Raw genomic sequence first — 56,519 nt, forward strand, 5'->3', positions numbered from 1 at the left:
GAGAATGGTGTGAAATATTTGTCACTCGCAAGTCGCAGACCTGAGTAACCACGAGAACCACCAATTTTCCAGTTGTTACAGATAAGCGCCGCTTTCTTAGGATCGATTTCACTAAGCAGCGTTCGCAGTTCATCAATGGTGACCAGCAATCGAGCATCCATACCAAGCATGGCCTTTTCACCACGCGCCTGATAAGCAGTTTTACTCACAAGTTCCCAAGTCTTAAACCATTTAGGTCGATAGCTTCTTAGTCGTTTGTCATACATGGCTTTTCTCTCCAAACAATTACGTCTTATGCACTCATATTTCGGTATTCGGCTTACACTCGACTAGTAATTTCATTTACTTACTTTCCCACTTCATAAACTTCATTGGTTGCTTTGTACGACCCAAGCCCTGCATCATCGTTGAGCCTAGCCAAAACACGATAGCCGTTGAGAACGCGCCCATTACCTGACCTGCGATCATGATAATTAGTTGCTCGTATGATTTTGGAACCGTCCACCAAAACAATGAGCAAAACATACCTGACACCATGACACACAAGATCAGAGTCAACGCTGAAGGCATCCAGTGATCGCCATGTGCATCTCTCGCGTCTTCTGTATCTGCTAGCTGCATAGATAATTGGTTCAGCGCCATTTCTTGTAGCTTGACTGAGTGTTGAGCCTGAAACTCAACAATCTTTGTTAGAGCTTCAGGGTTAGCCATCAGCTCTTTAATAACGGCGTCCGGCGTATCTTTAACACCAAGAACGCCAGCAATTAGGGTACCTATTGTTTTACCAGTGGCACCGCCAAGTAATGAACCAACCAACGGGGCGGCTTCGCCCACAATGTTTTTAACTTGTTCCCACACTTTTAGTTACCTCTTACATTTAGATTTGAAGGTTTAGCAATTGCTGGTCGATGTTCGCTAATATTGCGTTAACCGTGCTATCTGCCTGTGCTTTGACTTCTGCGACCTCCTGTAAAACTTTCGCAGTTTCGGCCTCAACCTTGTTGTCTTTGACCTCTTGGCTTTCTGCATCGCGTTGTAGTTTGGCAATCTTGGCTTGTAGCTCTTCAACCTTGGCCGCACCTAAAGCAACCTCGTTTTGTAGCTGCTGCATTTGAATTTCAGCCATTTCTTGCTGCTTGCGTTGTTCTTCCTGCATAGCTGCTTGTTCTTCTGGCGTCATATCTTCCGGCGCTTTTGGAAGGTTTAGAGTCTGTCTAATACGATTCAGAATCTCTTGCTTGTTAGGTACATCCAATAACTCGATAACCATATCTAGCGTTGCCATTTGAATTTGTGGTGGCAATTGAGCAACTAACGCGGTTAGTTGTTGAGCCATTTGAGCGCGGAATGTAGCCGTTTGCTGGATTGGAGCTTGAGCGATATGACCTTTCCAACGCTTAACGTCGTTGGTCACTGTGCCGTCGTCATTGGTCACGTTTAGATGAATGACTTTTCGCTTATGGGCGTCTTGCTTGTTGATAGTTACAGCGATATTGCTTTGCTTCGCTAGGTCTTCGATTAGATAGGCCATTAACAGATCAGCAACTCGTGTTCTCGAATAGTGATAGTTGTCATTGATCTCTGCTAGCGTAGTCGCGCCTTGTTCCACTAGTGAGTTAATAGCGACTCCGCTGGTGGCGGAAGAGTCTTGGCCCAACATTGCATTGTAGATACCAGCAACGTCTTGGATTTGCTTCATTGAGTCCTGCATAACAGTAAACTGCTGACTCGCAATATTGAAATCTTGCTGAATCTGGATAGCTTCACTGATTGATTTCTTGTTATTGCGATCAGGGTTTAACTCAATGTAACCATCTGCGCGTTCGACCTCTTCTAGCAAGTCCTCGCGACTCAAGTTTGTTGCATCTTGGTCAGCAATGACTCGCTTGGCCTGTAATAACCAAGTCAGCTTCATACGACGAAAGTTAATCTCATCCTGAGCACTAATCATTCGGCTTACAACCCCGTAAGGTTGGCCGGATTTATCCATGCGATAACCGAAGAACGGCACAATAGGAAAATATCCGCTCGGTGCGACAGATTTACGATCAACAATCCTATGGATACCAACAAACCATGCTTCTCGTACAGCTGACCATGTAGCAATTCGTGGTTTGAACTTACCCATTTTCACGCCAACAGCTTGAGCAATGTTATTAGGATTGTACTCTACGGTTCGCCCGTTCTTTAGGTCGATAACATAACCGCGTCTGAATGTACGATAATAGATAACCTGTAAACAGATACGCCCACGAGCCTGATCTAACCATTCAGATGTATTTCTATCCCAACTCTCAAACTCATGGTAAGCAGCAAGCAAGTCTTGATCTTGCTCTTCGTAGCTTTCAAGATTTGCGAAGTCTTCCCAATTGTTCATTGCTTGACGAATGATTTCGGCATGTTCAGGAAAATGAGCAATAGCCTCATCTACATCTACCCAACGTTTCCGCAGCAACCATCGAGCATCAGACAGATCAGCCTCTTGAGCATTCCAGTCCCACCACATTTCCTGACGGCGAACTGGCTTGATGTTGTAATTGCCACCATAGAAAGGATCATCATTTCGGGTAACCTCTACCCAACCAATGCCCGCTTTAATTTGTGAAGCATAAGCATCAGCATTAGCGCGGTCAGCTCGTGCAAGTCGCCACGCATCTTTGAATTTTTCCTGAAGCGCCTCGCGTAGTTCTTCACCCTCATCGTCATCGGCAGCAAGTATAAGGTCAGTCCGTGTTCTTGCCTCCATACCTAAAACGGCATCAACTGCTGGTGCAATTAAGTTGTTGATAATGACCGGCTGTCCACGCTCTTCGTAAACCTGCTTTACTTCAGGAGCTAGTTGGTTACCGTCATAGTAATCACAACACTTTTGCGCTGGATCGCGCCAGTTTGGTTGTGCTTCTACGTTTGAGACTAATCGACGCAATTGAGTAAGGTTAAAGCCCTTGCCGTCATGCTCCGCATGGTCTTCATTCCAAACCATAAATTCTCCCCTCACTTAGTACGCCAATCGCTTGATCGCTTGGTGCGTGGCGGTAACTTGGTCATGGTTCTAGGCATTCGAACAACCATTTCTAGCGCAATCGCATAGCTCATCACTTGGTCATCAAATGCGCCTTCAATTGCGTTCATGCTTCCTTTGGAGTCATAAACGTAGGTATTCAGCTCTGTAACTGTCCCGATCCATCGAATGCCCGACGTATTATTGCGCAATTGCTCATTTAAGTTTGAAATAATTATCGGCTTGGATTTACGAGTGGTAAGCCAGCCTAATCGCCCTGTTTCTTCGTCCTCGTCTTCCTTGTCGTGGTGTTCTTCTTGGTAGATTCTGGATATTGGATAGATATCGCGTAGAACGTTTAAAACGGCGTGGCCGTGGTTGTTTCTTTCTGGCGCAGCGTAGGCCGCTCTACCGTTTTTACCTGCGTACATCTTGCCAATGATTGCGATAATCTTTGCAAACTGGTCTGTATCGATATGACCAAACCAATGAGCAACTTGATTGCCAGTTTCGTCCAATACATCAATTGAACCTCTGTCCCCATGTTCCAGGCCTTCCGCAACGTCAGCGCCAAGGGCGTAATCCTTTTCTGGATCAGGCAATTCCCAAATAAGCAAGTAGCCCTGCAATCCGTTCTGCATGTTCTCGCTTTTACCTTCACGGTTTACGCTATCTCGAACATCAAACATTGCGCCGGTCTCTGGATTAACGTCATAGACAAGCAACGGTTTGGTACAAGCTGACTCCGCAGCCATACAGGAAGGAGCGCTAAATACACGACGGCCTGACGTTAAGAACGCCTCTTGTGGTGTACTTGGATACTCTTGTTTTGTGTACTCTTCGTAGTGGTTATAGGTTTCGACATACCACTGCTTTTGCTCATCCGTTAACGGCCTTCCCAAGTGACGGATCACGAATGGCTCAATCGACTTAAAGTATTCAATAAAGTATTTGGATAGCTTCAATCCGCCTAATGGCAATGGTGAATAATATCTAGGATGAGTGAACCAAGGAATGAATCTAAAGTGGAAATCTTTAGCACCTAACTTCACTCCGCTATGTGCTCGTTCCTCGGCTTTCTTACACAACTCAAAAAAGAGTCCTGCCGCGCCTTCTGCCGTCGATTCAATAAAGAGTTTGCAACCTTCGTGAACAGTAGGCATAGAACCTGTTTGTATCTCTTTGGCCTTTTGTGGGTAACCTGCACAAATACGGCCCAACTCTGAAATATGTAGAAACTGCAACGTACCGGAACGGAATGACGTTGCAACACGGATTCGTGAACCATTGGAAAAACTGAGTCGGCCACCGTTAGCGCCACCAGCTCGTTGAACTACACGAATGCGAGAACGCAAGTAATTAGGCAAATTGTTATATGGAAAGACAACCTTTGTCTGGAAGATAGTGCCAGCACTTTCCAAGTCCTGCGCGATGATACCTGCGGCATAGTTCTTATTGAATAAACACGAGTCCAGCGCGTACAAGTCGATAAAGGTACTAAAGCCCAACTGACGCGCTTTAAGAATCAATTCAAAGGTATGGGCTGTTTCAAATAGATCTCTCTGAGCGTCACGCATTCGAAACGTGACAACGCGACCTTTATCATTCTCTATCTTGTAAAGGTTGTTTAAGCGCCATTCCTTACAGGTCATATAGTTCCTGAAGTAACGGCGCTTCTCTGGCCGTGAAAGCGCTTTGAATTGCTGATCGGTAAGCGCTGGCATAACTAGGTTTATGCCACGGCCATTAATAGAATCCTTATACGGCTGAATACCATCATTCATCATCGTTCAACACTCCACCTTTATCTTTGAAGCGCTGAATGATTTCATCGTCATCCAAATCTTGAACTTCATCTAGCAACATACCTAGATCATCATCGTCGCCTAGACCTTCACGTTGTTTCTGGTCGAGATCATGACGAGCAAGCGCAGCTTGAGCCTTAGCCTTGTCAGTATTCGCTTCGGCCAACGCAATGCCTTTGCGTTTAAGGTTGGTATCAACTTCGACTTGTGTGGTTTGAGCGATAACCTTGCTTATTGCTCGATTGGTTAATCGACGGTTCGCCATTTGGCCCTCTAAATACTCAAGCTTTCCGGTGTGGTGGCAAACCATGCCAAAACTCGACTCGATTCGTTTCTCAAGTCGATCAATAAACTCCTGCTCTAGTTCTGTAGGTTTATCGCCACGTTCTTCCAGCTCTTTGAGGAAATCGGCTAATTCATCTTTGTATTGCGTGTAGCACTCAAGCGCCTGAAGAGCGGCAAGCTTATGCACTTCTAACTTAAATTCGTCATCGACTTGATGAGAGTATTTAACTAGGTTGCCAAATGCTTTAGTCATCAAGCCATGCACGAAAGCGTTGTTATTCCCCTTTGGAGCGCCAGCGCCGACTCGACGGCCACCGTGTCCATTTTTGGCACTTGATTGATTCGAGGTTTTCTTGCGTTTGATTTTGGTTTTGGGCGGTGTGATCCCTTTGGGTTGTAATTTTTCGCCCTGAACTTCTTCGTTGTTCGTGTTCTGTTCGCTTGGTTTTCTCTGTAATAGTTTGTTATTTAAGTATTTTCTTGCTGTAGAGTAGACTAAACCATTGCGAACACAAAACGTCTTAACGTTAACGCCAGTTTCTTCGTATTCGCTAAGGTATTGTTTTTTAATGCGTTCCCAATTAATTCTCGCCACTTCTCTAACTCCGAGTGTTCAATTTCGCAAACATATTATCACTATTCGGAGTTAAAAATTCTTGTTCGATGATTAAAAGCACGTTCTAACCAGTCTCTAAGCTGGCCTAAGTTGTCCGAAGCAACCTCAATAACAATCCAGCCTAAAAGCTGCGCTTCGTTCATCTTCTCTCTGTCATTTGCAAAGCCAACGCCACGAGTATGACGCCCATTTGAATGAGTACCACCATGAACCTCCAAGGCAATCTTTAAGTCAGGCCAAGCGTAATCCATTCGCCATTTACGAGTCGGATGAAATAGAACTTCGGTTTGATATGGTGGCAAGCCGGCAAGGCTGTGCTGAACACGTGCATGTAGCTTCTGGTAAGCCTTGCTAATGTCCTTTTGCTGTGTGGTCGGTGTTTTGGCTTGGCTTTCGAGAAAAGCCTTTCCTAAGTGTCTGACGGGAATATAAACGGTCATATCTATTTTTCATATGTAAACCTTATAATACGAATAATAACAAAAAAACCAGCATTAAAGCTGGCTTTTTTAATTTAGGCATTCGTTCGAGAATAGATTTTTCACCCTTAAGCATTTTTCGTTTACGAACAATAAATATACCCATAAGAAGAATGGCAAAGTATTCCACGGCTATTAAGATGTAATTGAACGTTTCTCGACTCATCACTTCAGTGCTCATGTTAATACCTCCCGAACAAACAATTACTCTACATCTACATGGTTCATGCAGAACTCAATTAGATATTCCTGATCTTCTTGGTAAAACTGCAAAGAGTAGTCTGAGCGTTCAATGCATTTGAATTTGCTGTTCTCTTCCATATCTGGTGCGTAGAAGTCGTATTTCTTGTTTAGGAACGCTTTCACTCTTTCTTTGCTAGAGAAGTAATTAGTGTGCGTTGATAGCGGTTCACCTCGCTTAGTAGAAACGCGCACCACTTCATAGATAGTAATGCATTGGCGGCATTCTGGATGCTCACACTCAAACACTTCTAGACGGTTTTGCTTCCAAGCAAGAGCTTTGATTGCATTACCCTTAACGGTTTCCAATGCTTCACGCGCTTCGTTTTCTGAGCCCCAAGAACCACACCAGCAGTATGCAATATTTAAGCAATCTTGTTGGATTGGTGACGCCTCGTTGTAGAAGTCACAAACGGCCTTTGCAGTTGCCTCAACGCCAGATATAGAAAGGTTCATTTGTAGCTTGCCTGCTTGCGCCACCAGCTCTTTAAGATCAGCAATAGCAGCAGTAGCAAGTTTGATTTGTTTTTCTCTTAAGCTGGTCATTTTGGTCATCCTCGTGTCGAAAGACGCAATTTTGTTTGCATGTAAAATATAACCTCGACATTCTTGATTGTAAACGGACGAACACGAACGAAAACAATGTTTTTGGAAACGATAAATAAGGCCGCTATAACGACCATTAGGCAGAAAAAAGCCGCCTCAAAGGCGGCTTTTAATAATCAGTTTTATAAGAACCGGATACAGTAATCCACTAGGGTTTTCTGCAAATCTTGCTTATCACTAATCAAAACCATGGCGTAAACCGTATCTGTTACATCGTCGTATTGATAGATAAGTTTGAACCCATCAAAACTAAACTGACGAAAGTGATACACGCCAAGCTGAGTTAGCTCATAACAAGCCGGATATATGGCCGGATTGTCCTCAACGCTCTGTTCGAACGTCTCAATCAAAGTTTCAATTCTCTCTACTACGCTTGTGACATCATTCCATTGTGAGTAGTAGTCAATACGTTCTTCTGCTGTATTAGCGAACGTTTCCGTATAAACAACATTGGCCATCTTATGACCACCTTATGATTTCTTGGCGGCCAATCTCTCCTTAAACGAACTCGATGACATTGTGCGACCTTGGGCTACGTCCTTGTTACTGATAGTAACAAGCTTCATCAAGGCTACTGCTTGATCGCGCTTTAGTCGTTCTTCGTATGATTCCACCACATAAATCGGCTTACCGTTTTGTGTGATCGTCATCGCTTCATCCAGTGGGAGATCGGCTGCATTTTTCTTTAAGTAGCTTACCGTCTCAGTACGCATTGCGGATATTCCTTGCATCGTTGTTTGAAAAGCATTTGTTTGCGTTACTAACTATACACCAAAACAGAAATTAGTCCAAATTCAAACCAAATTTAGCCTGGCCCAACTCGGATTGATCGATGAAGTGCTTTTATGCTTATTAACCATAAAAAACGGCTAATTGAAATAGCTTTTGCAATAGGAATTGCACACTCATTTTTACCCTATTACTGGTTATCACTGATGCTAATTAACTTCATTTGGATAAAAGCTTCCCTTACCTACAGTTATCCAAGGTAGTCGAAGTAAACTTTTTAAACTATCCGTCAGTTTGCAATCTGATATCTATCATCTCTCATTAGCCTATTGACTATCAATTGAACAATAATTGGAAAAATTGCATGATATGAGTATGGAAGGCCGATAAAGTCTAGATAGAAAGCGTTAGCGCTTCACATAGGAGTTAGAATGCAACTTTATCATTATGAACAGTATTATAAGTTCTACCTCGGTACAGAGGAGAAAAATGATATAAATGAAGAAAATGCCAAGAAAGGGTATGGAATACCAGCAGGTTCAACTGTTAAGAAACCACCATTGGAACAGTGCAATGCTGATGAAATTCCTATGTTTGAAAATGATGAGTGGAAAATAGTCAAAGATGATTTTTGGCGACCTACTGTAGAAAAAATTAATTATTATGCTGGACGAAAAATGGACACGTTCCAATATGTCGAGCCCAACGTGTATGATTTCATGAAATACCCAAATATACCTCAACTATGTAACACTGATTTAGTTGGCATGAGAATTCATCAATCTCTAATTATTATTAACAAAAAATTCCAGCGGTGCGTAGAAATGCATCGACTAATATTGCAAGGCGGTGGGAATAATACTGTTTTTTCGTCAGCTAAGGGGACAGCAACCTTTGACCCTTCAACGATACATGAGTTTAAGACTGAGATGGAATCAATTATCTTTATCATGCGTAGGGTATTGGACTCATTAGTGCAACTAACAGATCTTCTGGTGAATATTTCATCATTTGAAAAAACTAAAACCCTTAGTCATGAATCCATTGGTTCAGTGCTTTCACCGAAAACAAAGAGCACACCCGTTAAGGACATCATTATGGGTAATGAAGAATATGAACAGGACACAACAAATTTCCTAGAAATCTCAAATGATCTGTTCAATGGTTTCAAACATTCACTAATGCATGATGAGTCATTCAACCAAATTGGTGCTGAGTATCCTACATTTGTAGGTTTCCTTGTTAAATATGCAAATCATAAAAAAACTATACAGTACCATAATCACAACGCTTACCACTTTATGATGGGATTTCAGGATTGTATCGCTCGGATTTTACGCAACCAAGAAATCTATAGATATAGAACGGCAGAAAAAACTAGCGCTTAACAAGGCGTTATATGACCAGTAGAGGTTTTAGTGTGTTAGTTGAAAGTAAGATCAAGATTGGTCTGTTAGTTTCATGGGCAGTTATAGCATTAGCTTTAATTTATCCATCAGCAATGATGTATCTTGTAGATGTAACTAACCTGAATAAACATTTGCTTGTCTCATTACCAGGCGTAGCAGCGGTTTTTGTAAATTTATGCACAGTTCGACTGAGAGGGCTAATTGTGAGTTCAGCTTCATTTGAAATAGAGCTAAAAAATGAAAGTGCTTATGATTTACGTAATAAATACATTAGGTCAATTACTAGAACAAACTCGATACAATATCTACTAGCAGTTTTTACAGTGTTTCTAGGAGCTTATGTATTAGCATCGTAAGTTCACATCACAAGGCGTTTGAGTCAGATTTGCAACACGTGGCATTTTAACTATGCGTTGGTTTAAGTGATTAAGGTGGTATGCGGATGCTTCGGTATTGCGTTGCTCACCCCTTAACAGGGCGTTAGCCCTAAAGCGATGTTATGAAAGGAGTAGATAAGTGACAACAATATCTTTACCAACGTATTTCGATAGGGATACGTTGGCTGGATTTTTCAATGAGTTAGAAAAACACATCGATACTGATGATGTCTGTTTAGATTGTTCGACTATTAGGTTCTCAAAACCTACCGCAATGTTGGTTGCTGGTTCGAAAATACGAAGTTGGGTTAGATCACGTCATCGTCGAGGTCTCAAAACCCGAAAGAAAGGAGTTGATACCTACTCATCTGCTCATTCATATCTTAAACATATAGGTTTCTTTGATTTTGTCTTAATGGGAGCGGGAAATTGCGTTGGAGAGGCTCGGGGTTCAAGCACTTACATCCCAATCACAAGAATTACTAAACCGGAATTAGGTGAAGGTGAAAATGCACTTGAACAATGGTATGAAGACATTCAGTCAAAAGTTCGGGGGCTAGCGAGGGTCATTTCCGGAAAACCGGAAACACACCAAGATAACCGGATGTATAACTATGCATTACGAGAAATTATACGAAATGTATTTGAACACTCTGGTTGTGAGGAGTGTTATGTTTTTGGTCAACGTTGGTTCGATGGAGCCGTTGAAATCGTCGTTGTAGATGAAGGTGTTGGTATCGGTTGCACTCTAAGGGAGACATTGGGAGACATAACTGACCAAGAAGCATTAAAACAAGCAATTAAACCTGGTGTATCAAGAACATCGCAACTATCAGATGCAGAAAACACCTTCGACAATTCTGGTTTTGGTTTGTATGTACTAACTGAAGTTGCAAGAAGCTTTGGTTGGTATGCGTTGGGGAGCAACAGTGCAAAACTAATTGGTTATGAATCTAACCTTGAAGAAAGTACATTGAATTTTAATGGAACATACTTCGGTTTTAGACTTATACGGTCACCCTCAGATTTTTCGAATTTAACAAAAGATATAATCAAAGCGGGTGAGCAGGAAGCCAATGTAGACGGGATAGAGCGGAAAGCTTCAGCAATGTCTAAGCTTTTTTAGTTTCGGGCTAACAAAGCATTTAAGAGTGATTCAGCACGCTTGGCATTTTCGGTTTGAGTCAAGTTTAGTGATTAAGGTGTTTAAATTGAGTTTCGTGGTCGCGTGCTTCACACCTTAATTGGGCGTTAGCTTTATCCCTAGCTAAGTGATTTGATGAGACTTTAAATTTTGTGACTTTGTTGTTGTTTTAACTATGTAGTAATCACTCATGAACAGCATGTTATATATTTTATGTGTTTTTCAAGGTAGTCTTCCAACTTTATAGTTTAAAGTAGCAATAGAATTAAGTGGTAGGCTCTGTAATGGACAAAGAAATAGAATTAGAAAAAATAAAATCCAAATTAGGTATACAAGATTTAACTAGTGTAACAGAGTCGGATTTTGAGAAAATACAAGCTCTTGCTGGTAGCGGTGGAATTTCGAAAGAGCAAATGACGATCCTTGTTGAAGCAATGCCAAACTTTGTACAGTTGCAACAAGCATATGTTGATGGTTTGAAAACTGTTATTAATTCAGCAAAAGAAACTCAAAAAGACGCACTAAGAGGTATATCAGTTACTCTCGAAAATATTACTAGTTTGCTTAAAACTATAGTTGAAAAATCAGAAACTGAAGAGTTGCGTTCAAAAATAGCTGATATTTCTTTAAAGCTTGCTGACTACGGTCTTGAAGTTGCGAGAATTATGCAAGAAACAAATAAAGAAAATAATGATACTTGGAAGTATATTGCTAGCGGCGCCTCAGCAGTGATTCTTCTCGTAGGTGGCTTACTTCTTCGTCGAAAATAAAGCTAACAAACTGCTCAAGAGGGATTCACAACGCGTGGCATTTTTACTATGCGTTGGCTCTAGTGTTTAAGGTGGTATGCGGGAGCTTCGGTATTGCGTTGCTCACCTTAATACGGCGTTATGTTCTCTCTCACTCCGTAAACTTTCCGTACAAATTGAATGTGCTTTAAGTTTGCACTATAATCTCTCAGGGTACGGAATACGTCCGTACGTAGGAGGGGTTATGGCAACAGCACGTTTAGATATCCGCCTTGATGAAGAGATCAAGGCAAAAGCCGAAAAAGCATCGGCTTTACTTGGTTTAAAAAGTCTCACTGAATATGTTGTGAGACTTATGGACGAAGATGCGACTCATGTTATTGAGGAGCATGAAAGTATTATGGTTAAAGGCAGTGTCTTTGACGAGTTTATGGCCGCGTGTAATAAAGCAAAAGCACCGAATCAAGCTTTGCTTGAAGCTGCCAAATTTACAGATGAGAGTGGCATTAAGTGAGTTGGGGTAAAGAGTTCGTCGAACTTAGTAAATCAAAGCATGACCGCAACTCATTTGACTGTGGTGAGCAAGAGCTGAACACATTTATCAAAACTCAAGCTGCAAAGCATATGCAAGCAGGCATTAGTCGAACAATGGTTTTACCTAGTGCTCAACCACTGTTAAATCAAAAATTCGCTATTTGCGCATTTTATAGTGTTGCACCGAGTTCAATCAGCCGAGAAACATTACCGGCACAACTAGCCAAAAAACTTCCTAGATATCCAATCCCTGTTTTTCTTTTGGCTCAATTAGCTGTGCACAAAGAGTTTCATGGCTCTGGACTCGGAAAGGTTAGTCTAATTCGTGCACTGAAGTACTTGTGGGAAGTGAATCATCACATGAGGGCATACGCAATTGTTGTGGACTGTCTGACAGACTCTGCTCAAGCGTTCTATACGAAGTTCGGCTTTGAAGTATTGTGTGAACATAATGGGCGTATTCGTATGTTTTTACCAATGAAAACGGTAGAACAGCTTTTTAATCAATAGGCTACGAATATAACAGCATTTAAGAGTGATTCCCAACGCTTAGCGTTTTCAGCTTCGCGTTGAGTTTTGTGCTTGCTGTGGTCTGGTTGAATTTCATGGTAGCGTTGCTCACCACTTAGCAGAGAGTTATGTGTACTCGAAAGAAGGAGGCTTTCATGACTAATAAACATCGAGGCTCATGCCTTTGTGGTTGCGTAAAATATGAGATTTTAGGTGATTTCCAGTCTTTCTTCTTGTGTTACTGTACTCGCTGCCAAAAAGGCTCCGGCTCAGCACATGCTGCAAATTTGTTTGCTAAATCTAGTACTTTAACTTGGTTGCAGGGTGAAGATGATGTTAGTACCTATAAGTACCCGAAATCATTGCATGTAAAAAGTTTTTGTCAAAAATGTGGGTCAGCGCTCCCTACGTTCGCTGATAGTATTAACAGCGTAGTAGTTCCAGCTGGCAGCCTCGATAGTCCTATTCCAATTACGCCTACGGCAAAAATTTTCGTGAGTAGTTGCGCTAGTTGGTCTATGAATTTACGCAATGTACTTAGTTATGAAAAGCTCCCTGACCAAGCTAAGATCTAAACACAAACTGTTTAATAATGACTCCCAACGATTGGCATTTTTCATTCCGTCGTTGGGTTTCGTGTTTATAGTGGTATGGTTACGTTGCCCCCCTTCACGCGCCGTTATATTATTTGGAAGGCTGTGGTAGAACGTCGATTCAAATTTCACATCGCAAGTCACTTCACTTGATGTCCAGTATTGATGCTTTCACGTAGTGAGGCCATCGCCTTACTAAGTCTACAGGGATAAAACAGCGTACACCTCAATACACACAGTATGTACGCTTTACATACTCATATTGTCACTTGCTCACATGCCAATAGACATGGTTTTTACTGTATGTTCAACCTTGGTGACCGATATCACTATCGTTCCAACATGGAAAGTTTGTTTTCGATATCTTTGGCAATGACTTTCAGCTTGCTAGAAAGCCGCGATCGTATGATGCACATAAGAATCTGCTTATCTTTTTTGTACCAAGTGTAAAGCGTATTACGGCCTCGCCCTGACTCGTCCTCAAGGTCGGCAACTGTTAAACCAAACTGCTTTAAATACTCCGCTAGATCGTATCCCATAAGCTCACACCGTCTTTAGATGCTCATTACACTCTTTAATAACGTCCACCAGCTTATCTATCGTTAAGGAGCTGGCCGAACGCCCCTCAAATTCAGCAAATAGCTCATGCAACACCATGCATTTTTTTTGCTGCTTTAGAAACTTTGCTTCGTCTAGCATTCGGGTAAGGCGCTTGATTGCCTCTTCCTTGCGAATGACTAACTGAACCGCGCTTAACTTAGGCGCACTCAAATAACCGATCACGGCACCTAAATCGCGCTCTAATTGCTTAATCTCGCTCACGCTCATCGGTTTTTGCCTCTTCTTCGATATATTCAGAATATAGTCTCGTTAAAGAACACAGTAAAATCCGCACGAAAATCACTAGGAAGGTCGCAACCAAGCTCCATAACGTATTCGCAAGCTTCCGAGAATTTAGGGCAATCTGGATACATCAGAATGGTTTTCATTGAGTCGCAATTTAAGTCAAACCATAGGGCGTCAAGTTCCGATTGGTCGCTGTAGGCTAGTTGGACGTAAGCACTTGCAAATTCTGGATCATGAAAACCAAGTACGTCTTGGAAACAATGGTCGCTGCGTCAATGGTATTCACTACTTTCTCCTTAGCAGCCTTGTTTATTAGCTTCGCCTAATTTGGCCCCTTCCGGTGCAACTGCGTCCATAACAGTTATCTGGTCGGACTCTTCAAGCAACTTGCTTAGTCGGGCCACTTCTTCTTGTAGTTCTTTGATTTGGCTTTCTTGTTGCTTGGTTCGGAGTAAGTAGTAATTCGAGTTAGCGATACCAAAAGAAATGTTTTCCATAACGATGTTCGATACATCCTCATGGTCATGTAGAAGAGCCAAGGCTTTAGCCGCTGCTAAGGAACAAAGCTCACTAACGCTAACAGGTTGCAGCGTGTTGGCTTCCATCTGTTTAAGTAGTGATCTTGATTTCGAAAGAATCCCCTCTGCTAGTAGCTGTTCTTGCGTTGACAGTACAATCTCGCGTGTCATAGCTGGATATTTCCTCGTTGTTCTCGTAGATAGTGACAGACTTGTACGAACCGACTAGCTTGGCTAGCCGGATCATAAACTCATCAAGGTTTAAGCGTTTCGCATCAGTGAATACGATTTGACGGGCTTGAAGTAATTCGGATCTTTTCTGCTCTGTCGTCTTTTGATTCGTCGCTTTCATTGTGGTGTTCAGAATCCTTGCATTGGCAATCTTCACAATCACACTCTGTAAGTTTCACGCTACTCAAATCCACACCTGCCATCTTTGCAAGAGCAATAGCCGTTACCTTTGGAAGAATTTGAGAAATGATCTCTTTTATCGCTTCGTTCAACTCTGAGCCGATGTAATCAACGAGGCTATTGTTAATCGTAGGAAACTGCTCGTGTTTAATATCTAAACCTACTCGTTCATCATCCTGAATCTCTGGATTAACGGTTAAAGCAATCTTAAACCCCTCTCCTTTCACGAACTCTTCAAGAAAATTCATTAATTCTGGTCGTGTTTTGCTGTTTAGCATTTCTTGGTCGGTCATTGGTTCATACCTATTTGTTGAATTAGCCACAAAGGGCTAAGAAGAAAGCCGCTTGTCATAAGCAGCGTTCCAATTAAAAAAATCATGGCCGATGCTTTGTTTGTTAACTTTTGATTCATAGAATCATAGAACGACAACACCGAAATCATAAAAAGAGCGTGACCAACAGAGAAGATCACGAATCCAAACAAAACAACAATCAAGCCTATTTTCCCCTGTGTTTTGTCTGGTAATACCTTGCGTCACTTTGTGTTACGCCATTGTGCCATAGCAACAATCTCTTTTGTTGGCGCTAGCTGGTGGCGACCAAATGGGATTTTGTTTTGTCGCATTATCTCGATGACTTTAGGAACTAAGTGAATACTTAATCCTACTAGTCGGTAATGCTCAATTTGTGGAATTGCGCGGTCTAGCTCAAACGCTAGGTACTCAACGGCATCTTGTTCTGAGCAATGTCTATGGATAGAAAGGAGACGAATAGCTGCGTTAAATCCTATAGCCGCAATTTCATCTCTCGGTGAAATTTTGTTTTTGGTCATGTGAATCACATCTCGCAACATTCATTGAACATGAATAATTGTATTCGTTCGATAATTACACAAACAAACCTAAATATTGGAATTTATGTTTTCAAGAATGTTACGTTTCTTCGTATCTTCTCGCACCAACTCTTCAAAGCTCCATATTCCCGCAAGCTCTCCAATCTGATCGAGCGCTTCTAATGGCAATTTAGACCAAGCATATTCCACCAGTTCTAAGTCTGTACCAACCTTGTTGAAGAATAATTGCTTGCGACTACCTAGCGGATCGTGTCGTACTGGTTCGCCTTCTGGTATTGGGTTGCCGCCAGTTGCGCCTCGATGGTGAACGGGACAAAGGCCATAACCAAAAAAGTGAGCTAGTGGCTTAACCGCACCTTTCTCACTCGAATGATGAAACTCAATGTATTCCAGCGGTTCAGGCCAATCATTTGGGTGACCAAGCTTATCGCAAGCTATACAGCCACAACGTTGAATCACGGCCTGTCCATAGATCTGTTCTGCCTTTGTCGGTTTGCGACCTTTCATTGCTCTTCTCCTGTTTTCTAGGCACAAAAAAAGCGCTGCATTCACTGAATGCAACGCTCTAACTCAAAAGCGATACTCTAAATCGTCACTGTTAACGCCTCGGCTTGTTCTTTTAGATCTTCAATCATGGCTCTTGGATAGGAACCAAGCTCCTGAATGTTGATAGGCAGTAACGTATCTGCGTCAACTCCTAAGTGATCGGCTATCGAGGCCATTATTTTCTTAGTTGAGTAAGGCTTCATTCTCTGGTTTAAAGCGACTTGCTGATAGCCAGCTTTCGTAAACACACCTTTTTCGTAGTAGTGATAAGTGATCAGATAGTAGGTTAATACTTGGTTCGGATTACTCATCTGATGCGTTCCCCTAAATAACTGTTAATGTCTCTTGGTATTTTTTGAATAGTTCTAAAACTCGCCCTTTGGCCGCAAATCGCCCTATCTGTCCGCCTGCGAACCACAAGCCGGTATCTGATAGTGAGAGAAGTTGAATTTCTTTCTTGAGCGCGGCTTTAAAGTCTTCAATGCGCACCATTTTAGTAACAATGGGGAACGTCCCGCTGTTCACTGTGATTGGTCTAGTGGGAACATCATAAGCTTCCACTAGCTCTTTAGCCTTTTGATTGGATAACCCGTAGTGAATACCCAAACCGGAAACAATCGCATATCCAGCCGGAATAAAATTGCGTTCTAACTCGTCAATCCGTCTATGAGCGTCGTTGGCCGCCTCAATAGCCTGTTTGGTCTGCTTCTCCTGTTCTACTAGAGCCTTTGCTTGCTCAAGTAACCATTCCGCGCTTGTTTGAGGCTGTTCAGTCAATGAATATGAACCATGCTTTCGAATGTTTGGTAACACTTCGTGGGTGAGCCAACGCTGGAACGGCTTACCTTTTGGTGCTTGGCTGGAAAGAATCAAATCATACATACCAGCCTCGTTTATTACCGTAAGTCTTTGATTTAACTCTAACGTCGAGCAGCTCGACGGTGGAAATTTGGCCATTAACTGCTTTAGCGGCTTCTTGTCTTGTTCTGAAACATACCGATTAACCGCATCACGAGCGTTCACAAGGCCAAGCATTGCGCCGACCTCGTTCCCGATAAACCAAGGGTCGTTATCCATATCAATGATGACGGTCAGATCCCCAAAAATAGGTTTGTTGAATTTGGTTATGTTCATCGTTTCATTGCCCTTAGTTGGTCAATTCGGTTAGAAAACTCGTGTCGTTCTCCTGAACGTCGATACTCTTCTCGAACCTTATCAATTAAAGAAACTCGACTGTGTACTGGTAGCGCTTTTAGCTCTTCCTGTGCAAGTCTCAGACGCCCAGCTCGTTCTTTGGCGTCTGCGTCCCGTAGATACTTGATGAAAAGTTCTAACTCTCCACCAGCTCTTGCTCGTTTCAAATCCCAATCGCAATTTTGTGCTACCCATTTCTCGGCTCTCCCCATTGGTGCACGATTTAAAAATCGGTCATAGGCTTCGCGATATTCCGCTTCGGTTCGTTGGTTAATCTGAGTCATCAGCTCACCAAGCGATGGAGGGAAGCGGTTGCCGTTGGATAGTCGGTCAAAACAGATCGCTAGTATCCGGTTAAGTTGCAAGTCATTCAGGGTCGAAAGGAAGTTTCCCCATGCCGTAGTAATCACCGCGCCATTCATCGTTACCCATGTCTTGCCATACATTTCCGTCAGCGTGTCCCATAGGGCTATTAATTTGGGATTCAAGCCATTGGCGCTGCTGTTGTACTCGTGCAAGTTTGATTGCTGGTGATTGGTTTGGGTAAATCCGTAACCATTCAGGGAAGATTGACTGATCGGCATTCTCGCCATAACCGATTCCATTGATTTCAAGTTTCTGTCCATTGTCGATACCTCTTAGATTCGTATCGTTGCGCAATTCATCTGTCCAGCGTTCATATTTGATGTAACGTTCTGGATGTAAGCGATCAAAACCTTGCTGCCGCGCTGCATTGCGTCGTTTTACGTCTTCAGCGAGCATTCGTGCAAACTCGTAAGGTTCAGCCTTTAGGCGCTTGATAGCTCGTTTAAATTCTTTGAATGCTTGAATCTTCCCTACCTTTCTCATTCCGGCAGTCCAGAAAATTTCAAACGCATCAGAAAGCAATTGGTCTGAATCGTCAGATTCGGACGAAGTATTTAGATCAGTATTTAGTTTAAGATCAGTATTTAGTAGTGTCGTATTAGCCGGATCTGGCTTTTCCGTAATACGGCTTTCACGGATTAGGCTTTTTGGATAGTCACTCACTTCGTACCAAGTTGAACCATCAGCCTCTTTGTGGCGAAAACAAAAACCACGCTCAATAAGTTCTTTTAATATTACGTAGACACCATCACGCCCCGTTTTCTTGGCGGTTCCTGTGGTTACTTTCTCTAAGTGGGACACTTTAACTTCCCAATCATCAGGTTTTGACAACAAGTAACTAAGCAATCCCATAGCTTGAAAACTCAAACAATGGTCTGCATAAACCTCGTTGCAAATCATTGTGAAGTTGTGGCTCGTACGTTTACGCTTGATCGTTGCGTTCTTATTAGGTTGTGCCATATAATTACCTCGTTATAGCACTAACATTTGGTGCAGACTTAACGGCCGCCGTCTTACACGGCGGTTTTTTTTACTTAAAATTCACTATTTGTTTGAATGTCTTTGTAGATAGAACTTGCACGTTCAGTCTGTTCTTCTTCGTCGTAATCGTCTTTAGGTTCGGTCAAACCACACTTTTCAACTAACGCTTGTCTGAGTGATTCAAGTTTCTCGACTGGCACTCCCAATGCATTGCTGAGCTCATCGACCTCTTTCCACCAGTTGAAACTTGTCGCGCTCAAAACGCAGTAAGCTCCTAACTCTTCAAGCGTCAAACCACGCTTAAAAATCATCGTTGGAACGACGGCCATGTTGTTTAGAACGAAAAAGCGATTTTCAGGAATGTTCATGATTACCTCTCAATGTGCTTTGGTTGAGCGTGGCGACACTGAGCTATTAGTGCCACAAGTGGGTGACTGATAGGGAATAGCTCCCACGCTCACCAAAACACACTTTTAGGTTATCTACCGTTGAGTGTCGTTCAACATTCGATGACAAACATCATTGATCGAAAACTTGTTAGTTGTCAAATAAAAAAATACAGACCAATAATAGACCAAAAAAAAGAATTGGTTTATAATTGGTGTGTGAATTTCACATGCATATACAAGCGAAACACTCATATAACAAACAGGGGGCATTATGTCTTTGTCCGTGCTTGCTCGAAACATCGAGCAGAGAAAAAGGGATTTGAACATAACCAAAAGCATCGACTTGGCAAAGAAATCAGGTGTCAGTCGGGCGGTATTAACCAACATCAAATTGAATCCAGAAAAAAGTATCATGCTTGATTCTGCAATCAGGCTAGCAGATGCCCTTGATTGCCGTCTTGAGTGGTTAGCGACTGGTGAAGGCTCACCAACAGCTGATGAATACAAAGAGCTTTCACGTATCGAACTAGGTGCACCATTAGTTACTTTGAATTCGTTCGTGGATGTAGAACCTGAAGAGTTTCTAAAAACGGGTGTTCCCGAATACACTCAAAGATTTCCATGCCCAAGTGGAAACTCCAAAAGTCAATTCGTGATAAAAGTGAACGACCAAATCAAAAACTACCCTGCTGGTGGGTACTTTTACTTTGACACTGAGAAAACCCCAGTATCAGGCCAGCTTGTTGTCGCTAATACGGGTAACAACGTAGAGATCATGGAGTACCAGTCAGCTCATGGTAGGCAGTTTTTAAAGTCCGTGAATGAAGAGTTGCCAATTGAGTTACGCCTCGTGGAAATTACTGGTCAGAAATTAATTGGCACATTCGCTGCGTATGCGATATTCTAATTTTTAGTGATAGATATCACCAAAAATCAGCTTTTAGAAAGACTCCCCTCGCTATGCGAGGGTTTTTTTTACCTAAAATCTCATCTTATAAGAAACGAAAACAATGATTTCAGTTTTCCGCGTTCTCAATCACTTCCAATTTTTTCATCGATTAGATAATATTAGCATCGAACGGAAACGTCGAGACAAAAATAAAACCACCCATTTCTGAGCGGCTTTATTCACAAGGTATGACCAGACCATTTAATGGTATGACCGTGCTGAAGCGGCGACCAAACCGCTACAACGCAGTCATAGTATCACAAAAGATAAGTGAGTAAACATGACTATTAACGAAGCAAAAGTGACTGGCGAAGGAGCAGCCCAAAAAGCCCCTCAAATGGAACGTGTGACTAACTTTCCTGAGTTTATAGAGCGTGTTGACGCTGGCGAGATCATCTTAAAGCTAAAACTTTCACCAGCATCTAAAACCGCCCCGTCGATTATGAATGTAACCACGGCGATCACGGTTAAAGAACCGAAAGTAAATTACGGCTCGAAAGTCGAAAACTTCAAATATGAAACTGTGGCGTTTGCTGGTTTCGGTGATTTCCGCTTTGAGTTACGACTATCAGTAATCCGAAATGAACTTTTAATCCTACGCATTAAACGCATGGAAGAGATTCAAGAGAAAATGGCTGAGAAGTTCCTTGACGTCGTTAAAGAATAGTTCGCAAACCAATCTGTAGTAATGCCGACTTACATCGGAACTTACTAATGAGTAATGGTTCCCTCACTCACGAGGGAACCAAATCAGATTAGTTTTATTCACAAGGTAGACCAATGACCGACCAAATCCAACCTGTAGATGTTGCTATTAATCACCTTCTAAACATGGTTCAAAATCAACTTGGTAACGTCCTTTCTCTTGTTGAAACCCAAGCACAATTAGTTTCTGACTCTCTAAACTACGAAACTGATCAGTACAACGCACTAATTGATCGAATTGAAAAGGCTGAGTCTGAACGTGACACACTTGAACTAAAAGTTATTGAGCTGACCAAAGAAAACGAAGCAATTGAACTAGACCACCTAGACAAGCTCAACAAATTACGCAGCGAACTTAACTTACTAAAATCAAGAACGGCTGATCTTCCTGCACTAAGAGAAGAAGTTAAGCGTTACCGTGAAATGAACCCAGACGCTTTGAAGCAACGCCTAGCTAAATCACGCGCTACTGCTGACGAACGATTAAATACAATCAACCGTTTAAAGAAAGAGTCAAGCGACTACCGCAAAGAAAATATTCGCTTGAAAAAGGAAGTGACTCAACTAAGCGAAGCAGCATTAGAAGCAACGCACCTATGCGAAGAATACAAAGCTCGATTGCATTTCATTGATGGGGACGTAGAAAAGCCATACGTTGGAAAAGACGGTTTAGAGCTATTTATCTACCGTTATGGCTACCCTCTTGCATTCAAGCCACTGGTTAGAAATCTAAGCGTAATTCGTGACTTAAACTTCCATATTGAATTGCGTTCAAATTGGGCTATTTGTTGTGTGGTAAGTGTTTCTGACTGGCTGATTCCTCTTATCCCTACGGTACACGAGTTTGAAGGTCGTATTCCTACAGAGCTATATACAGACCTTCAAGAAATTTACACAAACGCTGCTGAAGTTAGCCACCAGCATCTAATTGCGCGTGTGGAACACTTCAAAGAAGTCACACTTGAATCTGTTTACGATGGCATAATCACCGATCGAGAATTAAAACTTCTGAACGATGCGAATTATTTCTCTGTTTACAGCGTCATGCACCCAACCGATGAGCAACTAGCAAAATCAGTTAAGGGCATTAGCGAAGCAAGTGCGTCAAGAATCCGAGCAGCAATTGACGAACAGATCGTTCAACCTTGGGAACGCGAGAACTGGACGAAAGAGCAAGTAAACGAGGTTCGTCGCAAGTGAGATACGGTGTGATTTATGCCGATCCGCCTTGGCAATTCAGCTCAAAAAGAACTAGCGGTTCAATGAAAAGCGGCGCTTCACAAAATCAATAAATAGTTGGGATGTATTCACAACCAATCGGCAACAAGTTTAATTTTGATGAGTTTGGACTCACAAAACCATACTGAACGGAAATTCAGCTTCAATATGAGGAGTTAAAAAAGTGGAAGAAAAATTAATTAGTATTGAACAATTGCTTGTTAGATATCGCCCTTTTGCAATGCGCGATGGTGAAAACTTCACAAAACGTGGCCTATACAACTGGCGTAAAACAAAAGGATTTCCTGAACCTGTAATCTCTTCACCGAGACTCATTTGGAAAACGGAAGATGTCTTAAGGTGGGAGAAAAATCAAGGTTACGACTTTTTATAACATCTTCTAACTTCCTGTTATATAAGGAGAGCGACAAAGCTATAGCGAATGATATTGTATTGTACTTATTTTGGATTAAGCTTTTACAGCATTCACCCAGATCCCGCCCTCTTTGTGGGCTAACAATGTACCAATAAGGTCTCGAAGCTCAATCCTATTTGTACAAAATGGAGCGCAGGAGGATGCTGATATTTTTGCACCTTTTAATCCACGCATAAAAACAGTTTCCATGCGTAAAGTACTATTACTTTCGTTTATATATTTTATATTGAATGTAGGCATATTTTTCTTAGTCTTAGTTATAATTTATTTTAATACTTTAATTTAAATGAAGATATTTTATGTTCTTTGAGTAATAAATAAATTGTATGGGTTTAGAGGAGATGAGAGTAGTAGAGGTGTGAATACACCTCTACAAATAATTTTATGCAACAACTACATTTGCAGCTTGCAAACCTTTCTGGCCTTGCTCTACTGTAAAGTTAACCTTTTGGCCCTCAGCTAGAGTTTTAAAGCCTTCTGAAACAATAGAGTTAAAGTGAACGAATACGTCAGCACTACCATCATCTGGTGTCAAAAATCCGAAACCTTTACTATCGTTAAACCATTTTACAGAACCAGTTTTATTATTAGACATATGTTGTCCCTTATTTTAAATATAATTTACGCGTAACTTGCGAGAGAAGCACTGAAATCTTGAATTATTTAATGTTTATAATGAAGCTAGAGAGGGAAACTCTGAGGATAACAATGAAGGAATTCTGAGGGCTTAACTTAAAAACTTTATTTTTCATTTAATAACTCTGAACTACAACAGAGCAAGTTCAGTATCACTAGTTCCGTATTAAATGTAAAGCTTTATTTTTCAATATAGAGAAAAATAAACATAAAATAACAAAAAACCATTAAGCATCAATCACTTTATACAACTAGCACTCGCAATCTTACATTCATGGGTTCTAAGTTCAGTGCTAACACCCGTATTTTTACGTGTAGAATCTGTAGACTAATACGCTCAAAAGGGTTCTAAATTAATTACTCTCTTTATAGTTAACTACAGCGTCGTGATAGACTCTCATAGCGTCTAACTGTTGACTTAAATACTGACCTTTGTTGTAGGTTTTCATTTCACCAGCCATTTCATGTCCTAGCATCTTCTCAGCGATATAAGGCTCAATTTTCAAATCACCGAAGTGTGTGGCTAAAGTATGTCTAAATACGTGTGGCGACCAGCTTGGTAACGCTAATGCCGCTTGTAACGGTCTAAAACGACTTTGAAAACCTTGTACTCCTAACTCCCTACCCCGATTTGAGATAATTAAGTTCTCGGAGTTTGGGTGAAGGTTGTATAAAAACTCAAAGTAACCAAACAAGAAATCTGGAATTGGACGAACGATTAAACGCCCGTTCTTGCTATTTTCTGGTGGCACTTTCCAAGTTCTATCTTTCAGGTCGATGTTTACTTTCTTGGCCGTTCTCAGCTCTCCGCTACGCGCTCCGGTAAACATGAGAATTAAACAAGCTGCCGCAAACTCAGGAGGGTATTTACCAGAACGGCAATAGTCGTAAATTTGCTTGAGTTCTTTGAATGATAAAACCCTATCCCTTGGCTTAGACGGTGTACCAACAAAGCGACTTTGTATATTGATCAGCTTGTTCTCGTCAATAATGTCTACAGCCATTAGGTATTTGGCACACTGCTTTAATTCTGTCAGCAATCGAACCGGAACAGTTTTCCCTTCAATAGTCTTAATCACGTTGATCCAATCAACAGTTTTCATCTGTTCCCATTCATTAGAGCCAATCTTGCTAATTATGTGTGTATTTAGCGCGTTGATAATTAGCTTTGGATATTTGCGTCTTGGGATCAATTCTTCCTTAATCCAAAACTCAATACACTCTTGAACAGTTGAGATTTTCTTTTTGGCTTTGTGGTTTCGTGGATCTAAACCTTGCTCAAGCATCTTTTTGGCTTCTCGGTGGATATCCCTAGCCTCTTTTAAAGAAACTTGAGGATAAGTGCCGATTGTTAAAATGGCTTGTTTACCCTGCCAGCGGAAGCGATAACAAAAGCTAATTTTTCCGCTCTTATAAAAGCGCGCAAGTAGGCCACCGCCGTCGGCTAAATCTTGGTGTGGTTTGTCTGTTGGGAAGTTATTTTTGGACTTTAAAGCCCGTTCGGTAATGGTCATAATCTACCTTGTCATATACACAATATATACACACATTACGTTTCTTCGGGCATTTTCCTCATGTTACATGAAGAAACGCCATGAAGCTCGCAAGCCCCGTATTTATTGGTCTAACATGATAAACGATGTAGATTTCCGAAGCTACTAGAAAGCCGTTGAAATTAAAACATATTCCCTTTGTATAATTCTGTTTTCATCTTGATTCTCAGGCTTTAAAAAGACAGGCAATACTAAGGAATTCGCTGCCAAGAGACAAGCGTTACCCCATACAAGCGTAGCAAAAACTTCCGCTGGTTCCTGGCCTCTTTGCTATCACTCACACCAGAGCGCCGTATTTCTGTCACGCGCCAAACATTTGATTACACAGCACTCACATCACAATTACATATCCCCAACATGTGTGGGGTCACAATCATTCATTTCGTTGTTCGCAGTGCGCATTTGTGCACATTAATATTGTGCAGTTCGTTCCAATTACACTTATAAATTTATGCGCTCAACTATCACTTTTAAGCTCTTACTGGCGTTAATTGCTGTCTTCAGCTGCGTTCTAGCTGCCTCTACGGCTTACCAATACCATCAACAAAAAACCTTAATCAATGATGTTCTTAGTGAACAACTCCATGATAAGGCTAGCAATTATTTCGATAGCCTAAATATGATGATGCTTACGGGCACCATGTCGCAAAAAGAAACCTTACGTCAAAAGGCCCTGACCCAAGAAGGCATTGAAGCAGTTCGCGTGTTGCGAGCTGATACTGTGACCAAACTTTACGGACCTGGGCAACAAAACCAGCAGCCTGTCGATGATATTGATCAACGAGCGTTGAATGGTGAACTGGTGATTGAACCAATCTCAGCCGATTGGGGCAAAGGGTTAGTAGTCGCACTACCAATGAAATCGAGCGAAAATTACCGTGGCACCAACTGCGTTTCTTGCCACGTTGCACCAGCAGGAGAAGTGTTGGGCGCGATTCGCTTGGAATACAACATGAACCACGTCAATTCAATGATCAGTAAACAGGCAATGTTTGCGATGGGAATAATGGCCGTAATCGCATTTGTGGGCTTCATCATAACGATGAGTTTGATTCAGAAAATCATTGTACGACCAATTCAAAGAACGTCGAAATTCATGTCGAATGTGAGCCATAGCAAAGATCTATCTCAACGACTTATGCATCACCAACAGGATGAAGTGGGCCAACTTTCTACTTCAATCAATTCATTCATGGATACGGTCTCCGAAAGCTTAGAACGTGTGCAAGACACCTCTCACTCACTTGCCGACTCCGCGAGTAAACTAACTGCTGTCGCGCAGTCCACAGATAAAGCGGCCAATAACCAACAGCTAGAGACCAACGAAGTACAAATTAATATCACCGATATGTTGCAGCAACAAACTGCGGTTGAGGACTCGACTAATAATGCTACTGTTTTGGTCAATCACACCGTTGATGTCGCCACTCATAGTGCAAGCCAAGCACACAATGTAAGTGAAGACATCAAACAACTAGTAAGTAACATTGATACCGTACGGGAAAAAATCAGCTCTCTAAACCAAAGAACCGAAGAAGTGTCGTCCATTCTTGTGGTTATTAAGGGTATTGCAGAACAAACCAATCTGCTCGCGTTGAATGCTGCTATTGAAGCCGCCCGTGCCGGAGAGCAAGGGCGCGGTTTTGCGGTCGTCGCGGAAGAAGTGCGTAACCTGGCTTCTAGGACGGCTGAGGCCACTGGTAATATTGAACATATCATTTCTCAATTCCAGCAAGGAAGTGAAGAGTCATTAACTTCTGTTGATACCGTCTGCCAGTTTGCTCATCAACGCTCTGTCGATGTCGAGGCACTATCAGCCACAATGCATAACGTTGTTGACGAAATGCGCCAAGTGCTCAGACATGCAGAAGATATCCAAAACCAGACGCAAACCACATCTGATGTAAGTCAGCATATTCAATCTAAAATAGATGTGATCACACTGCATGCTAACGACACATCGCAATCAGCATCGCACACGCGTGATATTAGTGTTGATTTAGAGCATCTATCCGAACGTTTAGAGCAATTACTAAACCAATTCACACTTTCAGAGCACAAAAGAGTGAATAAATAGAGAGATTCTCCCCATCAAAACGAATATAAAGGTTGATGCGAGCGAATTGACAGGTAATATGTCTCGTTGAATCTGTAAAATGCTACCCAACTCAGCGCTTAGCTTGTTTTTTGAACAAAAATGTTATTAGACAAGTACTTTAAGTAAGCGTTGAGTTGAATTTTTACCTCAATGGAGAATATTGAAAACATGACTTACGCGCCTGTATCAGACGTATTGAAAGGTCAGCTAGCAGTAGACAGCGAAGTGACTGTTCGTGGCTGGATCCGTTCACGTCGTGATTCCAAAGCTGGAATCTCTTTCCTTGCCATATATGACGGCTCTTGTTTCGACCCGATTCAGGCCGTGGTCCCAAATAATCTTAATAATTACGAAGACGAAGTATTAAAGCTAACGACTGGCTGCTCTGTTGAAGTAACTGGTAAGATTGTTGAATCTCCTGCAAAGGGTCAAGACTTCGAACTTGCTGCCACTGACGTTAAAGTGGTTGGTTGGGTTGAAGATGCTGAAACTTACCCAATGGCAAAAACTCGTCACTCAATCGAGTACCTACGTGAAGTTGCGCACCTACGTCCGCGCACAAACGTAATCGGTGCAGTAGCACGTGTACGTAACTGCCTATCTCAAGCAATCCACCGCTTCTACCACGAGCAAGGTTACTTCTGGGTATCTGCGCCGTTGATCACGGCTTCAGATGCTGAAGGCGCTGGTGAAATGTTCCGCGTATCTACGCTAGACATGGAAAACCTTCCTCGCACTGACGCTGGTAAAGTGGACTACAACGAAGACTTCTTCGGTAAAGAGACGTTCCTAACCGTATCTGGTCAGCTAAACGCAGAAGCTTACGCTTGTGCGCTAAGCAAAGTTTACACTTTCGGCCCTACTTTCCGTGCTGAAAACTCAAACACAAGCCGCCACCTAGCAGAATTCTGGATGGTTGAGCCTGAAGTTGCGTTCGCAGAACTGGATGATGTAGCGAAACTGGCTGAAGACATGCTCAAGTACGTGTTTAAAGCAGTGCTTGCAGAGTGTCGCGATGACCTTGAGTTCTTCGCTCAACGCATCGACAAAGAAGCAATCACTCGTCTAGAGCAGTTCGTTTCTTCTGACTTCGCGCAAGTTGACTACACTGACGCAATCCAGATCCTTCTTGATTCAGGTCGTGAGTTCGAATTCCCAGTTGAATGGGGTATCGATATGTCTTCTGAGCACGAGCGTTTCCTTGCTGAAGAACACTTCAAAGCACCTGTAATCGTTAAGAACTACCCGAAAGACATCAAAGCATTCTACATGCGTGCTAACGATGACGGTAAAACAGTTGCAGCGATGGACGTTCTAGCACCGGGCATCGGCGAAATCATCGGTGGTTCTCAGCGTGAAGAGCGCCTAGACATTCTAGATGCACGTATGCGTGAAGTGGGTATCGATCCTGAACATATGAGCTGGTACCGCGACCTACGTAAATACGGTACAGTGCCACACGCAGGCTTCGGTCTGGGCTTCGAGCGCCTAGTATCTTACGTAACTGGTATGGGCAACGTTCGTGACGTGATCCCATTCCCACGTACTCCTCGCTCTGCGAACTTCTAATCACTTTTTAGTGATATGGAATTAAAAAGACCTCCCATGTGGAGGTCTTTTATTTTGTACGAATGATTTTCTAGCAACCGATGTATGCACTCTAGTTGTTATTTTCGTCGTCATCCTCATCTGCTCGCGCTGCGTATTTTACTCCAACCACACACAAGCCAAACATCACAAATGGGATAACGGCAGCAGTGTATTCCGTCCAAACCATATGAGAAAAAGATTTCGCCAATATCAAATGTGCAAACACCAACAAAAATGCGCTAAAAATAGCAACACCCATCAACCTAAGTTCATGCTTTACCAACTGCTTTTTCATTACGGCTCCTAACCTAAATGGTTGTTTGCCCATGATTGAAACACAGCTTCGGTATCGTCCACTGATACAGTTTGAGCAAAAAACAGGTAAACAGTTGGCTAATGAAGTAATTCTCCGACCGTCTTCACGGCTTGTTCTAATTCATCATTTACAAGTAACGATGTATTAAGCCTCAGGTAGTTCTCATAATTTGGAGCGATAGAAAACAACTGACCAAATGCTACAGTGATGTTCGCTTCCAATAACTTCTGATAAATCGCTTTTCCGCACTTTGTTTTCGGCAGTTCTATCCAAAGAAAATAGCCGCCTTCCGGTTGCGTGTAACGAATCGATTGGGGAAAGTACTTATCAACCAGTTCAATAAACGCCAATTGCCGCTGCTCAAGATTCTTTCGCAGTTTTCTAAGATGGCTATCATAACTATCGTTTTGCAAGTAATGCGCGATACCCTGCTGGATTGGTGCACTGCCTGACAACGTCGAGATAAGTTGCAGCTTTTGAAGTTGCTCATTGAAGCGTTTGTTTACCACCCAGCCCAGCCTATAGCCAGGGCAAAGACTTTTTGAAAATGATCCACAATGCAACACGCGCTCTTGTGTATCAAAAGCTTTAAGTGAGCTTGGCTTTTTTTCAGAAAAATAAAGCTCTGAATACACATCATCTTCGATCAAGTACACATCGTATTTGTCAGCCAGTTCGACGATACGTTGCTTCTGCCCGTCACTTAATAAAGTTCCTGTTGGATTGTGAAAGTTAGTCATTAACCAACATGCGCGAACATCATTGCCGGCAAAAGTCGCTTCAATTTGATCCACTGAATGTCCAGTTAACGGATCCACCGTTATTTCTATCGCCTTTAGACCTAAACGTTCAATCGCTTGAAGTGCGCCATAAAACGTCGGTGATTCAACTACAACAGTATCTCCAGGCTGGGTCACGGCCTGAAGGCTCAAATTCAACGCTTCTAATGCGCCAGAAGTAACGACAATATCATCATGGGTAAACACCATACCTTGTTGGATGTACCGTTGAGCAATCAAACGGCGTAGAGACTCACAGCCCGGCGGCAAGTTATCCAATAACGTCTCTGCCCCCATCTTCCTGCCTGAGCTGGCTAGGTTGCGGTTTAGCGCTTCTAATGGGAACAATGCTGGGTCTGGAAACGCGGAGCCAAACTTCACCGCATTCGGTGAGGCCTGATTTTTGAGGTAGTCGTAAAGTTCATCGTTGATGCTAGAGCGATAAACGGAAGTGGCTGGAGAACTCGGTTCGAAGCGGTCCAACTCCGCAGTAACAAAGTATCCAGACTGAGGTTTCGCTGCGACCCAACCTTGTGCTTCGAGCAGCTGATAAGCTTGTAATACCGTACCTGCGCTGACAGAATGGTTTCGGCTTGTTACACGCACTGATGGCAGCTTTTCCCCTGCTCTCCAAGTATTTTGCTGAATCTGCGTTTTGAACAGCTCAGCCAGTTGACGGTATCGGTTCATGTTTCCCTCATTTCACTTACAGCCGCACCATAGCATACTTCGCGCCAGCATTCTGATATGGGAGTATTCAATTTAGCAACGTAATTTATCAAGCTTATCAATAGATATTTCAGCCACGAAGTGAGCGTTTATATCCCATACTTTGACCGTTACACACATATTGCCTCACATCTTTGCAATACCTAAAAGCCAAGGTTTTACGTTGGACTGAGTGCGTTAAACTCACTTCGAACTACTGTCTTTAAATCAGGAGGAAGCGATGAAAGTTTTTACAATGGACGATCTCTCGTATCGCGGAAAACATAAAGGTGTACATAGTTGGGACCATCCTGGCAGTACCACCCCTTATTATTGGCATCCTGATTGGCTGCATATCGCTGAAGATGCTTTGGGTGAGCACAAAAAGGCTGACCTTGAAGTCCCTGATGGAGAAACAGCGACAGAAGGGCATGCAAAAGCGGCGATTCTCAAACACTTGAATGACGAGTAGTTTAGGCTCTATCACCGTTCAAGAATAGCATTAGGTAGGCGAATCCATCGTCGTATGCTTTAAACACAAATAAAGCTAAAACCTGCCAAATAGTAAATTCTTCTGAATGAGAAGTACGCATCTTCTATCGCGTTCAAAGGGCAAAATAAGTCGATTGTTATCACATTAATTTTCATTACATCTGTTACATTTAAATAGTAATGGTGATGCACACCTCAACTCATGGATTATGAGAGAAAACAATAATGGCGAAATACAACGAAGAAGATATTAAATACAAAGGTGAATCCAACGGCGTACATTCTTGGAGCTCTCCTTCCGGCCAACCTTATTACTGGCATCCAGATTGGTTACACGTTGCAGAAGATGCGACGGGTACGCATCCGAAGCAAAAACTTGAAGTTGAAAAGACAGAAGTACCAACCGAAAAACACGCATTAAAAGCGATCTTAAAGCATATGAACGACTGGGCGACTGAAAAACTTTCTTCTAACCCTGACATCGAAACCAATGCGGTTGAGTCGGAAATCAATCTGAAGAAGTAACCCCAACCGATATCCATACTTCTAACAGTAAACGCTCCACCTTTGGTGGGGCGTTTTTGTCTCAACAAATCCTCACTAGACAACTATAAACGCGTTAACGCAAAGCACTGAATTGAAACGATTGGGATGTGTGCAAAACTTCTCCAACCATGGCATAAATGCCCTTCAAACTCTGTGCCTACCAAACGTTTTCATGGCAAAAACTTTAGTTATGTTAGAATTCTGTTTCAAATCGCAACTTTTTAGGTTTTCTTTTCAGTAACGGTTGTAACCAATATTGCTGAAAGGTATAAATGTTAGCACACCCCTTCGATTAACATGGATGAAGATTATGTTTGAAAAAGTAGTTGCCGCTCCGGCTGACCCTATTCTTGGCCTTACTGAAGAGTTTAAAAAAGATGCTCGCGCAGAAAAAATTAACCTTGGCGTAGGTATTTACAAAAACGAGCAAGGCGAAACTCCCGTTCTTGCGACAGTAAAGAAAGCTGAAGCAGCACTTGTTGAAACTGAAAAAACCAAATCTTACCTAACCATCGAAGGCACAGCAGAGTACGGCATTGCAGTGCAAAAATTGCTTTTCGGCTCTGATGCAGAAATTGTAAACGAAAAACGTGCTAAAACAGCTCAAGCTCCGGGTGGTACTGGTGCACTACGTGTTGCCGGCGAGTTCATTAAACGTCAACTAGGCGATGTAAAGATCTGGATCAGCAACCCAACATGGGCGAACCACAACGGCGTATTTACTGCTGCTGGTATCGAAACGGCACAATATAGCTACTACAATGCTGAAACAAAAGACAAAGACTTCGATGCGATGCTAAATGATCTGCAATCTGCATCTGAAGGCGACATCGTGCTTCTACACGGCTGCTGTCACAACCCTACAGGGATCGATCCTACGGCTGAAGAGTGGGAAACATTGGCGAAACTTATCGCAGAGAAGAAATTGCTTCCTCTGTTCGACTTCGCCTACCAAGGCTTTGCTAAAGGTGTGGAAGAAGATGCTGCAGGTCTTCGTACTTTTGCTAAATACAACAAAGAAATCCTAGTCGCGAGCTCTTTCTCGAAAAACTTTGGCCTATACAATGAACGCGTAGGTGCCTTCACGTTAGTAGCTGAGTCAGAAGAAGTCGCAACAACCGCATTTTCTCAAGTTAAAGCCATTATTCGCTCTATCTACTCTAACCCACCTGCACACGGCAGCGCTGTCGTGACTCACATTCTTGGCAACGCCGAAATGCGTGCGGAATGGGAAGCTGAAGTAGCAGAAATGCGTGACCGTATTCAAGAAATGCGTGAACTGTTTGTAGCGACACTAAAAGCAGAGGGTGTGGACGCAGACTTTAGTTTCATCGAACGTCAAAATGGTATGTTCTCTTTCTCTGGTCTTTCTAAAGAGCAAGTTAACCGCCTTAAAGAAGAGTTCGGTATTTACATTGTCGGTTCTGGCCGAATCAGTGTTGCTGGTATGACGAAGTCAAATATGGGCCCTCTGTGTAAAGGCATTGCAGCGGTTTTATAATCGACTGTCGCATACTTTATTAAAAGGAAAGGTCAGCATAAGCTGACCTTTTTTGTTTTAACTTAACGCCAAAAACGAACCCGTCCGATCTAGTAGACAAACTTCAAACTCAGCCCAACTTCATTGACGTAATCTGAGCTTTCACCGCTGTAATCAGTATCTCTAAACTGATAAAAAAGACCAGTGCCGATGACTTTATGCCATTGGTAGTTAAAACCGATCTTAAAATTGTTCTCATCAACTATATCACTACGGTTCAACTCCACTTCAGCTGTCGCAATAAGCTTTTCACTGAGCAAGTAATTCACCCCAACAGTTACAGCTTGAATCAATTCGCTATCGGAAGACAACGTATTATCCGTTTTGTCGTCCGTCGCTTTCGCTTTGATTGCGCCTATTCCATATATCCCGTAGATATCGAATTGCTCTGTAACTCCATAACGGTAACCACCACCAAACAAAAGGCGGTCAATGCGAAGAGTAAAATCATCCGGATGGAAAAACTGCGCTGAGTAATCAACATTAAACAACCAGTTCTCAGTAAACAAATAGTTACCACCGAGTCCAACTGTGGTCGCATTAGAGTTATCTAACCATTCTTCGTTTGTCGTTCCGGCACCAACATCCAAATGAATGTGTTCGTACCCAAATTTTTCTGCTTGGTCCATGACCGCTGCGCTTGATATCGCCGGCAAAGCAGCTAAAGAAACAAGCAATAAATTTCTCACCATTCGACTTCCTTTCATGAGAATTATCTAAACACTGTATTCCATCGCCTGAGCTACTTGGCTCAAGAAGAATAGCTTAATCTAAAGACGTGATAACGATCTGAAACAGCCAAAGATCTAATCAGTCATCACGAAGAAAACATATCGACGACGTCTTTTTCAATTGAGGTGACCATATAGTAGTAAAAATGAAGCTCCCTTATCGTGCGATATGTCAGAATCTTATGACTGAGCACGAAAATCGCGGTTCAGATAAGACTCTGTTTTAAAACTAAGTTAAGATTACTTTATTATTTGCGAACTAAAAGGCGCCTTCGATGGATGCAGAACTTCTCGAGATTTACAACTTTCTCGCCAAGTATCCCCCGTTCAATGAACTCCCTGAAGAAACACTAAACAAGGTGACAGAGAGTGTCGAAATCTCGTACTACCGAGAAGATACCCCCATCATCCATTTTGGAGACTATATCCAAGATTTATACGTGGTGCGAAGCGGTGTTGTTGAAGTTTATCGACGCAAAGGTGAGCTGTATAATCGCCTTGACGAAGGTGACCTATTTGGCCAGATGGGCATGCTCACCAATAACAAAGTCCGCTTTCCGGTAAAAGCCATTGAGGATACCCTGCTCTACTGTATTCCTGGTGACATTTTCCAAGAAATTTACGATAACTTTGATTCCTTTGCGGATTTTGTTGAAGTTGAAAATAGCGCTCGTTTACGCCAAGCCATTTCAGAAAACAAAGACGCCAATGACCTGACGACGTCGAAAGTGAAAACCTTGCTGACTGGCGATGCTCATACGATTGATCGTGGTCAGACAATCCAGCAAGCCGCGCAGCAAATGGCGAATGACAACGTATCGGCTTTACTTATCGTCGACCCAGATTTCGTTCGTGACGAAGACGATCCACAGTCCCCAGTACTTGGTATCATTACTGACCGTGACTTGTGTACCCGTGTGTTAGCTGAAGGTTTGTCCCCACAGGACGATGTGTCCAGTGTGATGACCACGGAGGTCATGTCTCTTGACCACAACGCTTACATCTATGAAGCAATGTTAACGATGCTGCGTTACAACGTACATCACCTACCAGTGGTAAAAAACCAATTACCAATCGGTATTATCGAAACAACCGACATTGTTCGTTATGAATCTCAGAATTCGTTGTTGTTGGTGAGTAGTATTTTCCAACAACAGACTATCGAAGATTTAGCCGTTGTTGCCGAAGAAGTGAAAAGCAGCTTCGTGCGTCTGGTCAATGAAGATGCCAACTCTCACATGGTGGGTAGCGCGATGTCGGTCATTGGCCGAAGCTTCAAACAGCGTCTGCTAGAAATGGCAGAAGAAGAGCTTGGCCCACCGCCAATTCCTTATTGTTTCCTTGCACTTGGCTCAATGGGACGAGATGAGCAACTGTTGGTGACTGACCAAGATAACGCCATCATTCTAGATGAGACCTATCAAGAAGAGAAACATGGTAAATACTTCGAAGCCCTAGCAAAATACGTCAGCGATGGGTTAGATGCCTGTGGCTACAAATATTGCACAGGCGATATTATGGCAACCAACCCACTATGGCGCATGACTCGTTCAGAGTGGGAAGAGTGTTTTGCTGACTGGATTGATAACCCGAACCCGAAAGCACTACTCAATGCCTCCATCTTTTTCGACTTGGATGGCGTCTATGGCCGCTTAAAATGGGCAGAACAGTTAACTAGCTTTATTGTTCGTCGCGCTCGAAAGAACAACCGCTTCTTAGCGTGTTTGGCTCGTAACGCACTAAACAGAACACCACCTCTGGGCTTCTTTAAAGACTTCGTGATGGAAAAAGATGGCAGACACAACAACTCCATCAACCTCAAACGTCGCGGTACTGCTCCTCTGGTCGACTTAATTCGCGTTCACTCTCTGGCGGTTGGTTCACGTGCACAGAACTCGTTTGAGCGTCTTGACGACATTATTGATGCTGGCATTTTGCCAAAAGGTCGAGCACAAGACTTAAAAGACGCGTTAGAATTTATTTCCATGGTACGTATTCGTCACCAAGCGACGGATGTGGAACTAGGCATTGAGCCTGATAACAATATCGAACCGGAAAACCTCTCTGAGTTTGAACGTCGCAACCTAAAGGATGCATTCCAGATCCTAAGCAATGGTCAAAATTTCCTTAAGTTCCGCTACCAAGCGAACAAGAGCTTTAAGTGAGGTTTAGCATGATTAAAAAGCTCTTTCAGAAGCCAACCATTCAGTGGCCAACGAAGTTTGAACAAAAGCTGGAGATGGCGAAAGATGAGAATTTAATTGCGTTTTATAGCAACAAGCCGCCTGCTCCAGAAACACCGTTATCTGAGGTAGAGTTCGTGGCGTTAGATTTCGAAACGACGGGTTTGAATCCTGAAAAACATGACATCATTACTATTGGTTTGGTGCCGTTTAACCTGAAGCGAATTTTCCTACGTAACTCGCGTCATTGGAAGGTACGTCCACAGCGTGCACTCGATGAAGATTCAGTCATTATACACGGTATTACTCACAGCGAATTGATCGATGCGCCTGACTTAGGCGATATCTTAAGCGAGCTGCTACCATGCTTAAGCGGGAAAATCATTGTTGTTCATTACCGTCGTATCGAGAGAGAGTTTCTGGATAAAGCGCTCAAAAGCCGTTTAGGGGAAGGTATCGAGTTTCCTGTTTTAGATACGCTGCACCTTGAAGAAACGATTCAACAGAAACGTTCAGGCTCTCTCTGGGAGCGTTTAAAAGGGAAAAAACCAGAATCGGTTCGGCTAGCGCAATCTCGACGCCGTTATGGGCTGCCAGACTATACGCCTCACCATGCATTAACCGATGCAATTGCTACCGCAGAGCTACTGCAAGCGCAAATCGCCCATCATTACAGTGAAGAGCAACCCATCAGTGAGTTCTGGCTGTAATATACTTCACGCTTAATAGCGATCAAAAAAGGAGCCAGATGGCTCCTTTTTTTTGCTTAGCTTGAGACAAGATTACAGCTTAAAGCGTTGAATCTCTTGTTCAAGTTCGTGTGATAGCTCAGACAGGTGAGCAGCTTGTTCTGCTGCTTGATGAGCTTCGACTGACAACTCGTTAGACACGTCACGAATACCTTCAGTGTTACGAGTGATCTCAGTGGTTACCGATGCTTGCTCTTCTGCTGCTGAAGCAATCTGCGTTGCCATATCACTGATACGCTCAACAGCAGTGTGGATTTGCGTCAAGCTCGCTGCAGCCGCATTGGCATCATCAACACTGGTATCAGCTAGACGACGACTGTCACCCATAATACCGACCGCTTTGGCTGTTGTGCCTTGTAGCATCTCGATAGTTTCTTGAATCTCTTGCGTTGAAGCATGAGTACGTTGGCTCAATACGCGGACTTCATCTGCAACCACAGCAAAACCACGGCCTTGCTCACCTGCACGTGCCGCTTCGATCGCCGCGTTAAGTGCAAGTAGGTTCGTTTGCTCTGCAATGCCTTGAATCGTTGATAGAATCGTATTGATGCTATTTCCGTGTGCTTCTAGCTCTTGAATCACATCAGTAGCAACTTGAACTTCTTGCGCTAAGTTCTGAATAGAGCCTTGCGTTTGAGTTACTTGGCTTGAACCGTGTGAACAAGCTTGAACCGCTTCTTCTGAGTTACTTGCCGTACTATCAGCATTACCTGCAATTTCTTGTGTCGCTGCTGCCATTTCGTTCACAGCCGTCGCCACCATGTTGATTTCATCTTGCTGGTAAGAGATACGCTGACTACGCTCCTCAGCTTGCTGTGCTGTCGTGCGTGCTTGCTCTGAAAGCGCAGAAGATACGTGGCTAAGCTTAGTAACCATTGTGTGCATGTTGCCAACAAAACGGTTGAAGTTTTCCGCCAGTTTACCTACTTCATCATCACTGCGTGGTTCTAGGCGTTGCGTTAAGTCACCTTCGCCAGATGCAATTTCTTCCAGTGCATTTGATACGCGGTTCAAGTCACGGAACAAGAAACCAACTAGCCAAGAAACTGCAAGAATAACTACAATCGTGATCGCCACAGCAGTAAACAATAGATCTCGTAGTAATACCGCATGACCAGCTTCTTCTGTTGCGCGATCCATTTCAATCGCAAACATCCAATGCGTACCAGGAACTTTATTGAAGTAGTAAAGCTTCTCTTTTCCTTTGATTACCGTATCTTCGATACGACCTTCATCGGCGGCGCGCTCAATTGCCTCTTCTGAAAAATCTTTTAGAACACTGGTGATAGGCTTAAGCGTCAAGCTTTTATCTGGATGCGCTAAGAAGGTGCCTTCATTCATGTCGATTAGCATCGCATGCGCGTTTTCACCTGCATCTAAGTTAATCACATCGCTGATAAGCTGATCGATCAGTACGTCCGCACCAACAACACCAACAAACTGACCATTTTTCATTACTGGCTCAGCAATGGTCACAAGTAGTGCATTCGTGATTGCGTCTTGATATGCGGCTGTGATGATTTGCTTACCCGCGGCATCAGCATCCTTGTACCAAGGACGTGTGCGAGGGTCATAATCAGCACGGTTACGCTCCGGATGAGAGCGGTACATATCACCGTTTGGTGTACCAAGGAAGATGTCATCGAAGCCACCAGCCTTGCGAGCTTGTTGTAGGAAAGGAACAACGTCTTGCTCGGTCGAGTAGTCGTTGAACGCAGTGGCAATATCTTTACGGATATTGACCCAATCAGAAATTCCCTCTGACGCAGTAGTACTAAGACTTTGCGCACGTGAATAGACACCTGAACGAGTCTGATCAAATAATTGACCAGCCGACAACCAAGTAAGTGCTGTTGCCATCACAACAACAGCAGAAAGGCTTGCGCCTATAAGCTTTTGTTTTAATGATAATTTCATATTTATAGTTTTTTGAGTTGGGAGAACAGTTAAGGTGCATGAATATTACACACTTTTTTACGACTATTCACTAATTTTTAAAAAACAAAATAGCACATTAACTCTTTGTAAAATATGAACTTTCATGTGTCATTTTTTTGTCTCGAGCGTCATAAAAACCGCACAAAAAAAGCCAGCAAATTGCTGGCCTTTTGATTAATTGTTAGTCAAACGGTTTTATAAAATGCCGAATTACTGACGCTCAGTTCGCATACCCATCAATAAGCTCACACACATTGCAAGCAGAATGAAGGTAAATGGCAGTGCTGTAGAAATGGCACCAGCCTGAAGAGCTTGAACCGCCTCGGAGCCACCAATCCATAGCAGAGCAACCGCAATTGCACCTTCCATGAATGCCCAGAAGACACGTTGAAGTACAGGTGCATCGACTTTACCACCTGCCGTGATACTGTCGATAACAAGTGAACCAGAGTCAGAAGACGTAATGAAGAACACAAGTACCAACACAACAGCGATGATAGAAAGCATGCTACCAAATGGAAGAACATCAAACATTTGGAACATAGCAAGTGATACGTCAGTCAAGCCATTTGTGCCCAGCTCACCTACTTTATCAACAACTTGCTCGATCGCCAGGCCACCAAATACAGACATCCAAACAACGGTAACCGCAGTTGGAACCAGTAGAACTGCTGTGATGAACTCGCGAACGGTACGACCACGAGAAACACGCGCGATGAACATGCCTACGAATGGCGACCATGAAATCCACCAAGCCCAGTAGAACACTGTCCAGCCTTGGAACCAAGCTTCGTCCGTACGACCAAACGGGTTACTTAGTGGGATGATATTCTCTACATATGCCATAAGTGTGGTTGGAATCGAACCTAGGCTCGCCGCCCAACCGATAAGACCAACAAGGAGAAGTAGCAAGAACGCCACAACCATGTTGATGTTACTAATGACTTTAACACCACCATCGATGCCGCGTACGACTGAAACAACAGCAAGTAAAGTCACCACGGTAATAACGACGATTTGCAGACCTAGGCCTGGCTCAACACCAAATACGTGATGAATCCCACTTGCTGCTTGCTGCGCACCTAGACCTAGGGATGTAGCAAGACCAAATAAAGTCGCAAGCACAGCCAGAATGTCCACAATGTGGCCAGCCCAACCCCATGCACGATCACCCAGAAGTGGGTAGAAGATCGAACGCATAGATAGCGGTAAACCTTTGTTGTAGGCAAAGAATGCTAAAGAAAGTGCTACAACACCGTAAATTGCCCATGGGTGAAGGCCCCAGTGGAACATCGTTGCACCCAGTGCCAATCTCGCGGCTTCTGGTGTATTTGCCTCAACACCAAGTGGCGTTTCATACCAACCGGTGAAGTAAGCGACAGGTTCTGCAACACTCCAGAACATTAAACCGATACCCATACCAGCTGCAAATAGCATTGCAAGCCATGACATAAACGAGTAATCGGCAACAGCGTCTTTACCACCTAGTCGAATCTTACCCATTGGTGAGACGATAAGCGCCAAACAGAAAATAACGAAAATGTTACCTGCAATAATGAACAACCAATCGAATGAACCAATAATTTTCCACTTCAGCCCATCAAGTGCCGTCTTTGCGGTATGTGCATCTAGAACTAATGCAGCGACAAGAAACAGCGCAATTAAACCTGCACTAATACCAAAAACTGGGTTATGAACATCAAAACCCCATTTTTGAACGTTGTCCTGACCTACCGTATAGTCGGTACTATCGATACTGTACTTATCTATACCCTTTGTCATCGTTCCTCTCTATTTTTGTAGTGTTTTTACGTACCAAACAAAAAAATCTTTCGAACACGATACGTTTTGCATTCCGTGAAGGCGCAAGATCCTATCATTTGACACGTTTTTGTCTATCTTTTTGCTATTAAAAAATCCAATAACTTACTTTTCACTGTGTGGTTACGGCCTTTGATAGAACAAATCACTACTACAATAGTTAGACCACAAACATTTATTGCTATAATAATTTTAGCTCTTCTTATTTTGTCGAAAAGGCGCGACAAAATGGTATTGAGGACACGGCGTAAAATTGTAGGGGTAATTTTTGATTTCCCCCCTTTAAATAAGGGCGCATTTAAGTTAGTGTCGCCTCGATAAATGTTCCCTACAGACTGGATGAATAAATTGGAAAAGTACGAAGAAGTATTGGTCTCGATTCGTCAGATCATCCGCGCTATTGATTTACATTCTAAAAAGCTGAGCAAAGAGTCTGGATTGACTGCTCCACAGTTGATTTTGATGCGCGCTATCAATGACTTAGATAACGTGACGATTAAACAGTTGTCTAGCCACACTAACATGAGCCAAGCGACCGCAACGACCATTCTAGATAGACTAGAACGAGGCCAGTTTGTTGAGCGTCAGCGCAGTGTTCAAGACAAGCGTAAAGTGCATGCTGTACTTACGAGCAAGGGCCAAGAAGCCTTAAAACAAGCACCAACGCCGCTGCAAGAGCACTTCATTAATCGATTCCAAAAATTGGAAGAATGGGAGCAATCCCTTCTACTATCTTCCGTTCAACGCATCTCGACGATGATGAATGCAGAGGACATCGATGTTGCTCCAATGCTAGAGCTTGGTAGCATTACCAAAGCCGATTAGTTTCGCTCCCACGTGCTCGCTTTTTGCGGGCACTACTCTCCTACTCAGTCAACCCAGTTTCAAACGCATATTTTGCTAACTCTGCCGTCGAATGTAAGTCCAACTTGTGCTTAATGTTATGGCGATGCGTCTCTACCGTTCGATAACTAATATTGAGTAAAGTGGCGATTTTCTTGCTGCTGTTTCCTTGAGCAACTAATTTAAGTACCGCTTCTTCCCTGCGGCTGAGAGGATTCGTTTTTTGCGTGGCAGGCACCACTTCTTGGGTAAAGAGTGTTTGTGTGACGGATTCACAGAAATACGTCGAGCCTTGGTTCACCGTTTTTATTGCTTGCACCATTTTCTCGGCCGAGATTTCCTTGAGCATATATCCTACGGCACCAGCTTGCATGACCTTCATGATGTACTCGCGATTATCGTGCATGGTCAACATAAGTATTTTGCTCTCTGGGCGAGCTTCTTTAATTACACCAGTCGCTTCAATACCGTTCATTATTGGCATGCTGATATCCATCAATATGACGTCCGGTTGCAAGTGCTTTGCGACCTCTATCGCTTCCAAACCATTACTTGCTGTACCCACCACTTCGATGTCAGGCTCTAACTCCAAACGAGCCATGAAGCCATCCAATACCACTTGATGATCATCGACAATCACTACACTAATCGGTTTATCCATAAACTATTTCATCCAAATTAAGCAGCACGGTAATCTCTGTTCCCAAGCCAAGCTCACTCATTAGCTCAAATTCACCACCGATGAACTCTACACGCTCTTGCATGTTCCTTAACCCAATCCCTTGTTGGTGCACTGCATGGTTAACCACAAATCCAAGCCCATCGTCACGTATGAGTAATTGCAGCATATTGCCCATTTTTTGCAAAGTAACCGTTACTTTTTTCGCTCGCGCATGTTTTTCAATGTTATTCAAAGACTCCTGAGCGACGCGATATAGTGTCGTTGCGACTTCCGAAGTCAGTTTATGCTGCTGAGTATCGAAATTGCTCTCGATATCAATCCCGGAATGGGAATGAAAGTCCTGTAGCAAGGTCGTCAGTGCTGCTTCTAAACCGATATCATCGAGGGCGCTTGGACGGAGCTGATGAGAAATATGCCGCACCTCATTTATCGCGGTGACGAGCGATCGTTGTGATTTATCTAAGTGGGATTTGAGTTTTTCGTCTTCCAGTCTATGACTCATTAAGTCTAAATGACATTTACTGGAGACTAACAACTGATTGATTCCATCATGCAGTTCTCGCGCTAAATGCTTTTTCTCATCTTCTTGGAACATCACGGTTTTATGTGCCAATTCTTTCAGGTTCTTATCAGCGAGGCGATGCTCGTGCAGATTGATCGCCAGAGTGAGAACAATGATTACAGCAACGGTCACCGCTAAGATCACGACGACTGAGAAAAATGTCGTTTCGATATTTTTGTTCACCGCCGCGCGCATATTGGCGACTTCTCGGCTTACATCCTCAATATACAGCCCAGTCCCTATCATCCATTCCCACTTATCGAGCCATGCAGCGTAACTAAGCTTAGGGACAACTTCACCCGTAGATGGCTTTTGCCACAGGTACTGATGAAATCCACCACCAGATTGCGCTTGATACAATAAAGCTTCGATTAAGCGATCGCCATTTTCGTCTTCAAGATAGAGTAAGTTTTCCCCGACAAGCTCCGGAAGAACTGGGTGTACAAGGTTGGTACCATATTTATCATAAGCAAAAAAATAGCCGTCCGACCCATAACTCAAACGATTTAAAATCGCTTTCACACGCGTTTTGGCAACACTCTCTTCTAAAGTCGGATCGTTGTAGATGTAAGAAATGGAGTCAAAAGCGACGTCGACCGTATCTTTCAGCGCCGCTTCTTTTGATTGGATCAGGTTTTGATGAAAGATCTCCACCTCCCTTTTGCCAAGGGTCTTAGTTTGATAGATAGAGATCCAGCTGATACTCGCTGACACCAATACCACGGGTATCAGTGTCAGCAGAATTAACTTTGCTTTGAGAGGCATCCCTTCCCTCCATGAAACGCTGCCTTTACAGCTTACTATCTTAGCAGTACAAACGAATCGATTGTGTCTGCATAGACATAATTAACAGCTTAACAACTTGTCTCAAAAGGTAAAAACTCTCAGTTCACAAAATCTCTTTATTATCGAGTGATTAACTCATACCGTAAAAACCTGGGAAAAACAGCAAAGACGCCAACACAACAATCTGAATCGCGATGAATGGCATCACACCTTTGTAGATATCTCGCGTAGTAACCCCTGCTGGAGCGACACCTTTTAGATAGAACAAACTAAAGCCAAATGGCGGTGTGAGGAACGACGTCTGTAAGTTCATCGCAATAAGAATCGCAAACCACGTCATATTAATGCCCATCAATTCAGCGACTGGCGCAATAATTGGCACGATGATAAAACAGATTTCAACAAAGTCGATAAAGAAACCTAAAATCAGAATCACCACCATGGTAATAATAAGGAATCCCCACTTTTCACCCGGCAGTTCTAACATCCACTCTTCAACTAAATAATCACCACCAGTGTAGGTAAATGCCATTGAAAAGGCGGTCGCACCAAGTAAGATCGCAAAGACCATTGCGGTTACTTTAACTGTCTCTTTTGATGCATCATAAATCATCGACCAACTAAACTGTTTATACAATAGTGATAAAATTATCGCACCTGCACCGCCCAGTGCCGCTGACTCTGTTGGTGTTGCAATCCCTGCAAAGATGGAGCCCAATACCACGATGATCAATGCTAAAGGTGGCAATACAGCTTTCAGTGCGGTGAGCACTTCTTGTTTACGACTGATCGACTCATCGCGCTCTATCGCCTGTGCGGCTTGAGGGTTCAACTTCGCGTAGATGAGAATATAGATCACATAGGCGCCAACAAGTGTAATACCGGGCCAGATCGCAGCTTGAAATAGGTCCCCTACCGGTACGCCAAGTACATCACCCAACAAGATCAACACGATAGAAGGTGGGATAATTTGGCCCAACGTGCCAGACGCACAAATAGTCCCACACGCTAAACCTTTGTCGTAATTGTACTTGAGCATCACAGGAAGAGATATTAAGCCCATCGCAACAACTGATGCGCCTACCACACCCGTTGAAGCTGCAAGCAATGCGCCAACTAACACGGTAGAAATAGCGATACCACCGCGAACGCCACCGAACAAACGCCCCATTGATTCTAGTAGCTGTTCAGCAAGCTTCGTTTTCTGTAGCACTAGCCCCATAAAAACGAACAGCGGTACGGCCATTAGCACCGTATTTTCCATAATGGACTGAATTCGATATGGCATAAAAGCAAACATCTCGATGCCTTCAGCCCAAACACCAAAAATCAGCGCGATACCACCAAAAGTAAAGGCAACGGGAAATCCCAATAGAAGCGCAAAGAGCGCAACAAAAAACATCACTATACCGATCATAATGACTTCCTTTTACGACTTACCGTTATTACCGGCATAGATGAGATGAGGGTTGACAATTTTGTTGATTGAATGAAGTAACAATCCAATACCACTCACCGCCATAAAGAAAAATGACAGCGGAATCATCGCTTTGATAATCCAACGATATGGTAACCCACCTGGGTCACCAGACGTCTCGCCTAACGCGTAACTTTCCTTGGCGAAATCAATACCAAACCAAGCGACCAGTAGGCAAAAAGGGAATAAGAAAAATAGTGTGCCTATGATGTCGATGATGGATTGTGCTTTGTAAGATAAGCGTTCATAAAAAATGTCGACTCGGACATGGCCACCGGACTTAATTGCGTAAGGCACACCAAGCAAGAATACGGCAGAGAATAGATGCCATTCCATTTCTTGGAATGCGATAGACACATCATTAAACACGTAACGCATGACAACGTCGTACACAACGTTTGCTAACAACAAAATAAACAGGATGCTGGATAACCATCCGAGAAAATCGCTAAAGCGGTTAAATAATCGCTCAATATAAATAAGACTTCTCATTCCGAACTCCGTGGAACGTTTAGATGCGCTCCGCTATGGTGCGGAGCATTCATTATGAAGTTTTCTTGGGCTTCGATAGCAGGCTAAACCTCTCGGCATCGCCTGCTTCATAACGTTATTGTGGAGCTTGACTGTTTAAGTACGCTCGGTGCGAAATATCTGACCATGGTCGAACTTGATTCATATAGTTCGCTTGCGACTCTTGAATCTCTTTCGCCAAAGCATCTTTTTCTGCATGTTCTTTCAACAAACGATCGTTTGCTTCTCGCAACGCAGCTACGACTTCAGGTGGGAAATCTTTTACTTCAACATTTGGGTATTCAGACTTAATAGATGCCCAGTTTTTGCCGCTTTCGTGTTTCGATTGCGTGTACATATCGTAAGCGGCCGTTTTCATGGCTACTTGTAAAATCGCTTTTAGATCATCAGGTAGACGATTCCAGGTACGCTTGTTAACGAGGAACTGAAGCTCAGTCGCTGGCTCATGCCAACCTGTGTAGTAGTAAGGCGCGATTTTGTGGAAGCCCATACGTAGATCCAGCGATGGACCAACCCATTCCAAGGCATCAATTGTGCGACGCTCTAGAGAAGTATATAGCTCACCAGGGGCGATATTCGTTGGCTTGGCACCTAACTCAGCCAAAATCTCACCAGCAAACCCTGGGATACGCATTTTCAAACCCTGTAAGTCCTCGACGGACTTAATCTCTTTTTGGAACCACCCGCCCATCTGAGTATCGGTATTACCGCCAGGGAAAGACATCAAGTTATGTGGAGAGTACACTTTTTCCATCAGCTCCATACCACCGCCGTAGTAAAACCATGCATACTGCTCAGTTGGCAGCATACCGAAGGGCATAGAAGTGAAGTAAAGTGTGTTTGGAACCTTACCCTTCCAGTAATAAGACGCTGAGTGACCCATGTCATACTGACCCGACTTAACCATATCAAACACCCCAAAAGGCGCTTTATGCTTGTTTGCGGAATCAATGCGGATTTGCAAACGTCCGTTGGACATCTCTTCCGCCATTTTGGCCATGTTTTTTGTGGTATCACCAAAAATTGGGAAATTAGGCCCCCAAGTTTCAGCAAGCTTTAAACGATAGACTTTTTCAGCAGCGTTTACAGAAGTCGCTGCAAGTGCCATCGCGGCAGCGACAGCGGTTGTTTTGAGCACTCGTTTTAAAGATTTTTGGATTAGACTCATCGTTCACGTCCTTTATCACCAAGGTTATTGTTGTCATCCATTTCATTAGGATTGGCTGTATTCGGTATAAAAGATGTAACAATGTTGTCTAATGCGAAATGGGCATGAACACGGAAGCGAGTAATTCATCAATAAGGCATTAGCCTAAGGTATTACGTACAAGTACGTAGGACAACCGTCATGACAAAAGACTGTTAATAGCAAAATCAATAAATTATATTTTTATCTATGAATAAAAATAAAAGAGAATACGTACGTATTTTTCTGCCAAAAAATTTACATAGTATTTAAGAAAATGTGACAAACCACTTATTGGCAGTGTTAAAGTCAGTACTTAATGCATTATTTCCAATACCAAGATAAAAAAATACCTCGGCATCGGCCGAGGTATTCAATCTAGAACGGTAGCGGTAATTAAACTGCTTTGTAGATAACTTTGTTACCTGCTAACTGCTCTTTTTGAACTAGGTTTTCTTCAAGAAGCTTCTTTAGTGCGCCAGTAGCCCATGATGCCGCTTTAGTATCTTCTTGACCTGCAGCTAGACCGATGCCTTTAGGGTTAATACCTTCAGCATTCGCCATAACGATGTCTAATACTTGTTGTTGCTTAGGAGTAAGGGCAACATCAACTGTTTTCACTGCAGCTACTTTTTTATCAGCTACTACTTTCTCCGCAACAGCTTTTTCAGCAACAGAAGGTGCTACTGCTTTTTCCGCAACAGGCTTCACTGCTTTAGGTGCTGCAGCTAAGTTTGCTACTGTCGCTTTAATGCGTTTTTGCAGTTTCATCTGCACTTTACGCTTATGAGCAAGTCTCATTGAATATTTCTCCAGTTCACTGCATCTCAGCAGGGATGAAAATTTGAAGCGCGTTTTATACCAAAATTCACAAGCAATTTGTAGGTTTTAGCGGCGAAACGCGATGAAAAATGCGCTCAAAGCATAGAACGTCTACTATTTAATCAGATATTTTATGAACGGATTTATTGAATACTGGGTATAAAAACAGAGGTTTGTTTTATTTTAAATGCAAATCAATGCACATAAAGCTACCCACTTATTTTTGGACAAGTATTCGATGAGGTTATAAGCATGGAAACGCTGCATCTAACAAATTCACATTTCAAACCCGACTCCCCTATCAACAGAATACTTTTGTTGCTCGTTGCACTCATCACTTTGTTTTTGGTTGCCATTTCTCCGGGATGGAAGCAAGCCATGTTGTCGGTCATTTTGATGTCTGCAATCGTTGGTTTCGCCATCTTGATGATTAAGAAAAGCCAAGTCACTTTTACGCTGACAGCTTCTCACTTTCAGCAACACCTTTTTAAAGGAGGTTGGGTCGTCCGATGGCGAAATATTGAGTCAATCGGTATTTGTAGCTACCAACAGGAAGGGTGGCACCAACCGCTACCTTGGATCGGTATTCGTCTAAAACACTACTCACCCTACTTAAATTCAATCTGCCCTCGTATAGCGACAGAAATTCTCCTCAGCCAGCGAGCACTGCTTTACTTAGGCGCGAAACAAAATCAGTGTGAAGATAAGTTTGAGGATATGGTGCTTGACCCTAAACCGTATATAAACAGAGATGGGATTGAGTACAAAGGTTTGTTAGCGATGCTCGCCAACCGGATGAAGTATCAGAGAGGTTTCCACGGCTACGATCTATTTATATCAGCAAGTGATCTAGATCGTGAGGCTGAGGATTTTGTGGGACTGACTCGGCGATACTTAGCTGCCGCCGAGCCAGAATAATGCTTAGTACACGCACTTTTAGTAAAGCGGCATCTCGTCAGCAACGAACGGGTTAGTTTTACGCTCGTGACCGAAAGTCGATTGAGGGCCATGACCAGGGACAAACGTGACATCATTGCCTAAAGGCCACAATTTCTCTTTGATAGAGCTAATCAACGTATTGAAATCGCCTTGTGGGAAGTCAGTTCGACCAATGCTACCGTTAAACAAAACGTCACCCACAAACGCTAAACGCGCTTCTTCGCTGTAAAGCACAACGTGACCAGGTGTATGACCAGGTGTGTGGAATACGTTCAGCACTTGATTACCAAAAGTGACAGTGTCACCCTCATTTAGCCATTGGTGCGGTTCAAACGCTTCTGTCAGCGGGAAACCAAACATTTGGCTCTGACCTTCCAAACCTTGCAACCAGAAGTTATCTGCCTTGTGAGGGCCAACAATCTCTGTACCACCAAGCATTGCAGACAGCGGTTCTGTACCACCTACGTGGTCCAAGTGACCGTGTGTGAGCACTAGGTTTACCACGTCAACACCCAGCTCTTTGATAAGCATAGCGAGCTGCTTTTCATCGCCGCCTGGGTCAACCACAATGCCTTTCATGGTTTCGTCACACCAGACAATAGAACAGTTTTGAGAGAAAGATGTTACTGGAACAACTTGGTATTTCAGAGCCATAGATAACCTATACCGAATAAATTTGCGTGAAAACTGCCGCAACTATGACACTAAGGCCTAGCGACTTCAAGCTTTGAACTGTGGGTAATCGACGACGTTCTGAGACTAGAAACCTTGTCTCAACTGGCACTACCAGGAACGAACAGCACCCGTATCGATATGAACAAAGTTACTACCTGGATAATAACCCACGCCACCGGCTTTTAGGCTTAATGCAGCATCACGAACCGTTGAAAGCTTCACGCCGCCTAAACGGAAATCAATGGCCTTTCCTTCCATGTGCATGCTCTTTTTCGCTACACGAGAAGACCCGTTGCGCAGCGAGGCATTAGTGGCAGGAGAACGGTAACCTGAAATGACGATCACCTCTGCTTCTGTACCAATTAACTTTTGAATTTGGCTTATTTGATCGAACAAGCGTCGATCCATCGGATGAACCTCATTTCGTCGATGGTCTCGACAAAACTCATTCAGCCTTTGCAGTTCATCATTAATGTATCGTTTTCCATCGAAATAGCATGTTTCGAGGATCTCTCCAGTATTAAGGTTGTTCATCGCCAGCGCACGTGGCTCGTCAGGGAGTGAAGCCCAAGAAAATGATGGCAGGGCAGACGCCAACACCACACCACCAGCGGTCATTTTAAGGAAATCTCGGCGGGAAAAGTTACGACTTACCATTTCAAAATACAGTGCTCAACAACTAGACAAGTCGTGGACATTAACCAAACACATTTGTCACGTCAAATGCATAAAACACTCCATCTTGATTTTCAGATGCAGTAATTATTGCTTAATTATTGAACGAAAAGAGAATTCTTCGTTTTGTAAATTTTCCTTAAAGATTTCAACTGCGGTGATCGTACTTATAGATATCATCACGGTAGTAAAGCGTTCCCTCTTCCAACCATGCTGTTTGATAAATGATGTGTACTTGAATGCGCTCTCCCAAAGGAACTGACGTGTTAGACCGACGAGAACTTTCTCGCTTTTTCGCTAAACGTTCTTCCAACCCCTGAGTTTTGAACAGAAGTTCTGCTAACTGGTCTGCATGTTCGACACGGACACATCCTGAGCTGAATGCGCGTCTGTCCTGTTCAAACAAGTTCTTACTTGGCGTGTCATGCAAATAAATAGCTTGTGGGTTAGGCATATTGAACTTGTACAATCCCAGTGCATTTTGTAAGCCCGACGCCTGTCGCATACGATAAGGAAATGTTCTCGGATTCACCGTTGCCCAATTGATGGTTGTAGGGTCAATAATTTCGTTCGAAGTCCAAGACCGAATGATTTGAATGTTATGGTTAATCAAATACATCGGATTACGTTTTACTTTAGGAATAATGTCTTTAACCATGATATTCCAAGGCACGTTCCAAGTTGGGTTGAGAATAACTGAATCCAGTGCTACCGACATGATGGGCGTTTTTCTTGATGCTCTCCCTACCACAACTTTAGACTCAAACAAGGGTTGACCGTCATGCCAATACGTGACTTCGTATCCAGGCACGTTAACAAAGACAACATTATCCCTTTCTTTCGACCAAATTCTTGAACGCTCAGAATTCAACGCCAGCAGATGCAATCGCTCTTGAGGAGAAAAGTTGATCCATCGAATGGTATTCGGGCCGATAACGCCATCTTCTTTCAAACCATGAATACGCTGGAACTCTTTTATCGCAAGCTCTAATTGTTCGTCATATTCTTCAGTGACTAAATCCAAGTAAGAAACATCTACGCCTACGATCTCCATTCGCTCAATCAATAGGGGTCTGTTTTCTAATATATCGCCAACACGTGCTAGCCCAGTTTGTTGATAGGCAGGATATTGGTACTGAGAATGTTCCGATAGCGAAGAATAGGCGGAGTAGAAAGCATCATCTGTTTGTAATGGAGACCGGAGACTTGCCAAAAACTGACCAAGTTTGCCAACCGTAATCTCATTACTCAGAACCGATAAAGTATCGATGCTAGGAGCGGGTAACGTAACATGGGCTTTGTCTGTAAATAGCCAATTAATCCCTTCTTCGGGGAGTTGCTCAAGATAACTAAGGTACATCAAGAGTGAATCTGTCATCACTAAATCGAAGTCGAGATTATCTCCCTGCCACCTTACTTGGTTTATCCGGTGAAGTTGATTTTCGAATTCATCGGTGACATCCGCAAGTGCAACCAGGTTTACTTGAAAAAGAAACTGCTCAATATCACTTTCATTTTCCCAGTTCAAACGGTAATTGGTGCTTTGATACAGTTGATCAATCACCTCTGGATAATGGATCATTTTTTCTACAGACAGCTTTTGTACCGCTCCCTCTTGCTCGACTTGCGCTGAAGCTTCGAGAGAAACGACGGTGGAAAAGCTGCAAAACGGCACCAGAAGTGCCGTCATGATTAAAACCCTAGCAAACACTGAAATGATCCTTGCGCTACTTGCCATAATAAAAAGTATGGCAAATATCTCACAGCTTGCAGGTTTAAAATTAAGAATCTGATGCCGAAAACGACAACAAAACTCTCTATAAGTAATTACTCAATGATCTTTCTAGATAATTCTCGACCAATGGTTGTCCCATTGCACTCCGCTTGCGAAGGTACTTTTTGACTCCTCAGGTCTTTGCTCTACCACTTTTCCCGCCCCAGAGCTGACTCGGAACTCATCGCCATAGACCACAACACCAGAGGCATCTGGTAACGCACTTAGCTCGACCAATTTGCCCGTAGATTTAGACCATATACCATAACAACTGCCCGGAGGCGAAGTGGCTAAGATCCATTCATCGGTTGCTGCAATACTCGCAACGTAGTGATTGAAACGCGCCCACTCTTCAGGATCAGCTTGTAGATCCTGCATCTCACCACCACGCGTGTGCATGGCGATCAAGGCTGGATACTCGTCCGGCTCACCACGATATTGTTGCCCACAAAGCACGGTTTCCGCACCATCATGAGCTAAATGGCGAATACTCAACTTATGATCCGGTAAAGACACTTGATCCAATAGCTCCCCTTCTTGTGAAAGGTAACTCAGACTCGGTCTCATGCTATCAAGATTGAGAGGTTCACGGCCATTAGTGTGTACGCCACCAACGCCAATCGCCAATGCGCCATCAGGCATCATGATCACTTCATGAGGGCCAAGGCCAAAGCCTGTTAACTCATCGATCTTTTGATATTGCTTCTGTACATCATAAACACCAATGATCCCGCGGCTTGTCCCCCTCTCCCCTTCTGTGGCAAATAGCAACGTGCCGTCATGGGAGTAAACACCATGTCCGTAAAAATGGCGATTTGGCGTTGCTAGTTGCAGTTTGATCATCTGCTCTGAGCGATAATCAAACACCATGAAGAAAGTACCAGGTCGACGACCAAAAACTACGGCGTGGCCTTGTTGGTTGGTTGCCACACCGTGACCACGCTCAGGAATCGGCAATGAAGATAGCGGCATACCATGCTCATCCGCCACCACCGCTGCATATTTATCTCGGCCAATGATAGAGCAGCCGATCAACGCAGGCTCACGTGAGCTTGTTGAAGAACAACCAAATGGCATCATAGGTGTAGCCGCCCCGAATAGAGCGGCTTTCAGCAAAGTTCGGCGGGTTTGATCAGTCACCATCGGTTGCATTAAATCCTATAACTACGCCAAGCTCGATTGCCACTTCTTCGTGAATCAGGTACTTCAATTGCTCTAGCTTATTGTATTGAGCAAGCACCATGCGATAGCCTTCTTTTGTTTGTAGTGCAGCAAACAAGCTCTTATCTTCTGGCCAAGTTTCTAACGCCATTTCAAACTGATGAACAACACGGTCTGCGAGATCTGCATGGCCTTGCTCTCTTAGTAGCGCATCTAGACCATTTCCGTTCGCAAAGTACAACGCTTCCATCCCTTGAAGGTTGGCTTTTAAGTTTGAAAGTGAGGTCTCTGAACGCCACGATTCTGAAAAATACGGGCGAGGCTTACCAATCTTCGCTAGCGGTCGGCTCAACTTCTTCATGCTGTACTCAAGCTGATTCGAGAGCAGTGAAATGTACTCAGATTCCCATTCCGTCATCTCTAGCGCTTTCCAAGGGTTCTCTGCCCAAGAATCCGCGATGATCTGCGCTTTGTTATCGAGGTTTTCTGCAATCGCTACGCCTGTCACACAGGTATTGCTATTGCTAGATAAGGTCGACGCTTTATCGTAAAGCAGCCATTCCAATGCACCTAAACCTTGCACGGTGACACTTTGGGTGGAGATACCTTCTGCACTCCAAGCTTGATCAGATTTCGTCAGTACAGACATTTTACGACCAGTGGTGTTCTTTTTATCTGGCCAAAACTGAACATTCCAGCTTTGCTCCAACGCCGTAGCAGGGCCACGTTCTTGACCTTGTAATGCCATCCACGCAAGCATCGTTTGATGCCATTGCTGTTTTACTTGTGCATCATCTTTCGACTCTGATGCGCAGTAATCCGCGAAGCGCTGTTCAAGTTCTGTGGTTTGCGCTAAAAACGTCTGAGCTGATTGAAACTCAACCTCGTACACGCTTTGAGAAATATGACTTGTACTCTCAGGCTTGGCTGAGCTCGAACCGATGGTCGATTGGCAACCAACCAAACTTAACGTTGCGGCAATCGCACTCACTAACAGTGTTTTTTTCATGGTTGCTTCCTTATAGAGAGTTCAGAAACGCAATGAGAGCATCACGTTCTTTTTTGTTCAGAGCTAAAACATTTTGTTTCGCCGTTTCAGCTTCGCCGCCGTGCCACAACACCGCTTCCATCAGGTTACGAGCGCGGCCATCATGTAGAAAGTACGTGTGTCCGTTTACTTCTTCGGTATAACCAATACCCCACAACGGTGCCGTTCGCCATTCACGGCCGTTTGCTAAGTATTCCGGACGGTTATCGGCTAAGCCTTCACCCATGTCGTGCAGAAGCATGTCGGTGTATGGGTGGATAAGCTGCTCAGAAAGCGCTGGTAACTCTGGTCGTTTCGCCGTTTTAACACTGGTCTTGTGGCAGCTTTCACAGCCAGACGCAGCAAAGATTTGCTGACCAAGTTTCACGTTAGGCTCATTGATGTTACGGCGAATAGGTACGGCTAAGTGCTGGCTGTAAAACTCTACGAAGTCGAGAATATTTTCACTCACTTCTGGTTTGCCGCCATTTGGCATGTCGTCACAAATGCTTTGTTTCGAGGTACAGTTTTCATTTGGGAATAAATGGCTCGTCAGACCGACATCACCATTGAATGCTGCTGCATTTTGCTGCATTAACGTCGGTTGTCCTGCTTTCCAGCCAAAACGACCAATCGAGAAATTGTCCTTCTCAATATCCCACACCTTATTGACTTTGCCTGAGATACCGTCTTTGTCGGCATCTTGTTCATCAGCCCAAGCAAGTAGCGTTTCGTCGGGAATACTCTCTAACAAACCAAGGCCGATCATTGGCGGTGCCACGCGTGCTGAGAACTCGGTATCAGGGTGCATATCGCCGTAACCCAGATCGGTAATGTTCAAATGAGGTTTTCTTAGCGTCACCGTCGTACCGTCTTTAAATTTCACTGGGACATCGGTGTAAGTGATTTCGATTTTGCCTTCTGGCGTTTGATCTTGCAGGGCGAAATCTTGAAGCTGGCCACCATAAGTCGGCTCAGGTATGCCGCCATCTTTGATGTAAGCTTTCTTTTGTTCTGGCGTCATCGCAGGAATGCTTAAGCGCACTAACATAGACACGGCATGTAAATCATCTTTCTCTGGCGGATGACCACGACCGTCTTTGATGTGGCAGTTCTGACAACCATTGGTATTAAAAAGCGGGCCTAGGCCGTCACGAGCGTCTGTTGACGCTGGCGCTTGTACCCAAGGGTTGCGGAAAAAGCTGTTACCGACACTAAAATCGAGGCGTTTGCTCATTGGCAAGTTAGCAGCAGGAAGAGAATAGGCATTCGCGCCGTCTTTTTTAACACTGGTTTTGCCACCGGACTTAACATCGTAAGCCATGGCAGAAGAAGAAAGGATCGCGGCTAGCGCAGAAATCAGGTATGGCTTCATATCATTGCTCTACATAGACAACAAGGGTGATAACAACGAGCTCAAACGTCAAAAGGGCTCACAAAGAGCCCTTATTTATTATGGTTTTCTTATTAAAACTCGTGGTCAGCAGTATCAGGGCTTAGGCTGTCGATGCCGACAATGTTTGCCGCTCGCTCAATCGCGCCAGTTTGCGCTACCAACGACATGATGGTGTCGTTTACTAGCGCGTTGCCTTGTGCGTTACCCGCCGCAATAAGTTGGTCAAAGTGCTGGTTGTTCTTCTCTGCAGAAGTCACTAGCTCACCAACTTGGCTACGTGTTGTATCAAACTGTTTTTGAATTTCGGTCGCCGCTTTCTTATCTTTTTGAGCAACAAGATCAGCAATACTTGGACCAGATAGCTCTTTGCCGTTTACACCTTTGTATGTACCTGTGTAAACGTTGTAGATGCCTTGCTCATTGTAGTAGTGAGAATTATGCGTGTTGTCTGAGAAACAATCGTGCTCGTCTTCAGTTGAGTTCGCTTCTAGTGCCACTTTCATGCGCTCACCCGCTAGCTCACCTAGAGAAAGAGAACCCATGCCGAATAGCATCTTACGAAGACCATTATCAGCAGATTCGTTTAGTAGCTCTTCACGGTAGTTACCTTTTACTTCAGCAGACCACTGCTTTTCCATCCACTCAAGGTCTTGAACCAGTAGATCAGCGGCTGCTTTTAGGTACTCTCCACGACGCTCACAATGGCCATTCGTACACTCAGAACCCACAACGAAATCAGTGTAAGCACGTTGACCTGCACCCGCGTTAGTGCCGTTTAGGTCTTGACCCCAAAGCAAGAATTCAATCGCGTGGTAACCTGATGCAACGTTTGCCTCAGAACCGCCTACTTCGTTTAGATCCGCTAGCAATTCTGGAGTGATTTTTGAAACGTCCAGTTTAGAAGCACCGATCTGTAGGCTAGTGTTCGCGATGATGTTGGCAGCAGCGCCCTCGTTACCCAATTCGTATTGGTAATCAGCCGCTACGTAGTCGATCAGACCTTCATCAAGTGGCCACGCGTTTAACTGACCCTCCCAATCGTCAACAATCGCGTTACCAAAACGGAAAACTTCAGACTGTTGGTAAGGCACGCGAGAATCTAGCCAAGCTTGTTTTACTTCTTCAAGCTTTTTCGCTGATGGTGATTTTAGGAATTCGTCGATTTTTACATCCAGCGCTTTCGCTGTTGTTACTGAATCAGCAAACACAGCATGGGCAACGTCCGCGTAATGTTCGACTACTTGTTGTTTAGTTACTGTGGCAGCAACGGTAGAACCACTGGCAATGAGGAGTGATGCAGCAATAGATTGGACTAAAACTTTTTTTGCATTCATCTGAAGCATCCTTGTTGAGCTTTTCAATTATCGTATTGGTAGTGCTAATTATTCTTATTTGCACTTTAGTCTCGAGATAATACAAATTTACAATTTATTTGCAACTCCAGATACAAAAAAACCTCATAAAAATGAGGTTTTTCACAGACTTTATTGTCAGTTTTATCTTTAGGATTAAACCTTTAGGTCATGTTTTCCGTGAGAGACTTTTGCCTTCAGATAATTTTCGTTGCCATCTTTGATATGTGCAGAGGTATTGACAACCTCGCCAATTTCAATTCCGTACTCAGATAACTCACGAATTTTCTTAGGGTTGTTCGTCACGAGGCGGATCTTATTCACGCCTAAAGCTTCTAGCATTTGTGCTGCTTCTGTGAAATCACGCAGGTCATCATCAAAGCCCAAATGGTTGTTAGCTTCGTACGTGTTCATGCCCTGGCTTTGTAAGCGGTATGCATCGATCTTATTGTACAAACCAAT

Annotated in this window: 62 protein-coding genes (2 of these 62 cut by a window edge); 20 read left to right on the plus strand and 42 right to left on the minus strand. The window is 43.3% G+C overall.

Annotated elements, in window-relative coordinates:
• From R7P80_RS21910 to R7P80_RS21955, 10 genes are all read right to left on the minus strand, one after another.
• Positions 1-266, minus strand: the 5' portion of a protein-coding gene (locus tag R7P80_RS21910) for a hypothetical protein (RefSeq protein ID WP_225491930.1). 220 nt of this gene lie to the left of the window's left edge; the window shows 266 of its 486 coding nt (coding positions 1-266); it begins with the start codon at positions 264-266; its stop codon lies beyond the left edge, outside the window.
• 76 nt (positions 267-342) lie between these two features.
• On the minus strand, positions 343-858 hold the full coding sequence (locus tag R7P80_RS21915) for a hypothetical protein (protein WP_170891564.1): 516 nt from the start codon (positions 856-858) through the stop codon (positions 343-345).
• A 19-nt stretch (positions 859-877) separates the two neighbouring features.
• Complete coding sequence (locus tag R7P80_RS21920) at positions 878-2,983, minus strand: portal protein (protein ID WP_225491931.1); 2,106 nt, start codon at positions 2,981-2,983, stop codon at positions 878-880.
• 11 nt (positions 2,984-2,994) lie between these two features.
• On the minus strand, positions 2,995-4,788 hold the full coding sequence (locus tag R7P80_RS21925; protein ID WP_225491932.1) for a terminase: 1,794 nt from the start codon (positions 4,786-4,788) through the stop codon (positions 2,995-2,997).
• The gene (locus R7P80_RS21930; protein WP_225491933.1) at positions 4,778-5,686 is read right to left on the minus strand and encodes a hypothetical protein; all 909 of its coding nucleotides are present in this window, start codon (positions 5,684-5,686) and stop codon (positions 4,778-4,780) included. The genes R7P80_RS21925 and R7P80_RS21930 overlap by 11 nt, the downstream gene beginning before the upstream one ends.
• 41 nt (positions 5,687-5,727) lie before the next feature.
• Positions 5,728-6,147 carry a hypothetical protein gene (locus R7P80_RS21935; protein ID WP_170891567.1) on the minus strand — a complete coding sequence of 140 codons (420 nt, stop codon included), beginning with the start codon at positions 6,145-6,147 and terminating at the stop codon, positions 5,728-5,730.
• A gap of 22 nt (positions 6,148-6,169) precedes the next feature.
• Positions 6,170-6,367: a hypothetical protein gene (locus R7P80_RS21940; protein ID WP_225491934.1), complete on the minus strand. Its 198-nt coding sequence runs from the start codon at positions 6,365-6,367 to the stop codon at positions 6,170-6,172.
• Positions 6,368-6,390: 23 nt separating this feature from the next.
• Positions 6,391-6,972, minus strand: a complete 582-nt coding sequence (locus R7P80_RS21945; protein ID WP_170891569.1) for a hypothetical protein — start codon at positions 6,970-6,972, stop codon at positions 6,391-6,393.
• Positions 6,973-7,154: 182 nt separating this feature from the next.
• Positions 7,155-7,490, minus strand: a complete 336-nt coding sequence (locus R7P80_RS21950; RefSeq protein WP_225491935.1) for a type II toxin-antitoxin system RelE/ParE family toxin — start codon at positions 7,488-7,490, stop codon at positions 7,155-7,157.
• 12 nt (positions 7,491-7,502) lie between these two features.
• Entirely contained in the window at positions 7,503-7,745 is a 243-nt protein-coding gene (locus R7P80_RS21955; RefSeq protein ID WP_170891571.1) for a type II toxin-antitoxin system Phd/YefM family antitoxin, read from the minus strand.
• A 447-nt stretch (positions 7,746-8,192) separates the two neighbouring features.
• Here R7P80_RS21955 and R7P80_RS21960 point away from each other — a divergent pair, with 447 nt between their 5' ends.
• The 7 genes from R7P80_RS21960 (at position 8,193) to R7P80_RS21990 (ending at position 13,059) form a co-directional block, all read left to right on the plus strand.
• On the plus strand, positions 8,193-9,149 hold the full coding sequence (locus R7P80_RS21960; protein ID WP_225491936.1) for a hypothetical protein: 957 nt from the start codon (positions 8,193-8,195) through the stop codon (positions 9,147-9,149).
• An 11-nt stretch (positions 9,150-9,160) separates the two neighbouring features.
• Positions 9,161-9,526 (plus strand): hypothetical protein, encoded by a 366-nt coding sequence (locus R7P80_RS21965; RefSeq protein WP_318096802.1) that lies wholly within the window; start codon positions 9,161-9,163, stop codon positions 9,524-9,526.
• Between the two features lie 160 nt (positions 9,527-9,686).
• Positions 9,687-10,673 carry an ATP-binding protein gene (locus R7P80_RS21970; protein ID WP_225491938.1) on the plus strand — a complete coding sequence of 329 codons (987 nt, stop codon included), beginning with the start codon at positions 9,687-9,689 and terminating at the stop codon, positions 10,671-10,673.
• Positions 10,674-10,975: 302 nt separating this feature from the next.
• Positions 10,976-11,461 (plus strand): hypothetical protein, encoded by a 486-nt coding sequence (locus tag R7P80_RS21975; RefSeq protein ID WP_225491939.1) that lies wholly within the window; start codon positions 10,976-10,978, stop codon positions 11,459-11,461.
• 223 nt (positions 11,462-11,684) lie between these two features.
• Entirely contained in the window at positions 11,685-11,954 is a 270-nt protein-coding gene (locus R7P80_RS21980) for a DUF1778 domain-containing protein (RefSeq protein WP_225491940.1), read from the plus strand.
• Positions 11,951-12,484 (plus strand): GNAT family N-acetyltransferase, encoded by a 534-nt coding sequence (locus tag R7P80_RS21985; RefSeq protein WP_069545335.1) that lies wholly within the window; start codon positions 11,951-11,953, stop codon positions 12,482-12,484. The genes R7P80_RS21980 and R7P80_RS21985 overlap by 4 nt, the downstream gene beginning before the upstream one ends.
• Before the next feature lie 155 nt (positions 12,485-12,639).
• The gene (locus tag R7P80_RS21990; protein WP_225491941.1) at positions 12,640-13,059 is read left to right on the plus strand and encodes a GFA family protein; all 420 of its coding nucleotides are present in this window, start codon (positions 12,640-12,642) and stop codon (positions 13,057-13,059) included.
• A gap of 347 nt (positions 13,060-13,406) precedes the next feature.
• Here R7P80_RS21990 and R7P80_RS21995 read toward each other — a convergent pair whose 3' ends face one another.
• From R7P80_RS21995 to R7P80_RS22045, 11 genes are all read right to left on the minus strand, one after another.
• Positions 13,407-13,616, minus strand: a complete 210-nt coding sequence (locus tag R7P80_RS21995) for a hypothetical protein (RefSeq protein WP_225491942.1) — start codon at positions 13,614-13,616, stop codon at positions 13,407-13,409.
• Between the two features lie 4 nt (positions 13,617-13,620).
• The gene (locus R7P80_RS22000; RefSeq protein ID WP_225491943.1) at positions 13,621-13,905 is read right to left on the minus strand and encodes a hypothetical protein; all 285 of its coding nucleotides are present in this window, start codon (positions 13,903-13,905) and stop codon (positions 13,621-13,623) included.
• A 314-nt stretch (positions 13,906-14,219) separates the two neighbouring features.
• On the minus strand, positions 14,220-14,612 hold the full coding sequence (locus R7P80_RS22005; RefSeq protein ID WP_225491944.1) for a hypothetical protein: 393 nt from the start codon (positions 14,610-14,612) through the stop codon (positions 14,220-14,222).
• 104 nt (positions 14,613-14,716) lie between these two features.
• Positions 14,717-15,145: a hypothetical protein gene (locus tag R7P80_RS22010; protein ID WP_225491945.1), complete on the minus strand. Its 429-nt coding sequence runs from the start codon at positions 15,143-15,145 to the stop codon at positions 14,717-14,719.
• A gap of 242 nt (positions 15,146-15,387) precedes the next feature.
• Positions 15,388-15,684 (minus strand): hypothetical protein, encoded by a 297-nt coding sequence (locus tag R7P80_RS22015; RefSeq protein ID WP_225491946.1) that lies wholly within the window; start codon positions 15,682-15,684, stop codon positions 15,388-15,390.
• Between the two features lie 69 nt (positions 15,685-15,753).
• Complete coding sequence (locus R7P80_RS22020; protein ID WP_225491947.1) at positions 15,754-16,212, minus strand: Ref family recombination enhancement nuclease; 459 nt, start codon at positions 16,210-16,212, stop codon at positions 15,754-15,756.
• 77 nt (positions 16,213-16,289) lie between these two features.
• Positions 16,290-16,562, minus strand: coding sequence for a hypothetical protein (locus R7P80_RS22025; RefSeq protein WP_225491948.1), 273 nt, complete (start codon positions 16,560-16,562; stop codon positions 16,290-16,292).
• A gap of 13 nt (positions 16,563-16,575) precedes the next feature.
• A complete protein-coding gene (locus R7P80_RS22030; RefSeq protein WP_225491949.1) occupies positions 16,576-17,385 on the minus strand; it encodes a Bro-N domain-containing protein in 810 nt (269 codons plus the stop codon).
• Entirely contained in the window at positions 17,382-17,855 is a 474-nt protein-coding gene (locus tag R7P80_RS22035; protein ID WP_225491950.1) for a hypothetical protein, read from the minus strand. The genes R7P80_RS22030 and R7P80_RS22035 overlap by 4 nt, the downstream gene beginning before the upstream one ends.
• Positions 17,812-18,771: a hypothetical protein gene (locus R7P80_RS22040; protein ID WP_225491951.1), complete on the minus strand. Its 960-nt coding sequence runs from the start codon at positions 18,769-18,771 to the stop codon at positions 17,812-17,814. The genes R7P80_RS22035 and R7P80_RS22040 overlap by 44 nt, the downstream gene beginning before the upstream one ends.
• 74 nt (positions 18,772-18,845) lie before the next feature.
• The gene (locus R7P80_RS22045) at positions 18,846-19,160 is read right to left on the minus strand and encodes a hypothetical protein (protein ID WP_225491952.1); all 315 of its coding nucleotides are present in this window, start codon (positions 19,158-19,160) and stop codon (positions 18,846-18,848) included.
• A 292-nt stretch (positions 19,161-19,452) separates the two neighbouring features.
• Here R7P80_RS22045 and R7P80_RS22050 point away from each other — a divergent pair, with 292 nt between their 5' ends.
• The 4 genes from R7P80_RS22050 to R7P80_RS22065 all read left to right on the plus strand — a co-directional run bounded on the left by R7P80_RS22050 (position 19,453) and on the right by R7P80_RS22065 (position 22,447).
• On the plus strand, positions 19,453-20,088 hold the full coding sequence (locus R7P80_RS22050; RefSeq protein WP_225491953.1) for a helix-turn-helix domain-containing protein: 636 nt from the start codon (positions 19,453-19,455) through the stop codon (positions 20,086-20,088).
• Positions 20,089-20,410: 322 nt separating this feature from the next.
• Positions 20,411-20,797: a hypothetical protein gene (locus R7P80_RS22055; protein ID WP_225491954.1), complete on the plus strand. Its 387-nt coding sequence runs from the start codon at positions 20,411-20,413 to the stop codon at positions 20,795-20,797.
• A gap of 113 nt (positions 20,798-20,910) precedes the next feature.
• Positions 20,911-22,035, plus strand: coding sequence for a hypothetical protein (locus tag R7P80_RS22060; RefSeq protein ID WP_225491955.1), 1,125 nt, complete (start codon positions 20,911-20,913; stop codon positions 22,033-22,035).
• 202 nt (positions 22,036-22,237) lie between these two features.
• Positions 22,238-22,447, plus strand: coding sequence for a hypothetical protein (locus R7P80_RS22065; protein ID WP_025630572.1), 210 nt, complete (start codon positions 22,238-22,240; stop codon positions 22,445-22,447).
• A 424-nt stretch (positions 22,448-22,871) separates the two neighbouring features.
• On the opposite strand, the gene R7P80_RS22070 is transcribed toward R7P80_RS22065, so the two are convergent.
• On the minus strand, positions 22,872-23,084 hold the full coding sequence (locus tag R7P80_RS22070) for a cold-shock protein (protein WP_225491956.1): 213 nt from the start codon (positions 23,082-23,084) through the stop codon (positions 22,872-22,874).
• 394 nt (positions 23,085-23,478) lie between these two features.
• Positions 23,479-24,639, minus strand: coding sequence for a tyrosine-type recombinase/integrase (locus tag R7P80_RS22075; RefSeq protein WP_170891589.1), 1,161 nt, complete (start codon positions 24,637-24,639; stop codon positions 23,479-23,481).
• Positions 24,640-25,129: 490 nt separating this feature from the next.
• Here R7P80_RS22075 and R7P80_RS22080 point away from each other — a divergent pair, with 490 nt between their 5' ends.
• A complete protein-coding gene (locus R7P80_RS22080; protein WP_053304300.1) occupies positions 25,130-26,755 on the plus strand; it encodes a methyl-accepting chemotaxis protein in 1,626 nt (541 codons plus the stop codon).
• 189 nt (positions 26,756-26,944) lie between these two features.
• Complete coding sequence (gene asnS, locus R7P80_RS22085; protein WP_017636101.1) at positions 26,945-28,345, plus strand: asparagine--tRNA ligase; 1,401 nt, start codon at positions 26,945-26,947, stop codon at positions 28,343-28,345.
• 91 nt (positions 28,346-28,436) lie between these two features.
• Here the strand turns inward: asnS and R7P80_RS22090 are convergent, their stop codons facing one another.
• Both R7P80_RS22090 and R7P80_RS22095 read right to left on the minus strand, forming a co-directional pair.
• Complete coding sequence (locus R7P80_RS22090) at positions 28,437-28,661, minus strand: hypothetical protein (protein WP_017636102.1); 225 nt, start codon at positions 28,659-28,661, stop codon at positions 28,437-28,439.
• A 98-nt stretch (positions 28,662-28,759) separates the two neighbouring features.
• Positions 28,760-30,151, minus strand: coding sequence for a PLP-dependent aminotransferase family protein (locus R7P80_RS22095; protein WP_062730527.1), 1,392 nt, complete (start codon positions 30,149-30,151; stop codon positions 28,760-28,762).
• Positions 30,152-30,410: 259 nt separating this feature from the next.
• On the opposite strand from R7P80_RS22095, the gene R7P80_RS22100 reads away from it, so the two are divergent.
• The 3 genes from R7P80_RS22100 to R7P80_RS22110 all read left to right on the plus strand — a co-directional run bounded on the left by R7P80_RS22100 (position 30,411) and on the right by R7P80_RS22110 (position 32,708).
• On the plus strand, positions 30,411-30,641 hold the full coding sequence (locus R7P80_RS22100; RefSeq protein ID WP_225491957.1) for a hypothetical protein: 231 nt from the start codon (positions 30,411-30,413) through the stop codon (positions 30,639-30,641).
• A gap of 245 nt (positions 30,642-30,886) precedes the next feature.
• Positions 30,887-31,186: a hypothetical protein gene (locus tag R7P80_RS22105; RefSeq protein WP_005376885.1), complete on the plus strand. Its 300-nt coding sequence runs from the start codon at positions 30,887-30,889 to the stop codon at positions 31,184-31,186.
• Positions 31,187-31,517: 331 nt separating this feature from the next.
• On the plus strand, positions 31,518-32,708 hold the full coding sequence (locus tag R7P80_RS22110) for an amino acid aminotransferase (RefSeq protein WP_047103223.1): 1,191 nt from the start codon (positions 31,518-31,520) through the stop codon (positions 32,706-32,708).
• A gap of 89 nt (positions 32,709-32,797) precedes the next feature.
• Here the strand turns inward: R7P80_RS22110 and R7P80_RS22115 are convergent, their stop codons facing one another.
• A complete protein-coding gene (locus R7P80_RS22115) occupies positions 32,798-33,439 on the minus strand; it encodes an outer membrane beta-barrel protein (RefSeq protein WP_025767291.1) in 642 nt (213 codons plus the stop codon).
• A gap of 314 nt (positions 33,440-33,753) precedes the next feature.
• Here R7P80_RS22115 and R7P80_RS22120 point away from each other — a divergent pair, with 314 nt between their 5' ends.
• Positions 33,754-35,643, plus strand: a complete 1,890-nt coding sequence (locus tag R7P80_RS22120; protein ID WP_033905640.1) for a DUF294 nucleotidyltransferase-like domain-containing protein — start codon at positions 33,754-33,756, stop codon at positions 35,641-35,643.
• 8 nt (positions 35,644-35,651) lie between these two features.
• Positions 35,652-36,371: a 3'-5' exonuclease gene (locus R7P80_RS22125; RefSeq protein WP_005376881.1), complete on the plus strand. Its 720-nt coding sequence runs from the start codon at positions 35,652-35,654 to the stop codon at positions 36,369-36,371.
• 72 nt (positions 36,372-36,443) lie between these two features.
• Here R7P80_RS22125 and R7P80_RS22130 read toward each other — a convergent pair whose 3' ends face one another.
• Complete coding sequence (locus R7P80_RS22130) at positions 36,444-38,327, minus strand: methyl-accepting chemotaxis protein (RefSeq protein ID WP_005376880.1); 1,884 nt, start codon at positions 38,325-38,327, stop codon at positions 36,444-36,446.
• Between the two features lie 231 nt (positions 38,328-38,558).
• A complete protein-coding gene (locus R7P80_RS22135; protein ID WP_005376879.1) occupies positions 38,559-40,130 on the minus strand; it encodes a BCCT family transporter in 1,572 nt (523 codons plus the stop codon).
• Between the two features lie 387 nt (positions 40,131-40,517).
• On the opposite strand from R7P80_RS22135, the gene R7P80_RS22140 reads away from it, so the two are divergent.
• Positions 40,518-40,994, plus strand: coding sequence for a MarR family winged helix-turn-helix transcriptional regulator (locus R7P80_RS22140; protein ID WP_005376877.1), 477 nt, complete (start codon positions 40,518-40,520; stop codon positions 40,992-40,994).
• 40 nt (positions 40,995-41,034) lie between these two features.
• Here the strand turns inward: R7P80_RS22140 and R7P80_RS22145 are convergent, their stop codons facing one another.
• From R7P80_RS22145 to R7P80_RS22170, 6 genes are all read right to left on the minus strand, one after another.
• The gene (locus tag R7P80_RS22145; protein ID WP_005376875.1) at positions 41,035-41,673 is read right to left on the minus strand and encodes a response regulator; all 639 of its coding nucleotides are present in this window, start codon (positions 41,671-41,673) and stop codon (positions 41,035-41,037) included.
• Positions 41,666-43,021 carry a cache domain-containing protein gene (locus R7P80_RS22150; RefSeq protein WP_053306569.1) on the minus strand — a complete coding sequence of 452 codons (1,356 nt, stop codon included), beginning with the start codon at positions 43,019-43,021 and terminating at the stop codon, positions 41,666-41,668. The genes R7P80_RS22145 and R7P80_RS22150 overlap by 8 nt, the downstream gene beginning before the upstream one ends.
• Positions 43,022-43,172: 151 nt before the next feature.
• Positions 43,173-44,459: a TRAP transporter large permease gene (locus R7P80_RS22155; protein ID WP_005376871.1), complete on the minus strand. Its 1,287-nt coding sequence runs from the start codon at positions 44,457-44,459 to the stop codon at positions 43,173-43,175.
• 12 nt (positions 44,460-44,471) lie between these two features.
• A complete protein-coding gene (locus R7P80_RS22160) occupies positions 44,472-45,011 on the minus strand; it encodes a TRAP transporter small permease subunit (RefSeq protein ID WP_005376869.1) in 540 nt (179 codons plus the stop codon).
• A gap of 115 nt (positions 45,012-45,126) precedes the next feature.
• Positions 45,127-46,218 carry a TRAP transporter substrate-binding protein gene (locus tag R7P80_RS22165; protein ID WP_225491958.1) on the minus strand — a complete coding sequence of 364 codons (1,092 nt, stop codon included), beginning with the start codon at positions 46,216-46,218 and terminating at the stop codon, positions 45,127-45,129.
• Between the two features lie 414 nt (positions 46,219-46,632).
• The gene (locus R7P80_RS22170; protein WP_005376863.1) at positions 46,633-47,037 is read right to left on the minus strand and encodes a hypothetical protein; all 405 of its coding nucleotides are present in this window, start codon (positions 47,035-47,037) and stop codon (positions 46,633-46,635) included.
• A gap of 273 nt (positions 47,038-47,310) precedes the next feature.
• On the opposite strand from R7P80_RS22170, the gene R7P80_RS22175 reads away from it, so the two are divergent.
• Positions 47,311-47,976 (plus strand): DUF2982 domain-containing protein, encoded by a 666-nt coding sequence (locus R7P80_RS22175; RefSeq protein ID WP_225491959.1) that lies wholly within the window; start codon positions 47,311-47,313, stop codon positions 47,974-47,976.
• An 18-nt stretch (positions 47,977-47,994) separates the two neighbouring features.
• Here R7P80_RS22175 and R7P80_RS22180 read toward each other — a convergent pair whose 3' ends face one another.
• From R7P80_RS22180 to R7P80_RS22215, 8 genes are all read right to left on the minus strand, one after another.
• Positions 47,995-48,651: an MBL fold metallo-hydrolase gene (locus tag R7P80_RS22180; protein ID WP_062730526.1), complete on the minus strand. Its 657-nt coding sequence runs from the start codon at positions 48,649-48,651 to the stop codon at positions 47,995-47,997.
• Between the two features lie 129 nt (positions 48,652-48,780).
• Positions 48,781-49,329, minus strand: a complete 549-nt coding sequence (locus tag R7P80_RS22185; protein ID WP_225491960.1) for a DUF882 domain-containing protein — start codon at positions 49,327-49,329, stop codon at positions 48,781-48,783.
• 166 nt (positions 49,330-49,495) lie between these two features.
• Positions 49,496-51,037 (minus strand): murein L,D-transpeptidase, encoded by a 1,542-nt coding sequence (locus R7P80_RS22190; RefSeq protein WP_225491961.1) that lies wholly within the window; start codon positions 51,035-51,037, stop codon positions 49,496-49,498.
• A 153-nt stretch (positions 51,038-51,190) separates the two neighbouring features.
• The gene (locus R7P80_RS22195; RefSeq protein WP_005376850.1) at positions 51,191-52,273 is read right to left on the minus strand and encodes a DUF1513 domain-containing protein; all 1,083 of its coding nucleotides are present in this window, start codon (positions 52,271-52,273) and stop codon (positions 51,191-51,193) included.
• Positions 52,254-53,291, minus strand: a complete 1,038-nt coding sequence (locus R7P80_RS22200; protein WP_005376849.1) for an imelysin family protein — start codon at positions 53,289-53,291, stop codon at positions 52,254-52,256. The genes R7P80_RS22195 and R7P80_RS22200 overlap by 20 nt, the downstream gene beginning before the upstream one ends.
• 10 nt (positions 53,292-53,301) lie before the next feature.
• The gene (locus R7P80_RS22205) at positions 53,302-54,684 is read right to left on the minus strand and encodes a di-heme oxidoredictase family protein (protein WP_225491962.1); all 1,383 of its coding nucleotides are present in this window, start codon (positions 54,682-54,684) and stop codon (positions 53,302-53,304) included.
• Between the two features lie 92 nt (positions 54,685-54,776).
• The gene (locus R7P80_RS22210; protein WP_225491963.1) at positions 54,777-56,039 is read right to left on the minus strand and encodes an imelysin family protein; all 1,263 of its coding nucleotides are present in this window, start codon (positions 56,037-56,039) and stop codon (positions 54,777-54,779) included.
• A gap of 174 nt (positions 56,040-56,213) precedes the next feature.
• On the minus strand, positions 56,214-56,519 hold the 3' portion of the coding sequence (locus R7P80_RS22215; RefSeq protein WP_025767283.1) for a GTP cyclohydrolase II. The gene runs 291 nt beyond the window's last position; the window shows 306 of its 597 coding nt (coding positions 292-597); its start codon lies beyond the right edge, outside the window; it ends in the stop codon at positions 56,214-56,216.

The organism is Vibrio sp. 2092, assembly GCF_033339635.1.
In the GTDB taxonomy this organism is placed as follows: domain Bacteria; phylum Pseudomonadota; class Gammaproteobacteria; order Enterobacterales; family Vibrionaceae; genus Vibrio; species Vibrio alginolyticus.

Excerpts from the sequence above, each read along its gene's own strand:
- R7P80_RS21920 (WP_225491931.1), bottom strand. The coding sequence starts at position 2,983 with ATGGTTTGGAATGAAGACCATGCGGAGCATGACGGCAAGGGCTTTAAC.
- R7P80_RS21925 (WP_225491932.1), bottom strand. The coding sequence starts at position 4,788 with ATGATGAATGATGGTATTCAGCCGTATAAGGATTCTATTAATGGCCGT.
- R7P80_RS21935 (WP_170891567.1), bottom strand. The coding sequence starts at position 6,147 with ATGACCGTTTATATTCCCGTCAGACACTTAGGAAAGGCTTTTCTCGAA.
- R7P80_RS21940 (WP_225491934.1), bottom strand. The coding sequence starts at position 6,367 with ATGAGCACTGAAGTGATGAGTCGAGAAACGTTCAATTACATCTTAATA.
- R7P80_RS21945 (WP_170891569.1), bottom strand. The coding sequence starts at position 6,972 with ATGACCAGCTTAAGAGAAAAACAAATCAAACTTGCTACTGCTGCTATT.
- R7P80_RS21950 (WP_225491935.1), bottom strand. The coding sequence starts at position 7,490 with ATGGCCAATGTTGTTTATACGGAAACGTTCGCTAATACAGCAGAAGAA.
- R7P80_RS21955 (WP_170891571.1), bottom strand. The coding sequence starts at position 7,745 with ATGCGTACTGAGACGGTAAGCTACTTAAAGAAAAATGCAGCCGATCTC.
- R7P80_RS21960 (WP_225491936.1), top strand. The coding sequence starts at position 8,193 with ATGCAACTTTATCATTATGAACAGTATTATAAGTTCTACCTCGGTACA.
- R7P80_RS21965 (WP_318096802.1), top strand. The coding sequence starts at position 9,161 with ATGACCAGTAGAGGTTTTAGTGTGTTAGTTGAAAGTAAGATCAAGATT.
- R7P80_RS21975 (WP_225491939.1), top strand. The coding sequence starts at position 10,976 with ATGGACAAAGAAATAGAATTAGAAAAAATAAAATCCAAATTAGGTATA.
- R7P80_RS21980 (WP_225491940.1), top strand. The coding sequence starts at position 11,685 with ATGGCAACAGCACGTTTAGATATCCGCCTTGATGAAGAGATCAAGGCA.
- R7P80_RS21990 (WP_225491941.1), top strand. The coding sequence starts at position 12,640 with ATGACTAATAAACATCGAGGCTCATGCCTTTGTGGTTGCGTAAAATAT.
- R7P80_RS21995 (WP_225491942.1), bottom strand. The coding sequence starts at position 13,616 with ATGGGATACGATCTAGCGGAGTATTTAAAGCAGTTTGGTTTAACAGTT.
- R7P80_RS22000 (WP_225491943.1), bottom strand. The coding sequence starts at position 13,905 with ATGAGCGTGAGCGAGATTAAGCAATTAGAGCGCGATTTAGGTGCCGTG.
- R7P80_RS22005 (WP_225491944.1), bottom strand. The coding sequence starts at position 14,612 with ATGACACGCGAGATTGTACTGTCAACGCAAGAACAGCTACTAGCAGAG.
- R7P80_RS22010 (WP_225491945.1), bottom strand. The coding sequence starts at position 15,145 with ATGACCGACCAAGAAATGCTAAACAGCAAAACACGACCAGAATTAATG.
- R7P80_RS22015 (WP_225491946.1), bottom strand. The coding sequence starts at position 15,684 with ATGACCAAAAACAAAATTTCACCGAGAGATGAAATTGCGGCTATAGGA.
- R7P80_RS22020 (WP_225491947.1), bottom strand. The coding sequence starts at position 16,212 with ATGAAAGGTCGCAAACCGACAAAGGCAGAACAGATCTATGGACAGGCC.
- R7P80_RS22025 (WP_225491948.1), bottom strand. The coding sequence starts at position 16,562 with ATGAGTAATCCGAACCAAGTATTAACCTACTATCTGATCACTTATCAC.
- R7P80_RS22030 (WP_225491949.1), bottom strand. The coding sequence starts at position 17,385 with ATGAACATAACCAAATTCAACAAACCTATTTTTGGGGATCTGACCGTC.
- R7P80_RS22040 (WP_225491951.1), bottom strand. The coding sequence starts at position 18,771 with ATGGCACAACCTAATAAGAACGCAACGATCAAGCGTAAACGTACGAGC.
- R7P80_RS22045 (WP_225491952.1), bottom strand. The coding sequence starts at position 19,160 with ATGAACATTCCTGAAAATCGCTTTTTCGTTCTAAACAACATGGCCGTC.
- R7P80_RS22050 (WP_225491953.1), top strand. The coding sequence starts at position 19,453 with ATGTCTTTGTCCGTGCTTGCTCGAAACATCGAGCAGAGAAAAAGGGAT.
- R7P80_RS22055 (WP_225491954.1), top strand. The coding sequence starts at position 20,411 with ATGACTATTAACGAAGCAAAAGTGACTGGCGAAGGAGCAGCCCAAAAA.
- R7P80_RS22060 (WP_225491955.1), top strand. The coding sequence starts at position 20,911 with ATGACCGACCAAATCCAACCTGTAGATGTTGCTATTAATCACCTTCTA.
- R7P80_RS22070 (WP_225491956.1), bottom strand. The coding sequence starts at position 23,084 with ATGTCTAATAATAAAACTGGTTCTGTAAAATGGTTTAACGATAGTAAA.
- R7P80_RS22075 (WP_170891589.1), bottom strand. The coding sequence starts at position 24,639 with ATGACCATTACCGAACGGGCTTTAAAGTCCAAAAATAACTTCCCAACA.
- R7P80_RS22080 (WP_053304300.1), top strand. The coding sequence starts at position 25,130 with ATGCGCTCAACTATCACTTTTAAGCTCTTACTGGCGTTAATTGCTGTC.
- asnS (WP_017636101.1), top strand. The coding sequence starts at position 26,945 with ATGACTTACGCGCCTGTATCAGACGTATTGAAAGGTCAGCTAGCAGTA.
- R7P80_RS22090 (WP_017636102.1), bottom strand. The coding sequence starts at position 28,661 with ATGAAAAAGCAGTTGGTAAAGCATGAACTTAGGTTGATGGGTGTTGCT.
- R7P80_RS22095 (WP_062730527.1), bottom strand. The coding sequence starts at position 30,151 with ATGAACCGATACCGTCAACTGGCTGAGCTGTTCAAAACGCAGATTCAG.
- R7P80_RS22100 (WP_225491957.1), top strand. The coding sequence starts at position 30,411 with ATGAAAGTTTTTACAATGGACGATCTCTCGTATCGCGGAAAACATAAA.
- R7P80_RS22105 (WP_005376885.1), top strand. The coding sequence starts at position 30,887 with ATGGCGAAATACAACGAAGAAGATATTAAATACAAAGGTGAATCCAAC.
- R7P80_RS22110 (WP_047103223.1), top strand. The coding sequence starts at position 31,518 with ATGTTTGAAAAAGTAGTTGCCGCTCCGGCTGACCCTATTCTTGGCCTT.
- R7P80_RS22115 (WP_025767291.1), bottom strand. The coding sequence starts at position 33,439 with ATGGTGAGAAATTTATTGCTTGTTTCTTTAGCTGCTTTGCCGGCGATA.
- R7P80_RS22120 (WP_033905640.1), top strand. The coding sequence starts at position 33,754 with ATGGATGCAGAACTTCTCGAGATTTACAACTTTCTCGCCAAGTATCCC.
- R7P80_RS22125 (WP_005376881.1), top strand. The coding sequence starts at position 35,652 with ATGATTAAAAAGCTCTTTCAGAAGCCAACCATTCAGTGGCCAACGAAG.
- R7P80_RS22130 (WP_005376880.1), bottom strand. The coding sequence starts at position 38,327 with ATGAAATTATCATTAAAACAAAAGCTTATAGGCGCAAGCCTTTCTGCT.
- R7P80_RS22135 (WP_005376879.1), bottom strand. The coding sequence starts at position 40,130 with ATGACAAAGGGTATAGATAAGTACAGTATCGATAGTACCGACTATACG.
- R7P80_RS22145 (WP_005376875.1), bottom strand. The coding sequence starts at position 41,673 with ATGGATAAACCGATTAGTGTAGTGATTGTCGATGATCATCAAGTGGTA.
- R7P80_RS22150 (WP_053306569.1), bottom strand. The coding sequence starts at position 43,021 with ATGCCTCTCAAAGCAAAGTTAATTCTGCTGACACTGATACCCGTGGTA.
- R7P80_RS22155 (WP_005376871.1), bottom strand. The coding sequence starts at position 44,459 with ATGATCGGTATAGTGATGTTTTTTGTTGCGCTCTTTGCGCTTCTATTG.
- R7P80_RS22160 (WP_005376869.1), bottom strand. The coding sequence starts at position 45,011 with ATGAGAAGTCTTATTTATATTGAGCGATTATTTAACCGCTTTAGCGAT.
- R7P80_RS22165 (WP_225491958.1), bottom strand. The coding sequence starts at position 46,218 with ATGAGTCTAATCCAAAAATCTTTAAAACGAGTGCTCAAAACAACCGCT.
- R7P80_RS22170 (WP_005376863.1), bottom strand. The coding sequence starts at position 47,037 with ATGAGACTTGCTCATAAGCGTAAAGTGCAGATGAAACTGCAAAAACGC.
- R7P80_RS22175 (WP_225491959.1), top strand. The coding sequence starts at position 47,311 with ATGGAAACGCTGCATCTAACAAATTCACATTTCAAACCCGACTCCCCT.
- R7P80_RS22180 (WP_062730526.1), bottom strand. The coding sequence starts at position 48,651 with ATGGCTCTGAAATACCAAGTTGTTCCAGTAACATCTTTCTCTCAAAAC.
- R7P80_RS22185 (WP_225491960.1), bottom strand. The coding sequence starts at position 49,329 with ATGGTAAGTCGTAACTTTTCCCGCCGAGATTTCCTTAAAATGACCGCT.
- R7P80_RS22190 (WP_225491961.1), bottom strand. The coding sequence starts at position 51,037 with ATGACGGCACTTCTGGTGCCGTTTTGCAGCTTTTCCACCGTCGTTTCT.
- R7P80_RS22195 (WP_005376850.1), bottom strand. The coding sequence starts at position 52,273 with ATGCAACCGATGGTGACTGATCAAACCCGCCGAACTTTGCTGAAAGCC.
- R7P80_RS22200 (WP_005376849.1), bottom strand. The coding sequence starts at position 53,291 with ATGAAAAAAACACTGTTAGTGAGTGCGATTGCCGCAACGTTAAGTTTG.
- R7P80_RS22205 (WP_225491962.1), bottom strand. The coding sequence starts at position 54,684 with ATGAAGCCATACCTGATTTCTGCGCTAGCCGCGATCCTTTCTTCTTCT.
- R7P80_RS22210 (WP_225491963.1), bottom strand. The coding sequence starts at position 56,039 with ATGAATGCAAAAAAAGTTTTAGTCCAATCTATTGCTGCATCACTCCTC.